52 protein-coding genes and 1 pseudogene (2 of these 53 running past the window's edge) are annotated in these 57,671 nt (G+C 43.5%); 26 read left to right on the top strand and 27 right to left on the bottom strand.

What is annotated here, in order from left to right; all coding sequences use genetic code 11:
* Positions 1-2,444, top strand: partial view of an efflux RND transporter permease subunit gene (locus MNR06_RS04245; protein WP_243538978.1) — the 3' portion only. 658 nt of this gene lie to the left of the window's left edge; the window shows 2,444 of its 3,102 coding nt (coding positions 659-3,102); its start codon lies beyond the left edge, outside the window; its stop codon occupies positions 2,442-2,444.
* A 309-nt stretch (positions 2,445-2,753) separates the two neighbouring features.
* Positions 2,754-2,972: pseudogene (locus tag MNR06_RS04240) on the top strand (MerC domain-containing protein); the annotation flags it as partial.
* On the opposite strand, the gene MNR06_RS04235 reads toward MNR06_RS04240, so the two are convergent.
* A complete protein-coding gene (locus MNR06_RS04235; RefSeq protein WP_243538976.1) occupies positions 2,907-3,719 on the bottom strand; it encodes a murein L,D-transpeptidase catalytic domain family protein in 813 nt (270 codons plus the stop codon). The pseudogene MNR06_RS04240 and the gene MNR06_RS04235 overlap by 66 nt on opposite strands.
* Positions 3,720-3,935: 216 nt before the next feature.
* Here MNR06_RS04235 and MNR06_RS04230 point away from each other — a divergent pair, with 216 nt between their 5' ends.
* Positions 3,936-4,313, top strand: coding sequence for a high-potential iron-sulfur protein (locus MNR06_RS04230; protein ID WP_243538974.1), 378 nt, complete (start codon positions 3,936-3,938; stop codon positions 4,311-4,313).
* 238 nt (positions 4,314-4,551) lie between these two features.
* Here the strand turns inward: MNR06_RS04230 and MNR06_RS04225 are convergent, their stop codons facing one another.
* Positions 4,552-6,213: an AMP-binding protein gene (locus MNR06_RS04225; protein ID WP_243538972.1), complete on the bottom strand. Its 1,662-nt coding sequence runs from the start codon at positions 6,211-6,213 to the stop codon at positions 4,552-4,554.
* 114 nt (positions 6,214-6,327) lie between these two features.
* Here MNR06_RS04225 and MNR06_RS04220 point away from each other — a divergent pair, with 114 nt between their 5' ends.
* Entirely contained in the window at positions 6,328-7,380 is a 1,053-nt protein-coding gene (locus MNR06_RS04220) for a hypothetical protein (RefSeq protein WP_243538963.1), read from the top strand.
* Positions 7,370-7,843: a peroxiredoxin gene (locus tag MNR06_RS04215; RefSeq protein WP_243538962.1), complete on the top strand. Its 474-nt coding sequence runs from the start codon at positions 7,370-7,372 to the stop codon at positions 7,841-7,843. Before MNR06_RS04220 ends, MNR06_RS04215 begins: the two co-directional genes overlap by 11 nt.
* Positions 7,844-7,923: 80 nt before the next feature.
* Here MNR06_RS04215 and MNR06_RS04210 read toward each other — a convergent pair whose 3' ends face one another.
* Genes MNR06_RS04210 through MNR06_RS04190 form a run of 5 tightly spaced genes read right to left on the bottom strand, consistent with a single transcriptional unit; the run spans position 7,924 to position 12,339 of the window.
* Positions 7,924-9,003: a tryptophan 2,3-dioxygenase family protein gene (locus MNR06_RS04210; protein WP_243538960.1), complete on the bottom strand. Its 1,080-nt coding sequence runs from the start codon at positions 9,001-9,003 to the stop codon at positions 7,924-7,926.
* A complete protein-coding gene (locus MNR06_RS04205) occupies positions 9,000-10,025 on the bottom strand; it encodes a threonine aldolase family protein (protein ID WP_243538957.1) in 1,026 nt (341 codons plus the stop codon). Before MNR06_RS04205 ends, MNR06_RS04210 begins: the two co-directional genes overlap by 4 nt.
* 3 nt (positions 10,026-10,028) lie before the next feature.
* Entirely contained in the window at positions 10,029-10,988 is a 960-nt protein-coding gene (locus MNR06_RS04200; protein WP_243538955.1) for a formimidoylglutamase, read from the bottom strand.
* Positions 10,988-11,575, bottom strand: coding sequence for a hypothetical protein (locus MNR06_RS04195; protein WP_243538953.1), 588 nt, complete (start codon positions 11,573-11,575; stop codon positions 10,988-10,990). Before MNR06_RS04195 ends, MNR06_RS04200 begins: the two co-directional genes overlap by 1 nt.
* Positions 11,576-11,619: 44 nt before the next feature.
* Positions 11,620-12,339: a creatininase family protein gene (locus tag MNR06_RS04190; RefSeq protein WP_243538952.1), complete on the bottom strand. Its 720-nt coding sequence runs from the start codon at positions 12,337-12,339 to the stop codon at positions 11,620-11,622.
* Between the two features lie 41 nt (positions 12,340-12,380).
* On the opposite strand from MNR06_RS04190, the gene MNR06_RS04185 reads away from it, so the two are divergent.
* Positions 12,381-13,220: a hypothetical protein gene (locus MNR06_RS04185; RefSeq protein WP_243538950.1), complete on the top strand. Its 840-nt coding sequence runs from the start codon at positions 12,381-12,383 to the stop codon at positions 13,218-13,220.
* A gap of 13 nt (positions 13,221-13,233) precedes the next feature.
* Here the strand turns inward: MNR06_RS04185 and MNR06_RS04180 are convergent, their stop codons facing one another.
* Positions 13,234-14,160, bottom strand: coding sequence for an HD-GYP domain-containing protein (locus MNR06_RS04180; protein WP_243538947.1), 927 nt, complete (start codon positions 14,158-14,160; stop codon positions 13,234-13,236).
* A 35-nt stretch (positions 14,161-14,195) separates the two neighbouring features.
* Here MNR06_RS04180 and MNR06_RS04175 point away from each other — a divergent pair, with 35 nt between their 5' ends.
* A complete protein-coding gene (locus MNR06_RS04175; protein ID WP_243538946.1) occupies positions 14,196-14,708 on the top strand; it encodes a hypothetical protein in 513 nt (170 codons plus the stop codon).
* Here MNR06_RS04175 and queG read toward each other — a convergent pair.
* A complete protein-coding gene (gene queG / locus MNR06_RS04170) occupies positions 14,705-15,763 on the bottom strand; it encodes a tRNA epoxyqueuosine(34) reductase QueG (RefSeq protein ID WP_243538943.1) in 1,059 nt (352 codons plus the stop codon). The genes MNR06_RS04175 and queG overlap by 4 nt on opposite strands.
* A gap of 47 nt (positions 15,764-15,810) precedes the next feature.
* On the opposite strand from queG, the gene MNR06_RS04165 reads away from it, so the two are divergent.
* On the top strand, positions 15,811-17,016 hold the full coding sequence (locus MNR06_RS04165; protein ID WP_243538941.1) for a CCA tRNA nucleotidyltransferase: 1,206 nt from the start codon (positions 15,811-15,813) through the stop codon (positions 17,014-17,016).
* The gene (locus MNR06_RS04160) at positions 17,009-17,623 is read left to right on the top strand and encodes an RDD family protein (RefSeq protein ID WP_243538939.1); all 615 of its coding nucleotides are present in this window, start codon (positions 17,009-17,011) and stop codon (positions 17,621-17,623) included. Before MNR06_RS04165 ends, MNR06_RS04160 begins: the two co-directional genes overlap by 8 nt.
* On the opposite strand, the gene MNR06_RS04155 is transcribed toward MNR06_RS04160, so the two are convergent.
* The 3 genes from MNR06_RS04155 to MNR06_RS04145 are packed head-to-tail and all read right to left on the bottom strand — an operon-like array spanning position 17,612 to position 19,925.
* Entirely contained in the window at positions 17,612-18,988 is a 1,377-nt protein-coding gene (locus tag MNR06_RS04155) for an HD-GYP domain-containing protein (RefSeq protein ID WP_243538937.1), read from the bottom strand. The genes MNR06_RS04160 and MNR06_RS04155 overlap by 12 nt on opposite strands.
* The gene (locus MNR06_RS04150) at positions 18,988-19,485 is read right to left on the bottom strand and encodes a chemotaxis protein CheX (RefSeq protein ID WP_243538935.1); all 498 of its coding nucleotides are present in this window, start codon (positions 19,483-19,485) and stop codon (positions 18,988-18,990) included. Before MNR06_RS04150 ends, MNR06_RS04155 begins: the two co-directional genes overlap by 1 nt.
* Before the next feature lie 17 nt (positions 19,486-19,502).
* Entirely contained in the window at positions 19,503-19,925 is a 423-nt protein-coding gene (locus tag MNR06_RS04145; RefSeq protein WP_243538932.1) for a response regulator, read from the bottom strand.
* 209 nt (positions 19,926-20,134) lie between these two features.
* On the opposite strand from MNR06_RS04145, the gene MNR06_RS04140 reads away from it, so the two are divergent.
* Entirely contained in the window at positions 20,135-20,527 is a 393-nt protein-coding gene (locus MNR06_RS04140) for a helix-turn-helix domain-containing protein (RefSeq protein ID WP_243538931.1), read from the top strand.
* 121 nt (positions 20,528-20,648) lie between these two features.
* Complete coding sequence (locus MNR06_RS04135; RefSeq protein WP_407933206.1) at positions 20,649-21,080, top strand: acyl-CoA thioesterase; 432 nt, start codon at positions 20,649-20,651, stop codon at positions 21,078-21,080.
* Positions 21,081-21,129: 49 nt separating this feature from the next.
* Here the strand turns inward: MNR06_RS04135 and hflX are convergent, their stop codons facing one another.
* The 3 genes from hflX to MNR06_RS04120 are packed head-to-tail and all read right to left on the bottom strand — an operon-like array spanning position 21,130 to position 25,845.
* A complete protein-coding gene (gene hflX / locus MNR06_RS04130; RefSeq protein ID WP_243538927.1) occupies positions 21,130-22,395 on the bottom strand; it encodes a GTPase HflX in 1,266 nt (421 codons plus the stop codon).
* A 59-nt stretch (positions 22,396-22,454) separates the two neighbouring features.
* The gene (gene chrA / locus MNR06_RS04125; RefSeq protein ID WP_243538925.1) at positions 22,455-23,558 is read right to left on the bottom strand and encodes a chromate efflux transporter; all 1,104 of its coding nucleotides are present in this window, start codon (positions 23,556-23,558) and stop codon (positions 22,455-22,457) included.
* A complete protein-coding gene (locus tag MNR06_RS04120) occupies positions 23,551-25,845 on the bottom strand; it encodes an NADP-dependent malic enzyme (RefSeq protein ID WP_407933205.1) in 2,295 nt (764 codons plus the stop codon). The genes chrA and MNR06_RS04120 overlap by 8 nt, the downstream gene beginning before the upstream one ends.
* 546 nt (positions 25,846-26,391) lie before the next feature.
* On the opposite strand from MNR06_RS04120, the gene MNR06_RS04115 reads away from it, so the two are divergent.
* From MNR06_RS04115 to MNR06_RS04105, 3 genes are all read left to right on the top strand, one after another.
* Positions 26,392-27,735: a thiolase family protein gene (locus MNR06_RS04115; RefSeq protein ID WP_243538920.1), complete on the top strand. Its 1,344-nt coding sequence runs from the start codon at positions 26,392-26,394 to the stop codon at positions 27,733-27,735.
* Positions 27,736-27,874: 139 nt separating this feature from the next.
* Positions 27,875-30,028 carry a 3-hydroxyacyl-CoA dehydrogenase NAD-binding domain-containing protein gene (locus MNR06_RS04110; RefSeq protein WP_243538918.1) on the top strand — a complete coding sequence of 718 codons (2,154 nt, stop codon included), beginning with the start codon at positions 27,875-27,877 and terminating at the stop codon, positions 30,026-30,028.
* 142 nt (positions 30,029-30,170) lie between these two features.
* Positions 30,171-31,961, top strand: a complete 1,791-nt coding sequence (locus MNR06_RS04105; RefSeq protein WP_243538916.1) for an ABC transporter ATP-binding protein — start codon at positions 30,171-30,173, stop codon at positions 31,959-31,961.
* Here the strand turns inward: MNR06_RS04105 and MNR06_RS04100 are convergent.
* From MNR06_RS04100 to MNR06_RS04085, 4 genes are read right to left on the bottom strand one after another with little or no spacing between them, the layout of a single operon-like run.
* Entirely contained in the window at positions 31,950-33,140 is a 1,191-nt protein-coding gene (locus MNR06_RS04100) for an NAD(P)/FAD-dependent oxidoreductase (protein WP_243538915.1), read from the bottom strand. The two genes, MNR06_RS04105 and MNR06_RS04100, sit on opposite strands and share 12 nt — an antisense overlap.
* On the bottom strand, positions 33,137-33,694 hold the full coding sequence (locus MNR06_RS04095) for a GNAT family N-acetyltransferase (RefSeq protein WP_243538913.1): 558 nt from the start codon (positions 33,692-33,694) through the stop codon (positions 33,137-33,139). The genes MNR06_RS04100 and MNR06_RS04095 overlap by 4 nt, the downstream gene beginning before the upstream one ends.
* Before the next feature lie 36 nt (positions 33,695-33,730).
* A complete protein-coding gene (locus MNR06_RS04090; protein WP_243538904.1) occupies positions 33,731-33,982 on the bottom strand; it encodes a CPXCG motif-containing cysteine-rich protein in 252 nt (83 codons plus the stop codon).
* A gap of 33 nt (positions 33,983-34,015) precedes the next feature.
* A complete protein-coding gene (locus MNR06_RS04085; RefSeq protein WP_243538902.1) occupies positions 34,016-35,410 on the bottom strand; it encodes a peptide MFS transporter in 1,395 nt (464 codons plus the stop codon).
* 116 nt (positions 35,411-35,526) lie between these two features.
* Here MNR06_RS04085 and MNR06_RS04080 point away from each other — a divergent pair, with 116 nt between their 5' ends.
* From MNR06_RS04080 to MNR06_RS04055, 6 genes are all read left to right on the top strand, one after another.
* Entirely contained in the window at positions 35,527-38,193 is a 2,667-nt protein-coding gene (locus tag MNR06_RS04080) for a zinc-dependent metalloprotease (RefSeq protein WP_243538900.1), read from the top strand.
* A 138-nt stretch (positions 38,194-38,331) separates the two neighbouring features.
* The gene (locus MNR06_RS04075; RefSeq protein WP_243538898.1) at positions 38,332-38,961 is read left to right on the top strand and encodes a hypothetical protein; all 630 of its coding nucleotides are present in this window, start codon (positions 38,332-38,334) and stop codon (positions 38,959-38,961) included.
* 45 nt (positions 38,962-39,006) lie between these two features.
* Positions 39,007-40,098, top strand: a complete 1,092-nt coding sequence (locus MNR06_RS04070; RefSeq protein ID WP_243538896.1) for a TIGR04552 family protein — start codon at positions 39,007-39,009, stop codon at positions 40,096-40,098.
* 9 nt (positions 40,099-40,107) lie between these two features.
* The gene (locus tag MNR06_RS04065; protein ID WP_243538889.1) at positions 40,108-40,845 is read left to right on the top strand and encodes a lysophospholipid acyltransferase family protein; all 738 of its coding nucleotides are present in this window, start codon (positions 40,108-40,110) and stop codon (positions 40,843-40,845) included.
* A 10-nt stretch (positions 40,846-40,855) separates the two neighbouring features.
* Complete coding sequence (locus MNR06_RS04060; protein ID WP_243538887.1) at positions 40,856-41,158, top strand: DUF962 domain-containing protein; 303 nt, start codon at positions 40,856-40,858, stop codon at positions 41,156-41,158.
* Positions 41,159-41,209: 51 nt separating this feature from the next.
* The gene (locus tag MNR06_RS04055) at positions 41,210-41,962 is read left to right on the top strand and encodes a substrate-binding periplasmic protein (protein WP_243538885.1); all 753 of its coding nucleotides are present in this window, start codon (positions 41,210-41,212) and stop codon (positions 41,960-41,962) included.
* Here MNR06_RS04055 and MNR06_RS04050 read toward each other — a convergent pair.
* Together MNR06_RS04050 and MNR06_RS04045 are read right to left on the bottom strand one after the other, a co-directional pair.
* Positions 41,951-42,769 (bottom strand): substrate-binding periplasmic protein, encoded by an 819-nt coding sequence (locus MNR06_RS04050; RefSeq protein WP_243538883.1) that lies wholly within the window; start codon positions 42,767-42,769, stop codon positions 41,951-41,953. The genes MNR06_RS04055 and MNR06_RS04050 overlap by 12 nt on opposite strands.
* A 113-nt stretch (positions 42,770-42,882) precedes the next feature.
* Complete coding sequence (locus tag MNR06_RS04045) at positions 42,883-44,256, bottom strand: hypothetical protein (protein ID WP_243538881.1); 1,374 nt, start codon at positions 44,254-44,256, stop codon at positions 42,883-42,885.
* Between the two features lie 115 nt (positions 44,257-44,371).
* On the opposite strand from MNR06_RS04045, the gene MNR06_RS04040 reads away from it, so the two are divergent.
* The 4 genes from MNR06_RS04040 (at position 44,372) to MNR06_RS04025 (ending at position 50,689) form a co-directional block, all read left to right on the top strand.
* Positions 44,372-45,232: a 3-hydroxybutyryl-CoA dehydrogenase gene (locus MNR06_RS04040; RefSeq protein WP_243538879.1), complete on the top strand. Its 861-nt coding sequence runs from the start codon at positions 44,372-44,374 to the stop codon at positions 45,230-45,232.
* An 11-nt stretch (positions 45,233-45,243) separates the two neighbouring features.
* A complete protein-coding gene (locus tag MNR06_RS04035; RefSeq protein WP_243538876.1) occupies positions 45,244-46,044 on the top strand; it encodes an enoyl-CoA hydratase/isomerase family protein in 801 nt (266 codons plus the stop codon).
* A 6-nt stretch (positions 46,045-46,050) separates the two neighbouring features.
* Positions 46,051-49,293 (top strand): fused isobutyryl-CoA mutase/GTPase IcmF, encoded by a 3,243-nt coding sequence (gene icmF, locus MNR06_RS04030; protein WP_243538870.1) that lies wholly within the window; start codon positions 46,051-46,053, stop codon positions 49,291-49,293.
* A 508-nt stretch (positions 49,294-49,801) separates the two neighbouring features.
* Positions 49,802-50,689, top strand: coding sequence for a DUF4382 domain-containing protein (locus MNR06_RS04025; protein ID WP_243538869.1), 888 nt, complete (start codon positions 49,802-49,804; stop codon positions 50,687-50,689).
* Positions 50,690-50,769: 80 nt separating this feature from the next.
* Here MNR06_RS04025 and MNR06_RS04020 read toward each other — a convergent pair whose 3' ends face one another.
* From MNR06_RS04020 to MNR06_RS04010, 3 genes are all read right to left on the bottom strand, one after another.
* Positions 50,770-52,593: a DUF7844 domain-containing protein gene (locus tag MNR06_RS04020; RefSeq protein WP_243538868.1), complete on the bottom strand. Its 1,824-nt coding sequence runs from the start codon at positions 52,591-52,593 to the stop codon at positions 50,770-50,772.
* 15 nt (positions 52,594-52,608) lie between these two features.
* On the bottom strand, positions 52,609-52,914 hold the full coding sequence (locus tag MNR06_RS04015) for a DUF2388 domain-containing protein (RefSeq protein WP_243538867.1): 306 nt from the start codon (positions 52,912-52,914) through the stop codon (positions 52,609-52,611).
* A 164-nt stretch (positions 52,915-53,078) separates the two neighbouring features.
* Positions 53,079-54,626: an NAD(P)/FAD-dependent oxidoreductase gene (locus MNR06_RS04010; protein WP_243538866.1), complete on the bottom strand. Its 1,548-nt coding sequence runs from the start codon at positions 54,624-54,626 to the stop codon at positions 53,079-53,081.
* 105 nt (positions 54,627-54,731) lie between these two features.
* Here MNR06_RS04010 and asd point away from each other — a divergent pair, with 105 nt between their 5' ends.
* The gene (gene asd, locus MNR06_RS04005) at positions 54,732-55,565 is read left to right on the top strand and encodes an archaetidylserine decarboxylase (protein ID WP_243538865.1); all 834 of its coding nucleotides are present in this window, start codon (positions 54,732-54,734) and stop codon (positions 55,563-55,565) included.
* Here the strand turns inward: asd and MNR06_RS04000 are convergent.
* Together MNR06_RS04000 and queD are read right to left on the bottom strand one after the other, a co-directional pair.
* A complete protein-coding gene (locus MNR06_RS04000; protein ID WP_243538861.1) occupies positions 55,537-56,508 on the bottom strand; it encodes a hypothetical protein in 972 nt (323 codons plus the stop codon). The genes asd and MNR06_RS04000 overlap by 29 nt on opposite strands.
* Before the next feature lie 92 nt (positions 56,509-56,600).
* Positions 56,601-56,978: a 6-carboxytetrahydropterin synthase QueD gene (gene queD, locus MNR06_RS03995; RefSeq protein ID WP_243538859.1), complete on the bottom strand. Its 378-nt coding sequence runs from the start codon at positions 56,976-56,978 to the stop codon at positions 56,601-56,603.
* 29 nt (positions 56,979-57,007) lie between these two features.
* Between queD and MNR06_RS03990 the strand changes: the two genes are divergently transcribed.
* Positions 57,008-57,496: a 6-pyruvoyl trahydropterin synthase family protein gene (locus MNR06_RS03990; RefSeq protein ID WP_243538850.1), complete on the top strand. Its 489-nt coding sequence runs from the start codon at positions 57,008-57,010 to the stop codon at positions 57,494-57,496.
* On the opposite strand, the gene MNR06_RS03985 is transcribed toward MNR06_RS03990, so the two are convergent.
* A protein-coding gene (locus MNR06_RS03985) for a BP74-related protein (RefSeq protein WP_243538843.1) crosses the window boundary here: on the bottom strand, positions 57,493-57,671 show its end. Its footprint extends 865 nt past the window's final position; the window shows 179 of its 1,044 coding nt (coding positions 866-1,044); the start codon falls outside the window, past its right edge; the stop codon is at positions 57,493-57,495. The two genes, MNR06_RS03990 and MNR06_RS03985, sit on opposite strands and share 4 nt — an antisense overlap.

Raw genomic sequence — 57,671 nt, 5'->3', positions numbered from 1 at the left:
ATCCTAAAAATGAAACCACGCTAAGAACTTCCGGGGAGTTCACGGACCTAAAGCAAATTTCTGATGTGAACGTCAGCTTCGTAGGTTCTGATAAAGCCGTTCAAGTTAAAAACGTGGGCCGCGTGGTTAGAAGTCTTGAAGACCAAAAAACTATGGGTCGTATCAAAGGTAAAAAAGCCCTTTTGATGAACGTTTATAAACAGCGTGGTTCAAATACTGTGGCTGTTGCCGACAGTGTTAAGCAGAACATTGAAAAGGTGAATAAGTTCCTTCAAGAAAAGAACTTGAAGGCCGAAGTTACTTTAGTGCGTGATACTTCTATTCCAATCCGTATGAACGTTTATGACGTTCAAGAATCTATCATCATCGGTATTATTCTTTGCGTAATCGTGGTGTTTTTCTTCCTAGGCTCTGGTCGTTCGACATTCATTACTGCCATGGCTTTACCAAACTCGCTTTTAGGCGGATTTGTGATCATGTATGCCATGGGCTTCACTATTAATATTATGACTCTTTTGGCTCTTTCGTTGGCGGTAGGTCTTCTTATCGACGATGCCATCGTCGTGCGGGAAAATATTTTCCGGCACTTGGAAATGGGTAAAAAACCAAAAGATGCTGCTTTAGAGGGAACAAAAGAAGTAGCCATGGCCGTGATCGCAACCACCTTAGTTGTTATTGCGGTGTTTGGTCCGATCTCTTTCTTGCAAGGGATTATCGGTCAGTTCTTTATGCAGTTCGGTTTAACCATCGTATTTACAATGTTAATTTCATTGTTTGATGCCTTCACGGTGGCGCCCATGTTGTCTGCTTACCTTGCTCATCCAAATGAGCATGATAAGGGAAATGGCATTATCGGCCGCATGTTGAAAGCATTTGATCGCTTCCAAACTCGCCTTGAAGACTTCTATGAAAGAACATTGAAATACACCTTGTTCAATCCGAAGAAAGTTTTATTGGCGGGGACTGTGATCTTCTTTGGATCATTGGTGTCCATCGCTTTCATTCCGAAAACTTTCTTGCCGTCCCCGGATAACGGGGAGTTCGCGGTGACGATTGAGCTGCCAGTGGGTTCTTCTTTATTGGCGACTAGCAACTTCACTGAAAAAGTTGAAAAACTTTTCGAAGGGGACAGTGCCGTTGATATGGTACTTGCGATCATCGGAAATACCAACAATGAATCCAACAAAGCTTCGTTGTTCGTTCGTCTAGTCGAGCGTAAAAATCGCAGCATGACGACGACAGACTATAAAGAATCCGTGCGTGAAAAGTTAAAAGAATTTGAAAAGCAAGCGATCGTATCAATTGGTGATATCGATGCTGTGAACTCAGGACAAAAACCTTTGAACTTAAATATTCAAGGTGAAAATCTAGAAGAGCTAAATGCATACGCAGCGAAGCTTGTTGAAAGAATGAAAAAGATTCCGGGCCTTGTGGATGTTGATACGAACTTCCGTTCCGGTAAACCGGAATTCCATGTGGTCTTTGATCGCCAGAAGTCAGAAGCCTTGGGTGTTTCTACCGTGACAGCAGGTGCTGAACTTCGTAACCGCACGGAAGGTAACGAACAAGCGATTTATCGTGAAAAAGGAATCGATTATAAAATCCGTGTGCGTTTTGAAGAAATGTACCGCGATCTGCGTAACCAATTCTCTACGACTCTTGTGCCGAATTCAAATTACAACATGATTCCTTTAGCGAGGATTGCCCAAGGCGAAGACGCCTTTGGTTATTCGCAAATCAATCGTCAGAATAAAGGTCGTTACATTCAAATTTCTGGAAATATCGCCAAGGGCGGCGCCTTAGGTTCTATTTCTACGGAAATTGAAAACATCGTGAAAAAAGATCTGCCGCCACCGCAAGGTGTGGAATACGCTTTTCAAGGTCAGGCCGATGACTTTAAAGAATTGATCGCCAATATGTTATTAGCGATCTTCCTAGGTGTTACTTTCATTTATCTAGTTCTAGCGAGCTTGTATGAAAGTTTCATCACACCATTTTCGATACTTTTAGCTTTACCGCTTGCTATGACGGGTGCATTCTTAGCGTTATTGATCTTTGGTAAGACCATCGATATTTTCTCGCTTATCGGGATTGTGTTGTTGTTAGGGGTTGTGGCGAAGAACTCTATCTTGCTTGTCGATTATACCAATCAGTTAATTCATGAAGGGCTGGAACGAAATGCGGCGATTTTAAAAGCCTGCCGCACGCGTCTTCGTCCCATTCTGATGACGTCTTTGGCTTTGATTGCCGGGATGATTCCAATTGCTATTGGTCTGAATGAAGCGTCAGCAATGCGCACCTCGATGGGGATTGCGATCATTGGTGGTTTGATAAGCTCAACGCTTTTAACATTGCTTATCGTGCCAGCAGCCTTCGGATTCATCGAAGACTTTAAAATGTGGTTTAGGGCGAAACTAGCTAAGTTCACGGGTTATCAAGCCTAAAGCTAAAAAGGAGTCGAAAGACTCCTTTTTTATTTGTTAATTCCTCGGTTTTGCCGGTTTTTCTTATAGGGACGGCATGTTTGCCCTAACAGCTAGTTGACAGTAACTTGCATTTAGGACACAACTAGCTTTTAAGGTGGTACCGTGGACGAGCAGTTAGATCCGTTAGTGGAAGTAAAAAAAGACGAAGCAGCATGTTGTGAGGTGGATCACTCTGCCCATGAAACATTTGAACAGACCACGGATCGCTGGGATAAAATCGGAATTATTCTGTCTGGTATCTGTACTATTCACTGTCTAGCTACACCGATGGTGGCCCTTGCTGCTCCGGTCATGGGCGAGTTCTTTGAGCAAGAATGGGTTCACTTATTATTGGCAATGTTTGTAGTACCTGTAGGTCTTTTTGCATTCTGGTCAGGCTACAAACATCACCGTCAAATCAAAGTTTTTGCTTTAGGTATCCTAGGGATTTGTTTGGTCGCTAGCGGATTGATGGCGCCCCATTTCTTGGAGCACCTCTTCAGCCACGACGTCGTTACCATTGCAGGAAGCATCTTGCTGGTCACAGCCCATGTCCTCAATCGGCGCGCCTGTCTCTGCCACCGTCATTAAGCTATTGTGGTGAATATAGTAAAGGGCTCCGTTTTTAATTAGCGGAATGACTTTTTCAGCAATAGCTTCAGAAACTGCGGGGCAGCCCCAGCTGCGGCCTAATCGACCATTCGATTCAAGAAAGTCCAGAGAAACATAGGACGCCCCATGCATCACGATATCGCGAACATAGGCGTTGTCGTTGGTTTTTTCTAAGCCGTGCAAGTACAAGGTGTTTCCGTGTTTCCCGGGAAATGATGAGCCTGTGATGTAAAATCCTAAAGAGCTTTTTTTTGAATCGACTGTATTGGAGAAATATTTTGCGACATTGCCGCCGGTATTTATCGCATGGGCAACAAAGTACTTATTAATCTCTCCGGTCTTTAGGTTTAAAAGATAAAGCCGGCGTTCTGACGAGGGCTGATTGTAATTAATAATAACGGCATAGTTTTTATTTAGGATTGTTTTCTTTGTCGTTTCATCATGAAGCTTCACTTTGAAGCTGGCTTCCGCATTCTTTTCCAGAAACTCAAAAGTCCTGCGCAGGGCATCTAATGGAACACCTTGATCGGCGTAGCGTTGAAATAAAGTTTGTTTATCGACTTCTTTTGCCGACTCTTTTTCTGCTGCTAAGCCCTGAACTGCCAAAAGTAAAAGAACTGTTAATACGAAAATGTTTTTCATGTTGATCCTCATTTGTTGCTTCTAAATTTTTATTAGGAGTGCATTTGAAAAGTCTAATTTCGGTAAAGAAATGAGCATTAACGCAACGGAAGGTTGCGCCACATTTTGAAAGAAATTGAAAATAGTGGCGCTTTTGGGGTGTTGGATTAAATTTTCCAATTGAAAACTAAATGAAAGGTAATAGTATTGTTAATTGAAAATTCAATGGGAGGCATCGTGAACAATTCTAATATGAACCGTCGTGGATTTTTCTCGACACTGGTTAAGGTAGCGGGCGCATTTGTAGTCGCACCTACGGTTATCAATTCTGTTTTAACTTCAACTGCAGAAGCTCAGAAAAAGCGTGGCGCAGCCCCGGCAGCGGCTGGCGGAGCAATGCCAATGGTTGACCCCAATGACGCTGTAGCGAAGGCTGTAAAGTACGTTGAGGACTTCAAGAAGACGCCCGATTCAAAAGGCAACAAATGCCTGACTTGCAGTTTCTATGCGAAAAAAGAAACTCGTAACGGCAAAGAAGCAGGAACTTGCACAATCTTCGCTGGTAAATTGGTGTATGCGGACGCATGGTGCTCCAGCTGGAACAAAAAAGCTTAGCGGGTCGCCGATAAGGGCTCATCTGACTGCGTTGTGCGGTCTTTCGCTTCACTGCGACGTACCTTGCAGGTACGCCTCCGTTTCGCGAAAGATCCTCCGCCTTGCATATGAACCCTTCTCGCCAACCCTCGGTCCTCGTTTTGTTTTACTTGGCTAAAAAATAAAAAACCCGGTCGCTTTCGCTCCGGGTTTTTTATTTTTGTCGCTTTGGGGAGGGATCGCTGCGCTTTTCCCTTTTTTATTTTTGATCTCTTAGGGCTCTTCTTAGGATTTTGCCTACGTTTGTTTTTGGTAGTTCGGTTCTGAATTCTACTAATTTTGGAACTTTATAGTTTGTTAGTGTTTTTCTTGCGTGGGCGATTACGTCTTCAGGAGTTAAACCTGGGTCTTTTTTGACTACCACTGCTTTTACGATTTCACCGCTGTGTTCGTCGGGTACGCCGATGGCTGCTACTTCTAGCACGCCCGGGTGGCTTGCGATGGCTTCTTCGACTTCGTTTGGATAGACGTTAAAGCCCGATACTAGGATCATGTCTTTTTTGCGGTCTACGATTTTGAAGAATCCATCTTTATCGACGACGGCGATGTCGCCGGTTCTTAACCAGCCGTTGGTTAGAACTTTGTCTGTTTCTTCTTGTTTGTTCCAGTAGCCTGCCATGACTTGCGGTCCTTGGCATAGAAGTTCGCCCGGTTCGCCCATGGGTACTTCTTGGTCATCATCATTAACTAATTTTACGTCTGTATCTGGGAATGGAAGGCCAATGGTGCCTACGCGGTCTGTGCCGTCGATAGGGTTGCAACACACAACGGGTGATGCTTCTGTTAAGCCGTAACCTTCAACGATGGTTGAGCTTGTTAATGTCATCCATTTTTCAGCCACGGATTTTTGCAAGGTCATTGCGCCGGCAACGCTGATTTTTACTTTACTGAAATCGATGGTTGTGAATTCTGGATTGTTCATCAAAGCGTTAAACAAAGTGTTTACGCCAGCCATCACTGTGAATGGAGTTTTCTTAAGATCTTTGATGAAGCCAGGGATGTCTCTTGGATTCGTGATCAGAACGTTTTCAGCGCCATAACGAAGCAGACCCAAGCAATTCAATGTTAAGGCAAAGATGTGATAAAGCGGCAGGGCTGCGATGGCGATTTCTTGGCCTTCGCGCAATTTTGGTTTCATCCAGTCGCGAATTTGTAAAACGTTAGCAAGAACGTTTTTATGTAAAAGCATCGCACCTTTCGCGACGCCCGTCGTGCCCCCTGTATACTGAAGGAACGCGATGTCTTCTTGCGTGGTTTCGATTTTTTGTGATGGTTTCATCGCGCCTAATTGCATCGCCTGCAAATACGTGTAGGCCTGCGGAATGCTATAAGCCGGGACCATTTTTTTGATGTATTTAACTACTGAATTTACCAACAATCTTTTTGGTGCTGGGAAATGGTCACCGATTTCAGTGATCACAACGGATTCAATTTCCGTGTCTTTGATGATCTGTTCAAGTAGATGAGCATAGTTAGCTAAAATCACCACGGCTTTGGCACCAGAGTCTTTGAACTGATGCTGCATCTCTTTAGCGGTGTACAAAGGATTTGTATTAACGATGGTTAAACCGCTGCGCATAGCTGCAAACGCCACGACGGGGAATTGCAAAAGATTTGGCATCTGAATGGCGATGCGATCGCCTTTTTTTAGTTTCAGTTCGTGTTGCAGGAAAGAAGCGAATCTTTCTACTTCTTCGTTTAATTTTGAGAAAGTTAAGGAAACTCCCATATTCGTGAAAGCTTTGCGCGGACCGAACATTTGCACGGATTCTTCGTAAAGATCATACAACGACTTGTATTTAGAAAGGTCTGTCGTGGCAGAGACCTCTTTTGGGTAGTTTTTTAGCCAGATTTTTTCCATCTTCAGATCCCTTCAAAAATACAGTTTTGATTCCTTAGAAAAGTCTAGAGTATGGGCTTAAAGGTGGTAAAGGAAATTCTTGTTTTCAAAGTCTTGATTTGCAAGACTTAGGGAATGAAGCTTTGCGTGGTCTTATCTTTGGCGTTTTTCTTAATTTTACTTTCTTGCACACTGAAGGAAGAGCCTAAGGCCATTTCAACGCTTCCTCTGACGGGAATGACTAATAATGCAGCAAAGTCCGTGGTGCCAGAGGTAAAACCCGGTGATAAATCCCTTGAAAATTTCGCTCGCTACTTTGAACAAGCCGATGCGATTCACCGTGAAGCCTGGTGGGTCCTTTCTAATGAGCGTCGCCCCATGGGGAAATCTCCTTTTGGTAAAATTCAAAGAGCTTTATTGTCCTCAAATGGAATTAAATTATCTAACAAGTCTCTTTTTAGCTGTGATCGTTACTTGGTGAAAAGAGACATTCAAAGTCTGACCGGGTTCCCGCAAAAATTTGAAATTTTTGAAAAGTGCAGTACTAAGACCGATGCAAAAAGAATTGCGGAAGTGTTTGCAGCAAAAGAAGCGGATTTCTATGCGACCTTCTATTCTGAAAACCTTGAAGAAGTGTTAGGTCTTGGTGCCACAATTCTAAATAAAAACATTCGCTGTGATTTTAAGGGTAACGAAAAAAATCAAATAGTCAGTCTTAAATGTAAAGACTGGGCCCAGGATCGCAGCAAAGAGCAGATGGTGCGCCTTGATATATACGATTATGAAAAAGAAGGTAAGAATCTCATCAAACTGCGCGGTAAAGTTTATGAAAACCTTTCTGACATACGTAAAATCGAAGTGGATATTCCTTTAGAGGGAAAAATTAAAGTTTTAGAAACTGAACTATACGCTCCCGAAGCTACACCCGTTGCAACGCCTGCAGCGACGCCGTCATCCAGTCAAAGTCCGCCGCCAGCATCGTCGCCATCGCCTTCTGCGAAGCCAGAAGATCAAAATGCAGGGCCTGCGGTGTTAGAGCCTGGTGATCCTGCGCAGGATGAAACGGGGGCGCCATTGATTACTCCGTTGCCTGGTGTGGATCCTGATGTATTAATGCAGCGACAAAATAATGAGATGGTTCCGTTGGTACAACCACCAGGAACTGAGGAGATTCCACGTGCCCGCTAAGATTGAACTCGGTAAAAAAGTTCCTAATTTCAAAATCCCATCTTCCACCGGTGAAGATTTCAGCTTGTCTTCAAAAAAGGGAAAAAAAATTCTTCTTTATTTTTATCCCAAAGACAGCACGCCGGGTTGTACGACGGAAGGAATTGAGTTTAATGAACTGTTGTCCCAGTTTAAAAAGCAAAACACTGAGGTGTACGGTATTTCAAGAGACACTTTAAAGTCCCACGATAAGTTTATTTGTAAGTATGACTTTAAGTTCGAGCTTCTGTCTGATGAAAGCGAAGAGCTGTGTAAAATCTTTGACGTGATTAAAGAAAAGAACATGTACGGCAAAAAAGTGATGGGTATTGAGCGTAGCACTTTCATCATCGACGAAGATCAGAAGCTTGTGGGTGAGTTTCGTAAAATCAAAGCGCAAGGCCACGCGGCAGAGATGCTAAAGTTTATCAAAACTTTGAAATAGGAACTTCTTGGAAAAAAAAGGGAGTCATTCGACTCCCTTTTTCCTAAGGTAACATTCCGGCGAAGCCTGTTGTTGGCGATTTAGTAATGGAAGCTCATGCGATCGCTCATAGATTTCGGTAACGGTGGCACCTGTGAGCGCGGAATAAAGAACGTCGTCAAGTTAAAGAAATCCCCAAAGATCTTGTGCTTCGCTGTGGCTTCTGCCAAGTACTTGTGACCTGAAGAACCGCCAGTTCCAATCTTTTGACCTAACATGCGCATCGCCATCAGCGCATGACGATAGCGCCATGTAGTCATCGTCTCATCGATATCTAAAAGAGCACGGATGATTCTAAACGGAGTTTGAAGAATCGGTTGATCGCGATAAAGCTGAATTAACAAGGCCGCATGCATAGCTTTGTAACTAAGACGGAATTGGCCTTCGCCACGCAATTTTTCAAAAGCGGATTCATCAAAAAGGGCGTCAAAACTTCTAAGTGTATTTGTTAGACCTTCGATGTTTCTTTTTTTATCTTCATCACTCAAACGAGTGTTGTTGTTCACAGTGGCGATGTCTTCGTTAAACATCGTAGTCACTGCATTTTTGTACGTATCCCAGAAATTGAAGTTTTCATCCTGCAGGAATGGTGTGCGTGCTAACCATTTTTCTAAAGAATCAAATAATGAAGAAGAATTTAAAACGGATTGAATTTCGTTTTGTTGTTCTTCCGTTAAAGACTTAAAGAACGGTGCTTGATTGTAAGCAAGGCGATCGCCGATGCGCAGACCTAACTTCGTTTCAATCAAACGCCATTGAAAGCTTTGAAAGCCAGAAGCTGGATAAAGCATGTCGCGGAAATCTAGGAAATCCAGCGGAGTCATAGTTTCTAAAACATCCACTTGGCCAATGATCAATTTTAAAATGCTAACGATTCTTTCTAGGCGGGAACTTGCCATGCCCATTTCAGTTTCTTCGATTTGATCTTTCTGAAATGTCTTAAGGACAGCATCTAATTCGAAAATAATTTGCTTAAACCAAAGTTCGTAGGTTTGGTGAACGACGATGAAAAGCATTTCATCATGGGCAGGCTTTTTGTATTCAACACTCTTTGGATGTTGCGAATTTAACAAAGCATCTAGGCCCAAATATTTATGATAATGCACCGGAGGATATTTCATCGTGCCAGCTCCTTTAAAATTTTAGCAAATCCGTCGATGTCTTCTTTTTGGGTGTCCCAAGAAGTCATCCAACGGCATTCAAATGTGTTTTCGTCCCACACATAGAAAAAATAATGTTCTCGTAAGGTCTTTACCCAAGCACTTGGTACTTTAGCGAAGACCGCATTGCTTTGCGGGACCTCGCGAATTTCCACGCCTGGAATATCTTTGACGGCATTATAAAGATAATGGGCCATCTCGTAAGAATGATTCGCGATCTTTTGCCAAAGATCTTGTTTGAAATAGGCTTCAAATTGCGCAGCGATAAAGCGGGTTTTAGAAGGCAGTTGCGCGCACTGTTTACGGATGTACTTAAAATCAAGGCTTAAGGACTTGTTTAAGAACACCACAGCCTCGCCCATCATCAAACCATTTTTGGTTCCACCGAAAGAAACGGCATCGACGCCTAGTTCGGTCGTGAATTCTTTAAATGATTTTTTTAAGTGAATGGCGGCGTTCGCTAAACGAGCTCCATCAACATGCACATAAAGCTTACGATCTTTCGCCCAAGTGATCAGAGTTTTTAATTCTTCCATGGAATAAGTGGTTCCTAATTCCGTAGGTTGGGTCAGACTTAAAACTTGAGTTTGTGAATAGTGTTGGTCGCCTCTGCGGATGAAGGCTTTTTCAAGCTCTTCCACAGTCAGCTTTCCATTCACCGAAGGAAGTGCGATCAATTTGCAACCGGCCATGTATTCAGGGGCACCACATTCATCAACATTAATGTGGGACACGTCAGAACAAAATACAGATTGATGGGGCTTTGCCAAAGCTCTTAAAGCGGTTACGTTGGCGGCAGTTCCGTTAAATACAAAAAACACTTGGGCTTCAGAGCCAAACTGCGCACGAAACTCTTGATTGGCTTTTTCTGTCCATTCATCTGTGCCATAAGCCGGGGCATGCTCGACATTGGCTGCCTGCAATGCCGCCAGGATCTGCGGGTGAGTGCCAGCATGATTGTCACTGCCAAAGCCGCGCTTCATGTTCTAGGCCTTACGAAGAGAATTAAAGATATAGTTATGCAGGATCAACGCAGCCAATTTGCTGGTGCGATTGTCTTGGTCTAAAGGGGGCGACACTTCATAGATACCGACTCCACGCACATCAAAATTGGCAATCAACCAATTTAAAGAAACTAAGAAATCTTTGGTGAAGAGCCCCGTCGTCCAAGATTGGCTGCAGCCAGGAGCTTCACTAGAAGTGAAAGCATCAATGTCGACACTAAGGAAAACTTTTTTCTGCTCTTTGCCTTGCATATACTGTTGCAAAGTTTTTTGCAGTCCCTGTTCATTGATGTGATCCAAAGTAAAGATGCTAGCGCCTTTATCTTCGGCCCACTTGATGTGCGCTTTGCTGTTGCACTGGTTTTGAATGCCAACTTCCGCAAAGTCCACTTGGCCGTTAAATTCTGAAAGCACGCGATGAAAAGGAGTGCCAGAGTTAAAGCCCTTATCAGTCGGGCGAACATCCATGTGGGCATCAAAATTGATCAAGACAGCATCGTTCTTAAAGACATCTAGAAAGCCAGCGCCATCGCAGTAACCATAGTCATGACCCCCACCTAAAGAAATCCAGCGTTTGCCAGACTGGGCGATAGTTCTTGTGGTTTCGCGGGCCTTTTCGTGGCGTTCGCCAATTTTCTTTTCTTTATCCACCAAATCGCCAATATCCAAAATTTTTGGAAGAGTTGTCGACTGTAAGTGAGGAGTCATTTTGTAAAGATAAGTGCGAATTTCACGGGGAGCTTGTTGAGCGCCTGGCCGGCCGCCATTAAGCGAAATACCTTCGTCATCGGGAAAGCCGATGATGGCGAAGTCGTAGTCGTGTAGAGAGAGTTGAGACAGGTCGCCCTTATGAAGGACCTGGACGCATTCACCAAGACGTGGATCTTCTTTATCGTTTTTGGTGAAAAGAAGATGTTTGTCGATGGGATGAAACCAGCTCATTATTTCAGGTCGCCCCACTTAGCTAAGCGCAGGGTTTTAGTCACTTCGCCGTTATCTGGATCATAGATCTTCATAACAGCTGTTCCTTTGTTGAATTGAATCGTCGCAAAGGTCGTACTTTTTGTATCAGAAAGAAAAACAACCCATTCCTTACCCACAGACGGAGTCACGCTGTAACGGTAATTAATTGGATCCGCAGTTCTAAATGAAATGCCCAATTGGAATTCTTTTAACTTGATTGGGTAGTAGCTTAAAGAATTAAAATCCTTCACAGTGATGATGCCTTCATCGCTGTACCAGTAACCCAACATTTTGCGAAGACCGACGTAATCAATGCTGTCGATATGAGCTGTGCAGCTGTCGTCGTTTAAAACGCCCGAAGCAGTCACGGCATCGCCAGTTGAAAGTTTGCGAATGCTGATGGCAGCATCTTCTGTTTGTGCATTGATTGTATAACGATAACAAGTGGCAGAATTAGTGATCAACACCACGCCATTGGTGTTACGTTCAACATTCCCAACAAGAGGTTGAGATGCGAAAGCACCAACTGAAACAGTAAGGCTGAGGACGAAAAGCAATAGTCTCATGCCCCACCTTGTTCCATGGCTCGTGAGTCGGGTCAATAGTATTTCTACTCGAGCTTTTGACAGATAGAGTCAACTGCTAAATTAAATAGCATTTTGCCGTGTTCGGGCGTGCACAGGCTGGGATTTGAACCCATTCTTCCATCGGGAAAGGCTTCGCGAAACTCTTTTGGAGCCATTGGCCAATGCGGGCGATCTTTGGTTGGTTGAAAGCTCATCGCGGGAATTTCTTGGTACGCTTCAGGGTGAGTGTACATTGTCACAGAGATTTCGCCGCAAGTAGCGTGGAAACCATTTTCGTTACCAAAAACTTTGCTTTCGTAAGCAGTCACTTCTGGTAAATGCCACCAGTTGAATAATTTAATATCAAAAGTTTCTTTGTCTTGTTTGGCTTGGCAGAAAGCGGAAGTCAATGGCGCGATATTGCCGCCATGGCCGTTGATGAAAGTAAATTTGCTGAAACCATGCTTTCCCAAGCTTTGTATGATTTCAGTGATCACTTGGATGTAAGTGATCGGTGAAAAGCTGATGGTTCCCGGGAAAGCCATGTGATGAACGGCCATTCCAAAACACAGTGGCGGAGCTACCATGGTTTTTGTTTTTTCGCCGACAGCTTTCGCAATTTCCCATGATGAAAGGTAATCGATACCGATGAGTCCCGTAGGGCCGTGTTGTTCCGTGGATCCCACGGGAACGATGATGTGTTTGTTAGATTTTAGATATTCTTCAACTTGCACCCAGGTTTTTTCTTGCAGATTCATCGACATTGCTTGCTCCAGTGCCTTCAGTGCAACTAAGATATCCGCAAATGTCTACAGATAACGAAACAAGTCAGTTATGTTTTCCTTTGCAAGGTCCCATTCCGGATTCTGAAGTGCTCATTGTGCGTGATCTTGACGTTGTGGGCGTAGGTTCTTTGCGCCGCCAACAAATTGAGGAACTGCAAAAAACCAAACAATTTATTTTGCAGACCTACGAAGACTTGATCAGTGATTCTGTTCTAGAGATTTATCGCGCAGAGCTTTTACGAACTTTACAATGGCTTCGCCCTTTACAGTCCGTGATAGGGTCTGATCTTGATTTAGAAGAAGAGCATAAGAAGATGTTTGCGCGAATTTTTCCGCGCACGCAAAAAGCCTTGGGCTTTACGGGAAATAAAATCTGCACGGCCTATCTACAAGAAATGGACTGGAGCAGTTGGCTTTTACAAGATCATTGGCGCTATTTCGTAGGATTCTTGCGCGGCAAATTCCCAGAGAAAAAAGAAATTCTAGAACTTGCACATTGGGAGTGGGAGCAAGCTTGGCTTGAAGTACAGCCCTTTGATACGGAAGTTTTAGAATCGGGATTGATTTCGACCAGCACCAGTTTGCAGATTGTGACCCTGACAACGAATAATAGCTATCTTGCACGGGATGCTGGCATGTATGGCCTGGCTTACAAGAAAAACGCAAAAAATATTTCCGAGCGAACTTTAGATATCTATGAAGCAAAGCTTCTGGATCTTTTGCATGAAGATCGCAAGTACACGGAAGATCAATTGATCGAAGCTGCTATGATCAGTGAAGGCCTGCCAGAAGCATTAGATAAAAGTCGCTGGCAAAATAAAGTGCAAGCTTTAGCCGACGGTGGCTTCTTGGTTCGATAATTCAAAAGGGGCGCTAAACCCCTTTGATAATTTCACCTAAAAATTGAATGTGTTGCAGTGGATGTTTACCCACGTGATCCAACATCAACTTTTTTGCGGCTTCGTTTTTCGCCACGTTTTCAAAAGTAATCAAACGGTCCAAAGCATTCGCTGACGAAACGATCATTGCCAATGGATCTTGATCTTTTTCTTTAAGTCCTTGGGGGCCAGATCCATTAATTGTCTCTTCATGCTGCGCAATGATGTTAATGACTGAAGTATCAAAGTGTTTCTTGTCGCGAACCTTATGTGCGCCGTCGACAGGGTGTTTCTGCCACATGTCTTTATCGCTCGCAGACATTTTATCCAATGGCTGATTCACGTTCAAAGCTGAGCCTTGATGGCCATAATCATGCAATAGCGCGCCTAAGGTTAGTAGCTGCATTTTCTTGCTATCGGTGATTCCCAGTTTCTGAGCTAAAGCCACAGAAAGCGTACTTACTGTAACCCCATGATGGGCAATGTTTTTATCAGCATTATCAATGTTCAGAATATTAGAGACGGCTTGAGCATTCGTAGTAATAAAGTTGACGTATTTGCCAGCAGAGTCTTTCGCGTAATTATACGCTTCCACGTTTTCTGGATTTTCAAAAACTTCTTCGACATTGCTTTGTTGGGACCCTTGAATGATTTCTGCGCGGGTTTTTAAATCGTTTTTTGAATTGTCATCATAAGCGCCTTCGATATTGCGTTGAAGGTAACCGCGATAGTTCAATTCCTCGGCAGAAAGGATGTACATTTTTCGAAGTTTTTTGTCTACGAGACGTTTTAAACGATCGCCCTCAAAGCTGTCCCCACGACGAAGGTAAAGTACCATTTTCTCGTTGATCTTAATGTAAGCATTAAAATCAATTTTCTGATCGCCTCTGAGAGTGCTTACACGAATAGAAACATAATCCATTGCCTAGAGTGTCCTTCAATTGCTATCGTTTTTGTATGTCTATAGATAAAGCAATTGTAGAAGATTTCGTTGATGAGTCAAAGACCTTAATTCCAGAGATGCTCGACTTATTGGAAAGTATTGAAGGGGACTTCACGCAAGTATTAAAACTTGCAGATTATGGTAACCTTGTTGACCGCATTATGGGTGGAGCAAAAAGTTTGGCATTGATGGCTTCTGAAGATCACGCTTTGCACATGATTGCTGATTACTCGGCAGTTTGTAAAGCGGTCGGCTACAAGGCTTCCCAAATAACAGCGAATAAACAGTTTTTTAATGTGTGTGTGGGATTATTACTGGATGCCACAGAAACTTTAGAAGTTTTGCTAGAGAACATCAATCAAAGCACTTCTGAATTAAAGCAAAATATCCCAGAGGCTTTCATCGAAAGATTAAGATGGGTTTCTAGCCAATTTAGCGAGGAATATAAATCAAGCGTGGGGGCGGGAAGTAGTCAGAAGATGGCGCAGACCGATATCGACGATTTGCTGAAAAAACTCGGTCTTTAGACGTTATCGTCAGCCAATTTTTTTAAAGTCCACTGGGCGAGTTCGCCCAGTTTTTCATGTTCAAGTAATGCCTTAACTTCTTCTGAAAGATTCTTTAATTTGCGATTTGCCACGACAATCAAGGCATTGCGCTTTAAACCAAAAGAACCTGCCCGTGCAAGCGGAGTACCGTTAAAATCCTTGGTTAGTTTTTTCCCTGAAGAGCTAAGGATGTACTTTAGGTCATCCGCTAGTAAAGATTCACTTGAACTGTCTAAAGAAAGTACTTTGTCGATGTTTAATTGCCCTTTAAAAACTTTTTGATTCCAAGGGCAGACGGTTTGGCAAAGGTCGCAACCAAAAAACCAATCACCGATCATGGGACGCAGTTCTTCGGCAGGAACTTGGCGGGATTCAATGGTTAAATAGGAAATACATTTTCGTGCATCCATCCTTTTAGGCTCTAAAAGTGCGCCGGTCGGGCAAATATCAATACATCGAGTGCAGGTGCCGCAAAAATCAGGAAGCGGTTCGATCTCGGTTTTAAGCTGCAAAGAAGTGTAAATTTCGCCGATGAAAAACAGACTGCCTTTTTTCGGATGGATCAGACAGGTGTTTTTCCCCACCCAGCCAAGGCCGGCTCTTTTTGCTAAATCCCTTTCAAGCACGGGACTGCTATCGGTAAATGGCAAAAATTCCTCTGCCGGAAAAATTTCCTGAAGGCTTTTACAAACAGAAAGCATTCTTTCTTTAAACCAGAAATGGTAGTCCATCCCTTGGGCATACAAACTAACTCGCGCATTCTTTATCGGGAAATCGGTCTTCTTTTCTGGATGTGGATAGTAGGGGATGGCGAAAACCAATGCGCTTTGGGCCCGAGGCCATTTGCTTGTAGGATCTTCTTTGATCGGGGCGTGGTCTTCTAGGTATTTCATATCGCCATGAAGTCCTTCGGCGATCCAACTTTTATAAAATTCAAAACTTAAAGGTTTGTCCAATGCCGTGAAGCCGAAATGGGAAAAACCCAAATCTTCCAGATTTTCATCAATCAGAGATTTTATCTCCTGTGGCGTCACGCGAATCTTCTCTTTCTTTCAGGCCGCAGTTTTTTTAAGATAGTGGAATGTCAAAGGTGCAAGAGCTTCTAGAATCCCATCCCCATTGGCCCGCGGTGAAGGCTATCTACCATAAACTGGATAGTCATGGCTACAAGGCCTTTTTAGCCGGGGGCTGCGTGCGCGATGCTTTGCTTTCCATTCCTGCCAATGACCTGGATGTGGCAACAGATGCGACTCCAGATCAAATAGAGGCCCTTTTTGATAAAACCGTGAACGTTGGTAAAGTTTTCGGGGTCATGCGGGTTTTGCAAGATGGAGCGGATATTGAGGTTGCCACCTTCCGCACCGATGGCACCTATGCTGATGGGCGCCGCCCTGACGAAGTCCATTTTTCATCCCCTGAAGAAGATGCCAAACGCCGTGATTTTACCGTGAATGCTCTGTTCTACGATTTGGCGCAAAACAAGGTTTTGGATTTCGTACAAGGGCAAGAGGATCTTAAAGCGCACACCTTGCGCACGGTGGGAATTGCAGAGCAGAGATTTAAAGAAGATCACTTACGCTTGCTGCGGGCCGCTCGCTTTGTTGCGCAACTGGATTTTACTTTAGAAAATAAAACTTACCTAGCTTTGCAGACCATGGCAGCGGAAGTAAAGACAGTCAGTGGAGAGCGTTTAAGAGATGAAATGATCAAGCTTTTAAAGTCTAAAGCCGTAGCAAAGGGCTTAAAGATCATGTCGGATTCAGGCCTTCTTCGTCATCTATTTCCGTTTCGCGAAAGGGATAATTCTTGGCAGGGCACTTTCGGTGGCACTGAAGATTGGCAGCTATTGTCTTTGTTCTTTAGAAAAGCTGAAATTCAGGAAGTGCAAAGCAGTTTGCAGATGCTGCGTTTATCAACCAAAGATTTGCGTGCTATCTTAAGAGCATGGACAACGTTTCAACGACCTGAAGAGTTTTTGCATTTGCGTTTGGGCTTACAACTGCAAGCCATGCAAGACCCCGGTATCGCTTTTGTGTTTGAAGTTTTAATTCAAGAGCAACACGCAAAAGCTGCTGAAATGAAGAATCTTTTGCAAGCTTATAAGACCTTAGGAACTTTGCCTGCGCCGCTATTAACAGGTGAAGATGTGAAAGGCCATCTGCAAGGAAAGTCGATAGGAATTTGCCTGACTGAAGCTTACTGTTTGCAATTGGAATCTAAAATTACAACTCGTGATTCGGCACTGAATTGGTTGCAGGATTATTTAAAGAAAGAGTCAAATGGATAAGGTTTTTGTTCCCAGCACGTGGAAGCGCCTGATTGCGCATTTTATCGATCAAATGATCCGCGTGATTTTTTATCTTCCGTTTATCAAAGTGTTTTATCTTTTGATTTTTACCGATGACGAAGTTCATATTTCATTTTTGCAGCTAGGTTTATTTTTATTGATCCCTGCCATCTATGAGATGGTCTTTTTGATGATGATGCAGGCGACACCCGGAAAGTGGCTTTTAGGGTTGAAGGTTGTCCCTTTTAATAACCCTTATGAAAAGCTTGATTGGCAACAATGTGTTCTGCGCCCACTTGTGCAGCGTCTGAGCCTGTTTTTTTCCCTGGCGATTTATGCATTAGCGTTCTTTAGATATGATCGCACCCATTTGGCTGACTGGGTGGCGGAAACACGGGTGGTGCAGTTTAATCCGCGCATCAATCGCCCGCGTATCCGTTGGTTTGTGGGAACATTATTTTTGCTTTTCTATATTTACGAAGGAATCATCTCGGCCCAAGGTTTCTTGAAGACGGTGGATTTTAAGACTAAAACTTTAAATGTGCGCGCTTTGGTTGATACAGAAGCTTTAGATGAGCTGATGGAACAAAGGGAATCAGGCTTTTAGTTTTTTGAAAATTTGTGTGGCAGAAATTAGATCCACGTCTCCGCTGCCTTGAACTGCATTTTCTTTTAAAAGAGCTAATGCCTGAAGGGGAGTGGCTGCCTGCATCTTATCTTGAAGAGCCGTCAGTTCGTGGAAACGAAAGGCAAAACTTAAAAGTTTGCTAACGTCACTCATGGTTTGTTGGTTTAATTTCTTCGGGAATCCGCTACCGTTGCACAGTTCACGGTGTTGACCGATGGCTTCAGATGTTTCCACGTTCAATGGAACCTTTTTACTTTTCACCATTATCACAGAACGGTCCGGGTAAAGATGAAATTGATCCTTTTCTTCCGGCGTATACTGTTTAAAATCTTTTTCAGCTGTGGTCGGATGCATTTGCGAAAGACCAATATTGTGAAGTAATCCTGCCATAGCGATGTTTTCGCGTTTTTCAGCATTCCAACCTAATAGCTGGGCAAAAAAGGCGCCATAGGCCGCTAGACAAATACAATCATGATAATTCGAGCGAGAGTTGCCAGCATAGCGAAAGATCTCTTTAGCAAGTTCGTCAGTGTTCATATCTTTACACAGCTCAAGCTCGGCGATGATGCCTTTGCACTTTTCAGTAATGATGCGACCCTCTTGGAAATCCGTCGGCGCATTGTTGAAAAACTGAGTCATGATTTCGTAGATGGACTTCTTAGTGCGATGAAACTTTTCCGTCATCGAAATCGGAAATTGCCCATTTCTTAAAGTCAAAACCTGCCTAGCATATTCGAAAAACGCTTTCATCTCTGTTTTTCGAATGTACATTTGCTGTTTTAGGCTATGGAATTTTTCAAGCTGCTTTTCTTCAACTAATCCGCCTTTTTTTCTGATTAAGACAGAGCGGTGATTGGCAGGCAGATGGACGAAAACATCAAAGTTGATTTCAACCTCAGAATCCAAGTCGCGCAAATCCACTGGCATTAAAGCGGTGATCGGGATGTGATCCCCAGTCATTTCAATGGGTGCTAATTGCAAAACCATGTCTGAAATGAATTCGCGATCAAAAGAGATGTGCATGATTTCGTCACAGCCATTTTTTCTAAGGACGTTGAAATCCAACGGCTGTTGAAAGGCGTGCAAAACGATCACGCGGGCCTTTGGGTATTTCATTTTTGTGGATTGCACCCACTCATTCGTGACATCAAAGCCCGCTTGTCCATCAACCAAAGCAAGCAGGGGATCGAATGTCGCTTCATCCTCGTCCAGCATGTCGCTGGGGTCCGAGAATTTTTTAAGTTGGTAGGGATAGTACCCTTTAAGTATGGCAGTGACCGAATTCCAGAAGGAATCTTGCGAAGAACCGACAAGAATGTCGACGGTCACTGCGGCCTGGCTCATTATTGCTGAACCATGATCTCCACGTGGAAAGTTGAACCGTCTGTCACATTAAATGGAATGACAAGAGTGGCACCTTTTTCAGCGTGGGTGATATTGAAAGTTCCGGAGATCACCGTAGGAATAGCCATTTCAAACTTATAACCAAGTTCGTTCAGGCTGGTCTTAGCGCAACCATAGATCATGTTCGTAAGTTCACCGACAGCGTCAGAAACTTCCGGAGTGATCTCTTCGTATTTTTCGCCAAGCATGTTTTCGATGATTGCGAAGATCGTTTGTTTTTTGAAAGAGATGATCAAGCTTCCCTTCATAGGAGGAGCCACCATTCCCACCATACCAGCGATGTCACCCTTAGGCGCAAATGTTGGTTCGATGAAAGGCTTGCCGGGAGTAGCATCTGTGGAAGCAATCTCTTTTAATGTTCTTTGAACTCCATTTACAAAAGCCGTGATAAGGCGTTTATCAAAGAGGGGGTTCATTGGAGTTGGAGCAGCAGACATGTTCTAATTTCTCCCGACTATGCGGTCTTAGTTACTGGTGAATTGTGTTTTGCCCAACATCTCTCAAGCTTGCCTTTCAGAGTTGCTGAATTAAATGGTTTCACCACGTAATCAGAAACGCCGGCTTTGGCTGCTTCAAGAATATGTTTTTGCTCAGATTCAGCTGTGACGAGCATGAATGGAACTGACTTAAATCGAGGATCCATTTTGCAGTTCTTTAAAAGGTCGATGCCCTGCATTCCAGGCATGTTCCAATCTGAAATAATAAATTCAAAAGGCTGGCCTGCATCATGGGCAGCCTGGATCATGGGCAGGGCCGTTTTGCCATCATCGGCCTCCTGGACGTTGGTATAACCAAGCTCCAAAAGCACTTTTTTGATGATTTTTCGCATAGTTGAGAAGTCATCGACGACTAAAAAACGTGTACTTGTGGGAAACATAATATCTCCTGATAAGATATGATCGTGTAAAATCCACATATGTATCGGTCTAGTTTTTAAAAACTAGAGTCCAAAGGTATTGCGAAGTTTCTAAAACCTTGTCAGACTTTATTACAGGTGGTCGTGCTGCATTTTGGACATGAGTCCTAGGCAGCGTACAAGGTTTAGACGGATTTAAAACAAAAACAATTTAGCGGGAGGGAGCAAGGATGCTCAGAGATGTCCTGATTCAAAAAGGTCTTTCAAACAGAGAGGCAGAAGTTGCTGAACTTGTTTCAAAGGGCTTGTCCAACAAGGAAGTTGCGAACCAGCTTTTTGTTACTGAAAAAACAGTAAAATTTCACCTTACTAACATTTATAAAAAAATGAATGTGAAGTCTCGTGCACAATTGATCGTTTGGTGCTTACCTCACCTTGGCTTCGTTGAAACCGAAGTTCGCGCTGAAGGTAACAACCAAAACGCGGGTGCAGCACAAGCATTCAATAACAATGCGACTCAAACTATCCCTGCGGGATCTGCGACAGTTGCAGGAACAACGACTCTTCCAGGTGGCGGATTAAACCGTGGTGGTAATTCTGACATTGGTATGGGTGGCATCTAGTTTTTTTAACTAGAATGTTCTAAAAAAGCGCAGGCCTGAAAAGGTACTGCGCTTTTTGTTTTTTAAAACCGGAGGAATCATCTTGAAAACCAGCAAGCCCGTAGCAGCCTCTAAAGTCATCATGACTCAATTAGTACTTCCCTCACATACAAACTCTCTTGGAACTATTTTCGGTGGCACCATCATGTCTTGGATTGATATTGCCGCAGCCATCAGCGCCCAACGTCACTCAAACCGTGAAGTTGTCACGGCAAGTATTGATCGCTTGGATTTTATCGCTCCTGTTTACACGGGCTGGGTGGTGAACTTAAAAGCGAGTGTTAATTATACTTCTAGAACTTCAATGGAAGTCGGTGTTCGCGTGGATGCGGAAAACCCTAAGACAGGGGAGGTATTTCATACCGCTTCTGCTTATTGTACTTTCGTTGCTTTAGGATCAAACGGTAAGCCCAGTGAAATTCCAGAACTTACCTTGCAGACAGACGATGACAAACGTCGATACGAAGACGCAAAGAAACGTCGCGAAGTGCGGCTTGCAAACAAAGCTAGATAATTGATTTTAAATTCTAAAAAGTTAAAGGGCTTCTTTAAGAAGCCCTTTTTTATTTAACCAGATAATCTTTCCAGCGGTTGATCAGAGCCGGGGTGAGTTGCGTGTAGCAAACTGTTCCTTCCGTCGCTGTTTCTTTTCGGATAATGTTAGCCTCGCGTCCCAAATCAAAGATTTTGTATTCTTCAGAGCGTGGGAAGTAGAGTTGCACGTCGGTTTGCATCTCGCTCACAGTGGTCGCCATAAGCTTTTTAAGCTGTTCCATGCCCTGGCCAGTAAGCGCGCTCACGAATACTCTAGGGTAGTGCTTCACTCTAAATTGGCGTTCTAAAGGTGCGACATCACACTTATTATAAACATGGATGATCTTCTTATCGGCCCAGTTGAATTCTTTAATCAAAGCTTCAACTACTTCGACTTGGCGTTCCATATTCGGGGACGATAGGTCGATGACGTGAAGTAAAACATCAGCTTCTGACGATTCTTCAAGTGTTGCTTTAAAGGCTTCAATCAATTGCGTAGGAAGTTTGCGAATGAATCCTACGGTGTCGGTCACGACAGCAGGCGGTCCATCCGGTAAGAAGATCTTTCTTGTTGTTGGATCCAAGGTTGCAAACACTTGGTTTTTCGCTAAGACCTGGGCACCCGTGAGCTTATTTAAAATCGAGCTTTTTCCAGAGTTGGTATAACCAATCAAAGCAAACGATGGAATTTCGTGGCGGCGACGGGATTGTCTGTGTTGCGCGCGATTTTTACGAACACCTTCAAGTTTGTTCTTAATGATCGCGACTCTTTCGCGAATACGGCGACGGTCATTTTCTAAGGCCGTTTCACCGGGACCTCGGGTGCCGATACCACCACCTTGGCGTGATAAGGATTCTAACCAAGCACCGACCATGCGGGGCATTTGATCCAGAAGCTGTGCAAGTTCCACTTGAAGTTTTCCTTCAAAGGTCTGTGCACGTTGCGCGAAAATATCCAAGATCAATTGATTGCGATCAATCACGCGGGCTTTAACTATTTGAGCTAAGTTTCTTTGTTGCACGCCTGAAAGTTGGTGGTCCATCACGACGATATTAGCACCGCTATCGCGAACCATTTCAGCAACTTCTTCAACTTTTCCGGTGCCGATTAAGGTGGCGGGATTCCATTGGGGAAGGACTTGGATAATCGAACCTACGACTTCGCCTCCGGCGGCAGATACAAGTTCCTCAAGTTCGAAAAGATTTTCTTTGATCTCACTGAGGGGCTCAGATTTTAATCCGACACCGATTACGATCGCTCTATCCTGGGCTGTTACATGGGCTTGATTAGTCAAAACGCTTAACCCTCCCTTGGTCTAATTAAAGGCTATCATAGCAGTGCGCTTACACAAAGTTAAATTTTTGCAGCTAATAAGGATAAAAGGCCACCCACCAAAATCAGGATGGGAGAGGAAATGCGGGAGAATTTTAATATTAAAAACGCCGATATAAAAATTAAAATGGAGCTTAAATTTTTTGAAAAATCCTGTCCCATCACCCACAAAGTATAAATCAAAAGTCCCACGGACCCGGCGACGACACCATTCAGAATTTCGACTAATACCAAGGAATCAGCGACTTTCTTATAAAGCCAAATACTTAAAGCTACGAATATGAAAGCGGGCAGGAAGATACCCAAAGTCGCGACGATGGCGCCGGGTACTCCATGCAGCAGATAGCCTACAAAACTCGCGGTGGTGAAGACCGGGCCAGGCGTGAATTGTCCTACCGAAATCGCATCTAATAACTGAGCTTGCGTGATCCATCCCCGATTTAAAACAAGTTCCCTTTGCAGAAAACTCATTAGCACGTAGCCACTTCCAAAAAGAATGGAACCGATTTTTAGAAAAATTAAAAACAGAGATCCCAGGTCGCGGGAAGTGTTGGGTGAAAGACGGCGAGAGATAAAAAACGAAATCATTCCACAGTTAAATAGAATAGCTACTTCATTTACGTTTGTAGATGCCAAGTAAAGACTGACGAAGAGGATGAAAAAGATCAGAACCCGTTGTTTACGGGACCAAAAAAAAGATTCTGTGAGTTCCTTGTACTTTTCGATTTTTAAAATCTGTTTCAAGAATCTTTCAGTGGCAATCAGGATCAGGGCAAAGACCACAGCCTTTACGCCCCATAAAAAATCCTGCACTTGGGGAAGACTTGAATAGGTTTGATAAAACCAAGCAATGGCTGTGACTAAGATAAATGCCGGAAAAATAAAAGATAAACCTGCGATAAAAAACCCGCGCCAGCCGGCTTTTTGATAACCAATATGAATGGCAAGCTCGGTGGAATTAGGGCCTGGAATTAAATTCGTCAATGCCATGAGCTGCAGGAATTTTTCGCGCGTAAGCCATTGGCGACGATGGACAAACTCTTCTTCCATCATCGCAATGTGCGCAGCTGGGCCACCAAAAGAGGTGGCCCCAAGCTTAAGGAAGAGCCAGAAAAGCTCAACCACGGTGTTTCAAAACGTCTTTGATGAACTGTGCCTCAAGTGCTGTGAACACAACAGAGTTCACGATACCATCAACAGTTGTCGTGCGTTGAAGAACGTTGGCTGATCTTCTTACACCCATCAAGAAAGGCCCAATGACCTCTACTTTACCGATTTGTTGAATCAATTTGTATGTGATGTTTGCAGATTCCAAGTTCGGGAATACTAACACATTCGCGCCACCTTTAAGGTTTGAGAATGGGAATAGTCTTTCCATGATCTCTGCATTTACCGCTGTGTCTGCTTGCATATCGCCATCAACGATCATGTTAGGGCGAAGGCTTTTGACGATTTCAGCTGCTTTTTTCATCTTCGCTGGGGTACCCGGAGCACCAGTGAAGTTAGAATAGCTCAGCATAGAAATGCGCGGTTCAATTCCAAAGTACTCAACAATTTTTGCCGCTTGCAATGCAATAGCCGCACATTGTTCAGCTGTTGGATTGAAGTTAACCGTCGTGTCTGCAAGAACTAGGAATTTATCTTCAAGTAAGATAAAGTTCAGACCAGCTGGTACGCCGTTTTGATAAACACCAATAGTTTGTAAAATTGGACGAACAGCATCAGCGTAGTTGATAGATGATCCAGTGACCATACCATCAGCTTCACCCATATGAACCATCATCGCTGCGAAATAGTTCGGATCTGCCATCAAGCGTTCTGCTTCACGCAAAGAAACACCTTTGCGCTGTCTTAGCGAATACAATCTTTCAACGTACTTCGCATAGGCAGGGTGATTCGAGGGGTGAATCACCGGCACGTCTTTTAGAGCGTGAATTTCTAAAGCATTGATTTTTTCTTTCACGCGATCTGGGTAACCCAAAAGGATTGGTTGACAGATTCTTTCGTCAACCAAAGTCGCAAGGGCTTTAAGAATCTTCGTGCTAGTTCCCTCTGGGAATACGATTTTTGGTAACTCGCCCCCGTTGGCTTCCGCATTCTGATGAACGCGGTTGATTGCCGAACGGATGAAAACTTTAGAAGGACCTTGAAGGGCTTCTAAAGTATCACGGTAAGAATCCCAGTCTTCGATTTTTCTGGTTGCAACACCAGTATCAATCGCAGCTTTAGCAACTGCTGGCGCAACCCACATCAACACACGAGTGTCGAAAGGTTTTGGAATTAAATACTCACGACCGAATTTAAAGGCTTTACCACCATAGGTAGCAGAAACTTTTTCTGGAACGTCTTCACGGGCTAATTTAGCCAAGGCGTGAACCGCAGCCAACTTCATCTCTTCGTTGATCTGAGTAGAGCGTGTGTCCAAAGCTCCACGGAAGATAGAAGGGAAGCCCAATACGTTATTTACCTGGTTAGGATAGTCAGATCGGCCTGTAGCGATGATCGCGTCAGGGCGGGCTGCTCTTGCTTTATCCGGAGTGATTTCTGGTTCTGGATTTGCCATGGCAAAGATGATTGGATCTTTGGACATGTCTTTAAGCATTTCAGGAGTCAAAGCGCCTGCGACTGAAAGACCAACGAATACGTCAGCGCCTTTCAAAGCTTCAGTCAATGAACGCGCTTCAGTTTCAGAAGCGAAGTATTCTTTGTACTTGTTCATGCCGTTAGTACGACCTTTGTAGATCACACCTTGCGAGTCACACATGATGATGTTTTCTCTGCGAGCGCCCAATGCGATAAAGATTTTAGCGCAAGAATTTGCAGAAGCACCAGCGCCATTAACGACGATGCGCACGTCAGACATTTTGCGGTTGGTGATAGCACAAGCATTTAAAAGTGCAGCCCCAGAAACAATCGCAGTTCCATGTTGGTCGTCATGGAAAACGGGGATTTTCATTTCTTTTTTCAAACGCTCTTCGATTTCAAAACACTCTGGCGCTTTGATGTCTTCAAGGTTGATACCGCCGAAAGTAGGCTCAAGCACGCGAACGGCGTTACAGAATTCATCCACGTTTTTAGTGGCAACTTCGATATCGAAAACATCGATACCCGCAAACTGCTTAAATAGAATTCCTTTACCTTCCATCACCGGCTTACCAGCGGCAGGACCGATGTCGCCAAGACCAAGAACGGCTGTACCATTCGAGATAACCGCGACCAGATTTCCTTTTGCCGTGTAGTCGTAAACTTTTGCTGGATCCTTTGCGATCTCTTTACAAGGTGCTGCCACCCCAGGAGAGTAAGCAAGAGCTAAGTCTTTTTCAGTCATGCATGGTTTTGAAGAGATAACTTCAATTTTACCAGGCTTAGGTTGTTGGTGATAAACGAGAGCTTCTTGATCTAAAGTGCTCATGCCCTTTGTTTCTGTTTTTGTATCCAAGGATACTCCTTTGATGATTCTACTGGTCTACACTCCGGCTTGCGCCGAAGTACCAATCAATCTCTTTCACTAGATGGCTTACTCTACAGTGGCCCAATAAAAAGGGTCAAACAATGGGGGAGTTTACGCAGTTGGCAATCATATGAAATACGCCTTTTTCGCTCTGAAAATGCAGAAAATGCTGATGACTTTTGCAAAAAAAAATTTTTGCATCAAGAGTGTTGTTTTTGTCCCACCATTCTTTGATTGAGACGCTGTCGAGGGAGTTACGGACGCGAGGAAAGGTGAAGGCCCCTCTGAGCAGAAAGATTTTTTCGTCAGGCGATCTTCCCTCAAATCTAGAGTAAAAATACTATTCTCTGCGTCATTCCCTGCATCCTCGGGGATTTGCTCCTGGTCCAGGACTGTATCGGCAGCGCGTCAGCGAGGAATGCTCTCATATTTGCCTCTATTTATATTTGGTGGAACAGCCGAAAAGGCATATGATTTTAAAGGCTTATACAGCTAAGGAGATCTGACATGAAATCACCACGTGATGTAGTTCTTGTTGAAGGCGTTAGAACGCCGTTTGCAAAAGCAGGAACAAAACTTAAAAAAGTTCATCCCGCTGAACTTGGAAAAGTTGCGCTTAAACAACTTATCGCTCAAACAAACTTAGACGTGAATTCAGTAGATGAAGTGATAATCGGTAACACCGGAAATCCGCCTGACGCTGTTAACATTTCCCGCGTGGTTGCTTTGAATGCGGGCATTCCACTTAAAACTTCTGCTTACACAGTTCACCGCAACTGTGCTTCAGCGTTAGAGTCGATCACAAACGGTTTTGAGAAAATCAAATCTGGCACAATGGATATCGTGATCGCGGGTGGAACAGAAAGCATGTCGCAAATGCCGACATTGCCGCCTAAAAAGCATCAAGAAATCTATGAAAAACTTTTCGCAGCAAAAGGTCCAAAGCAAGCGTTACCTCTTTTATGGAAGCTTTTAAAAGCTGACATGAATCAAATCAAAGCCTTGTTACAAGGAAATATGCGCAGTGAATACTTCCCGCAAATTTCTGTGATGCTAGGTCTGACGGATCCATTTGTTGGAATCAACATGGGTCAAACTGCAGAGATTCTTGCTAAAGAGTGGGGCTTGTCTCGCGAGATGCAAGACCGCTTCGCTCTTCGTTCCCACATGTTGGCTTCTAAAGCGATGAAGGATGGAAGATTGAAGGATGAAATCACTCCGCTTTATCTTTCGCCTGAATTTAAGGAAGTTGTTTCTGAAGACATCGGTCCTCGTGACACGCAAACGATGGAAGCTTTGGCAAAACTAAAACCATTCTTTGATAAAGCCACTGGTTCGATCACGGCAGGTAACTCTTGCCCGATCACAGATGGTGCGGCGATGGTTTTATTGATGTCTCGTGAAAAAGCTGAAGCGCTTGGTTACAAGCCACTTGCAACTATCCGATCTTATGGCTTTGCTGGTTTAGAACCAGAGCGCATGGGATTAGGACCGGCTTACGCAAGTCCGTTAGCATTGAAACGTGCGGGTCTTGGTATGAAAGACATTGGTTTGGTTGAATTGAATGAAGCTTTCGCTGCGCAAGTTATGGCCTGCCAAAAAGCGATGGATTCAGACAAGTTCGCTCAGGAAAAATTGGGATTGAATTCTAAAGTCGGTGAAATCCGTGATGACATCTTGAATGTGAACGGTGGAGCAATCGCTTTCGGTCACCCTGTGGGTGCAACTGGAACACGTATCGTTCTTACATTGGCTAAAGAAATGAAACGCAGAAACGTACAATACGGTCTTTCTACTTTATGTATCGGCGGAGGCCAAGGCGGCGCGCTGATACTAGAAAATGAAGGGTAAGCGGCCTGCAGGCCACAGTGCTGCGGCCGGCAGGCCACAGTGCTGCAGCGGCCGAAGGGCCGCAAAAGCTGGAGTAGCTCCTTGCGGAGCTGCTCCAAAATTTGAAACAGATTTATTTCGCAACTAGGAGTTTACAAAAATGTCTATTCAAGAAAGCATCAAGATTGTTCCAGAAGGTGAAATTGCCATTGTTGAATTTGATCTTGTTGGTGAAAAAGTTAATAAATTTTCTACGCCTGTGATGATGCGCCTAAAAGAAGTTTTAGGTGAACTTAAAAATTCTTCTTATAAAGCAGTTATCTTTAAATCCAATAAGCCTAAGATTTTTATCGCAGGTGCGGATATCGAAGAAATCAAAGCTATGACTACTAAAGAGCAGTTTGATGCTGCCGTAAAAGGTGGTCAGGATGTGATGAATCTAGTTGAAGATCTGCCAATGCCAACAATCTCTGCGATTAACGGAGCTTGTATGGGTGGTGGTTGTGAATTCATCCTTGCATGTGATTACCGTATTGCTTCCGATGATTCTTCGACCAAAATAGGTCTTCCAGAAATTCAATTAGGCATCTTGCCTGGTTTCGGCGGGACTCAACGTGGGCCACGCGTGATGGGTTTGCAAGCGGCCTTGGATATCATCCTAGCTGGTAAGTCAGTAAACTCTAAAAAAGCTTTGAAGATCGGTCTTGTTGATAAAGTGGTTCACCAGAATCTTCTGCAAGAACAAGCCATCAAATGGGCTAAAGAAATTATCGCGGGTGGTTCTCGTAAACGCCGTAAGAAATTTAAACCGCAAGGTTTAGTAAATGGTATCTTAGAAGGTCCTTTGGGTCGCGGAATCGTGTTTAAGAAAGCGAAAGAAGGCGTTCTTAAAGCGACAAAAGGTCATTACCCAGCGCCACTAAAAGCGTTGGAAGTAATTCAAAAAACCTACGGCATGTCAGACCGCGAAGCAGGAATGCGCATTGAACGTGAAGGCTTCTGTGAACTTGGCACGACGGATATTTCAAAAAATCTGATTCATGTTTTTTACTTAACGGAAATGGTGAAAAAACAAAATGGCGTTCCTGGGGTGGATGTAAAACCTCGTGACGTTAAAGGTCTTGGTATCTTAGGTGCAGGTACAATGGGCGGTGGTATCGCTTACGTGGCTGCGGATAAAGGTATCCAAGTGCGAATGAAAGACTTAAATCAAGAAGCTCTTGGTAAGGGTCTTAAACACGCTAGTGACCTGTGGATGAAGTTATTAAAACGTAAATCCATCGATAAATATCAATATCAACAAAAGATCGACGCCGTTTCTGTAACGACGGACTATTCAGGATTTAAAAATCTTGATGTGGTTGTAGAGGCGATCGTTGAAGACATGGGTATCAAGCAAAAAGTGATCGGTGAGTGCGCTGGCCAAATGCGCCCTGACGCCATCATCGCGACGAACACAAGTTCTTTATCTGTGACTGAAATGGCCAAAGGTCATCCACGCCCAGAGTATTTTGCAGGCATGCACTTCTTTAACCCGGTAAATAAGATGCCACTGGTTGAAGTTATTCGTGGTGAAAAAACTTCGGATGAAACTATTGCGACGATTTACGAACTTTCTAAAAAAATGGGCAAAATGCCTGTTGTTGTGAAAGACGGACCGGGCTTCTTGGTAAATCGCTTGTTACTTCCATACATGGCTGAAGCTGCTTTCTTAATGCAAGAAGGTATGAGCATCGAAGTGGTTGATAAAGCGTACGTAAAAGAATTTGGTATGCCAATGGGACCGTTTGAGTTGATGGATGAAGTCGGTCTTGATGTTTGTATCAAGGTTCTAAAAATCTTCAAGAAAGCTTTCGGGGATCGTATTGAGCTTGCTGACTGTATGGTGGCTTTAGAAAAATCTGGAAGACTGGGCCGTAAAAATGGAAAAGGTTTCTATCATTATTCTGAAGACGGCAAACGCGGTGATGTAGATCAATCGGTGTATGCTGCTTTAGGCTTAGGGCAACCAACGAATCCGCACGACACTAAAGAGTGCATTGAGCGGGGTGTGTTTGCCATGGTGAATGAGTGTTCTTTGGCTTTGATTGAAGACCGTATCGTTGAAACTCCGCATGAAGTGGATCTAGCGATGATCATGGGCACTGGATTCCCACCATTCCGTGGTGGTTTGATGAAGTACGCTGACTCTGTGGGAAGCCAATACGTGGCTGACCAATTGGCGACCTACGCTGCTAACAGAAAAGCGCCGCGTTTGAAACCTTCTGTGCCTCTAAGTAATATGGCGAAATCGAACTCGAAGTTCTACAAATAGGAGTTTCTAGGATAGATAAGCTTAAAAAGGCCTGCCAGATGGTGGGCCTTTTTTATTTTCTTTCACTTGGTTGTTATTTCCTGGCTGAGTAATGACTTTTTTGAATTGCTTTACTATAAGGTGCACAACCAAAGGAATTCCGATGTCTGCCTTGCATAAAAGTTCATTTAAATCCTTCGCGCGATTGTTTAAGTATAGCGCTAATCACAAAAAAGATTTTTATCTTGGGTCGTTGTATTCCTTTTTAAATAAACTTTTTGATATCGCTCCTGAAATCCTGATCGGGATTGCTATTGACGTGGTAGTGAATCAGGAAAAGTCTTTTTTGGCTCAATGGGGTGTAGAAACGCCGCTGCACCAACTGATTTTATTGTCTGTTCTTACCTTGGCCATTTGGGGTTTTGAGTCGTTGTTTGAGTATCTTCTTTTAGTGAAGTGGCGAGGATTAGCGCAATCCTTGCAGCACGAATTCCGTGTTGATGCTTACACCCATCTGCAAAAGTTAGATATGGCGTATTTTGAGGATCGCAGTACAGGCGGATTGGTGTCTATTCTGAATGACGATATCAATCAGTTAGAAAGATTCTTAAATGAAGGCATGAACAGTCTTATTCAAGTATTTACGGCTGTGGTTCTTATCGGAGCCGTGTTTTTCTTTATCGCGCCCAAGATCGCCATTTTTGCTTTTCTGCCAATTCCGATTATCTTGGCGGGCGCCTTTTATTTTCAAAAGCAGGCGGCACCTTTGTATTTAGAAGTTCGTGACCGGGCTGGACTTATTGGTGCAAGGTTAGCCAATAACATCAGTGGAATTGCGACTATTCGCAGTTTTGTGGCTGAAGCCCGTGAAGCAAAAAGAGTATCTGAAGATAGCCATAACTATGTCGAATCAAATTCTAAAGCGATTAAGATTTCATCGCGATTTAATCCGCTGATTCGCATGGCTGTTCTTATGGGGTTTATTTCCACGTTTGTGATGGGTGGGATGATGACCTTAAATGGGGAACTGAATGTGGGTTCTTATGGCGTTTTGGTGTTTTTAACTCAACGTTTACTGTGGCCTTTAACGGGCTTAGCAAACACCGTGGATCTTTTTGAAAGAGCCATGGCCTCTGCAGATCGCGTCCTGGATTTGTTATCAGCAAAAATTCAGTTAGAAACGTTGAAACCTTCAGTCATGTTCAATAAAGACATGTCTATTGATTTTAAAAATCTTAGTTTTTCTTATGCTAACGGGATTCCGGTTCTTAAAAATATCGACCTTCAAGTTCCAGCCGGAAAAACCGTCGCCATTGTGGGGCCTACGGGATCAGGAAAAAGCACGATTACAAAACTTCTTTTAAGATTTTATCAAGCAACCCAAGGGAAAATTCTGTTGGGTGGTCTTGATATCGAAACTTGTGATCCCCGGAATCTGCGTGGACAAATCGGTGTTGTCAGTCAGGATGTATTTTTGTTTCATGGGACTATCTATGAAAACATCTCCTACGGGGCACCTGGAGCTACTCGGGAAGAAGTCCTTGCTGCTGCAAAAAAGGCTTACGCTGATGAGTTTATTGATAAGCTGCCACAGGGAATTGATACGATCATCGGTGAACGAGGTCAGAAGCTTTCGGGTGGTCAAAGACAAAGACTGTCCATCGCCCGTGTGATATTAAAAAATCCGCCGGTGCTTATTTTGGATGAAGCAACCTCAGCTGTGGATAATGAAACAGAAGCTGTGATTCAAAAATCTTTAGCAGAGATTTCCAAGGATAGAACGACGATCATCATTGCCCATAGACTTTCTACCGTCACCCATGCAGATAAAATCTGTGTCGTGGTGAACGGTGAAATTGCGGAAGAGGGAACTCACGAAGCGTTGCTGCAAAAGGGCCAAACATATGCGCAGTTGTGGAATTTGCAAATTAGAAAACCGGAACTAGCTCTTTAAAAAAAAACGACCTAACGACAAATGTTCAGGTACTGGTATTCCATGTAAGGACTTCACCAGGGTGTGGGCCGCGTTGAAACTAAGTCCCATCCCATGGCCTGAACAGCCTGCCATCACATGAATGTTTTTATTTTCAGGCAAGCTTCCAATCATCATCTGACCATCCGGGGTGAATCCCATAATGCCTGACCATTGGTAGGCAATCTTAGCCTGCGGCCCAAATTTGAAATGGCTTTTAATAAAATCAAAAATCGCCGTCTGAATAAGGTTGGTGATTTGATCTTCGTGGGTGTTTTCTTTGTCTAAATCTAGATTTCTAAAACCACCAACAAGTAAATGTCCTGTCGGAAGTTGTCTAAAATAACAAAGGTGCTTGGTAAGATAGCAAGGACCTTTAACGAAGGCGGGAAGCGGTTCGGTTACTAAAATCTGACCACGCCCAGGTTTGATCACATCTGAAAAATTATTTAAAAGCAGTGGCAAATAGGCGTTCACGGTAAAAATAATTTTATCGGCCGTGAAAACGCCTGCAGAAGTATGAACCTTTTCATCCCCAGCAGATTCGATCTTAAGAACTTCAGTGTGTTCAAAAATGTCAACTTTGATTTTTGATCGTAATAGCTGCAAAAGTTTAATCGGATGAATATAACCGTCACCAGTATACTGAATGCCACCTTCAAATCCTGTCACACCATAATCAGCTTCTAAATTTTGAGGATCAACTTCATGAACATCAATGCCACAGACCTTCATCAGGTCTGCGGTTTTTTTGTATTTAGACCAATGGGCAGAACTCGGAGCAACAGTGCAAGAGCCAGTATGTCTATAATCTACAAGATCTGTCTGATCTTGCACGATATGCTCTAATAGAAGTCGGCGGTTATCCTCTGAAAACTTCCAAATTTCCGAAGCTTTTTGCAATCCGAATTGTTCATAAAGTTTGATAAAATGTTCAGTCGATCCACAAGTCACAAAACCTGCATTTCTGCCTGAAGCACCGAAGCCCACCGTGTTTCTTTCAAGAATGGCTATCTTTGAATTTGGATTTTCTTGAAGCAACCAGTACGCCGTTGAAAGTCCCGCAATACCCGCGCCGACAATAATAAAATCATAATGGGACGACGAAGCTGCCGAAGAATTAAAGCTATCCTTGTGAGTCAGCCAATAAGAAATGCTCATGCTTCCTCTAGATATTTAATCATTTCTTCAGCGGTGCAACGACAAGGTTTTCCATCTAAAACACACTCATAATCCACATCCACCCAATATTCAGGATGGGTTGTCACACTTTTAAAACCAAATTTCGTTAAATATCGAATCGAAGAATTATTCGGAGATTCTTTCCAAGCGTGAGTGATGATGGCTTTGGTGTTTAATTTTTTAAAACTTTCAATTGAAGCCTCAGATAAGCGCGGCCCCCAACCTTGTCCTTGTGCTGAATCAGCTAGAAATAAACTTTGAAAGTAGCCTACTGATTCAAGCGGAACCTGCCACAAGTCCGAGCGCAGTTTACTGCCTTTACCTTTGCTCCAAGTTCCTGGTGGATAAGCCAAGCGAAATCCTTGAATGCCACTTTCATTTTCTAAAACAAACGAGCACATGATCCCACTTGAAAGGGATTTGTCATGACACTCTTGCAGTTCTTGAAGGCTAAAATAATTAAGCCCAATGGTTTTATCGGTAAAAGTTTTTACCGCAGGCAGATCTGATTTAGAAAGTGGCCGGATTTGCATAGGCCCATAAGCTCATGGACCCGATGGAAAAGTCAATTAAATAGGCATTTCGTCATAGCCTTCGCCACGACTGACGGAGATCGCAAACTTCTCGTGATCAGCATCCCAACGGGCATGGATATCAATGGGATGACAGCAGATTTCGCAATCCCAGATAAAATCCTGATCATCGCCGTCTTCTTTAAGAACTTCGATCGAAAATTTTTCGCGACAGAAGGGACAATGAACTTTGCATTCCATAGAACCATCCTTAACGATATTGTCATTGCAAGCATGGTTCTGTTTCAAGATCCCTTGTGAAGATACAGCCTAAACTTCCACCTAAACTTCCACTGTGCGCTGGGCACCTGGAGCTGGATTGTTCAAACCCTCTTTGCTTAACGCTTTAGTAAGGACCTTATGGCTCACCAGGAATAAAATCGCCGGCGCAAGGCTAAGGACCGCGAGCAATAAGAAGAAGTTTTCCTTCGGCATTCTGTCATAGTAGCTGCCGATGTATCCTGCGATGTAGTTTCCAAAGAAAGTCGCTAGGAACCAAACACCCATCATCATCGAAACGATTTTAGTTGGTGAAACCTTCGTCACTAAAGACAAACCAATGGGTGAAATATAAAGCTCACCCATTGTTAACAGGAACGTAGATCCAAGAAGCCATAAAACGCTGCCACGTCCATCGCCAACATTTTTTGCAGCAACAAGCATCACCGCCAAAGCTAACGTACCCATCACGCAGCCAATGGCCATTTTTGTAACGGTAGAAGCTTCTTTATTTCTGCGTGCTTGCCAACCCCAGTAACGATCCAAAAGCGGAGCCGCTAAGAAAATAATAAATGGATTGAACGATTGATACCACGTCGATGGAATCTCCCAACCAAAGAAATTCCAGTCGGTGCTTTGATCAGCCCATAGTTGCAACGTGTTTCCTTGTTGCTCGTAAACGCCCCAGAAAAAAATCGTCACTAAGCAAAGAAAAGTTAATGCGCAAGTGCGAACCCACTCTGTGCGAGTCAGTTTGGTGTCTGATTTTAACTCTTGCGCTTTTGCATAAAAAGTTTTTGATTCCGGCAGGTTCTTTCCACCAAAGTGATAAACGACTAAAGAAATCAACATCCCGATACCCGCGGCGCCAAAGCCCCAGTGCCAGCCCACTTTTTGTCCCAGGGTTCCGCACACCAGCGGCGAAAAGAAGGCCCCCAGGTTGATGCCCATATAAAATAAAGTAAAGGCGCGATCGCGGCGAGAGTCGCCCTCTTGATAAAGGCCGCCCACTTGGGTTGAAATGTTGGGTTTAAAGAAACCGTTCCCTAGGATTAAAAACAGCAGGGCCGGGAAGAACAGGCTTTCCACCGCCATAAGGAAGTGGCCGATGGCCATCAATACTCCGCCCACGTAAACTGAGCGTTTTTGTCCCCAATAACGGTCAGCAATAAGGCCGCCGAAGAAAGGCGTAAAATACACGAGTCCCGTATAAAGGCCGTATATTTGAGAAGACAGCGCTTGGTTATTCAAAGGCCCGAAAAAATATTCAATCGCACCACGAATTGCAGCATATCCCCACACCTCTTTACCGGCCTGGGCTTCGTTAAAAAGGTATTGGGTCATATAAAGCACCAGAAGCGCCCTCATCCCATAGAATGAAAAACGTTCCCACATCTCGGTAAAAAACAAGGTGAAAAGCGGGCGAGGGTGACCGAAGAAGGTTTTATTGGCCTGCATAGGGGCTCCTGTGTCGAGGTTGTTAACACTAAGTACTTTTTTTTCAGGTGCCTTTCGATCTTTACAATTCTTTGGCATAAATGCTATCTGATTTTCAGATTTGGGGGGTCCTTGTAATGCGCTTGAAAAACACACCGTTTGTGATTGCGTCCTTGTTGGCGATTTTAAGTCTCGCAGCTTGCACCAAAGAAACCATCATTAAAGAAAAAGTTATCAACGTTGAAGCTAAACAAGCTCCACTCAATATGCTTGAAACGTTCGCTCCAAGCGCAAGCAACTGTGAATCTTGCATCACGATTCAAAAAGATTCTTTAGGTAAAATCTTTTTACTTATCGCTTCTGGCAAAACTTCCGGAGCGACTCCGCAGTGGTACGATCTAAAACCCCTTGTTGTAAGCTTTGAAAAATCAGGAAACCGCATTGCCATCTTGGGTCAAAATTTTACCAGCATTTACAGTGAAATTCAGACGGTGAATCTGATTCAAACTTTTGAAGTTGTATCCGAAGATGCAAAGACCATCACTTTCAATTGGGGCCAAGGTTTAAAAACTTTCATTCTGCAATCTTCCTATGATGTGGATGCAGTTCGTGGCAAGAATAACAATCTTGTGGAAAGCTCATTTACTTCGTTACCAGTTATTGATTCTTTTGTTCGCAATATCAAATACGACGAAAAAAATATTGAGCTAGAGCAAATCGCTAAAATCAATAGCGGTGTTATTAAAGCTTCTTCTGAAAAATCCATGGATATTGAAAATCGCGAAGAAACTTTAGCGATGAACATTCAAATCCGCGCTTATAATTTATCTTCAAGCTTCCATAAAAAAGAATACGACAAATCCCGCAGAGCCGGTTTCTTCGTCACTAAGATTTCAAAAGAAGGTTTTAGCACAGAGCCTGTGAACCTTATTACGAAGTGGGACACCTCCCTTGAAAAAGGGCCTATCACTGTTCGTATTTCTTCTTCAGTTCCAGCTTTGTACTTGGATGCTGTTAAAGAGGCGGCCCTATACTGGAATCATGTTTTCGGTAAAGAGATTATCGCCGTAAAAACAGGTGTTAATCCAGCAGAAGGTCCCCAAGATCGCAGCATCATGATCAGATGGATTCCTTGGTTGGATGCGGGGGCAGCCTATGCCATCGGCCAATCAGATCCACTAACGGGAGAGCTTTTGCGTGCTCAAGTATTTATGCCTTCGGTGTTCACTAAGGTTGGAAGTACTGACCTTGTAGGGCTTAACGGTGATTCACCAGTAGTTGGCGGAGCTATCGCTTGTGACCTTAAGCCGACGCTTGCTGCCTTACAGACAATTTCCAACGAAGCTAGTGATTCACAAAGACTGCGTTTAGCCCGTGACAGCGTCAGAGCCACTGTCGCCCATGAAATTGGTCACGCTTTGGGTATGCGCCATAATTTCGCCGGTTCTTATTCCGCGAAAGTTTCTGTTCAAGAAATTGAAGCCGCAGCCAAAAATTACTTGAAAGACCCAAATCATCAGGGATTAGAAACTAGCACGAGCATCATGGACTACACTTCAGGAATTGATAATATCCTGATGGCTGCTCGTTTGAAGGTGGCTCCGCTTGCCTATGACAAAATGGCGATGGACTGGGCTTACTCTGCCGATGATAAAGCTTTGGATCAGAAAATTTCTAAATATTGCACTGACGACGATATCAGTGTTGCTGGTGTCAACGGCATGCAAATCTATGGCTGTGACCGTTTTGATGCCGGCAACAACCCGATGTTGCAGGAAGTTCTGTCGCAACAAAAAGAAAGAAAGAATTTTGTTAAAGTTCTTTTTGCTTCCATCATTGGCCGAATTTATCCCGCTGATGCTCCGACCGTAGTAAACGAAATTGATACTGTTTTGGCAGATACTTTGAAGTTCGGAAAAATCAATGTTGAGCCTTTAAAATTTGTCGGTAAGTTTTTATTTGAAATCAGAAAAAATAATGAGCTTACTGGGACATTTGCTTCTTTAGATAGCATTAAAAGTGGCCAGGTTCTTGTTTCAAAAATGGGAACGGATGCAGGTCTTCAATACGAAAGAATGCGTTCTTTAAAAATGGCGGGCGGTTATGCCGCTTTGTTAAATGCCCTTTTAAGAAATCCGGATGGTTCAATTGCGACAAATTGGCTTGTAGAACAAATCAATGAACTTAAAAACGCACCTTATTTTACCAGCGGAAAAACCTTGGGTGGCCGTGATTATGTTCTGACCAATGATCAACAAGGGAAGATCTTGGGTTTCTTTAACTCCATCATTCCGTTGAATGCAAAAGCACTTCACTCTGCAATGCGCGTTCTTTTGCCGAAGGAAGAACACCTCACTAGTCCTGACGGAAAAAACGATGTTGTCACTGCAGTCTTAGGCAAAGGTTTATTGAAAGAATCAGAAGCAGCAGACCTAGTACAGCTTTATCTAGATTTGTTGCAAGCTCATGTAGGAACCGCTCAAGTTAAAGTCGGCGAAAAACAAACTGAAGTGACAGTTCCGAAGCCCTTCCTAAATTCCTTGGAAAGAGCAACTTGGGCGTCTTTGCTGTCTTCAAAAGGTTTAAGCTTTGATATGCATCTTAAAAAAGCTTTAGTTCGCCAGCATCAGTTTGATAAAATAACGGCATTTGTGAAGCTGGCTGATCCTTTAGCTGATCTAAACTCTGCGGATCCAGAGGCTGTAGCTAAAGCCCTTTCTGATAAGGGTTGGTTAGATAGCGGCGCCTACACTTGGCTTAAGAATGAAATCGACGTTCTAAAGGCCATTGACCGCGTTCTGTAAACCCTCTGATCAACAGTGCCCGCAAAATGTCTCTTTCATAAAGCTGTCTCACTCTGAGACGGCTTTTTGCTTATTAAAGCCTATATATTAAATTTGAAATGGTCCGAACCTTGCCTCTACTGATTGTAGGAGGCAGTTATGAATCCAACTTTCTTTAATAAATCTGTAAGCGCTTTGCTTTTAACGGCAGTCCTTTTTAGTGGCTGTGCTAAGAAAGAAACTGCTGGAACTCGCGTCGCAGGCCGCGGCAATAACGTAACGCAAACAACAGTGCCAACGTCTCCTTATACTGGTGATGTGACTTGTTCTAAAGGTGCTGCTGGAACAGGCACTCTTTATACAACGGAAGTGGAAGTCCTAGGTTTAATCTCTGCGACTTTAGATCCAAAAAACTTCCAAGGTATTTGTAAGGCAAACTTCAGTGCTACTTTGAAATTTGATACCAGTGGAAATGTCGTTAAGAATGGTTCGGCGATTTTCATTCAAATCGTTGATAGCCTTGTTGGTCAGATGTCAGAAGGCCAAGTTATTAAGCCCTATGAAATCAACTTTACGAACGCTGTGTCTGGACACTATGACACTCAATCAAGAACTTTCGAAGTTCGCTTTGAAGATTCTTTCGGCACCTTTGACATTCAGGGTCAAGTTGTAGGTGGCGAAGCCCAAGGCCACGTTGTTTACGAAAATAAAGTTCGTTATGACAACGGAACGCCTGAGTCAGGAACCTTAGGTTCATTTAGAATTCCAGTTTCAGCGCTTTTTAAGTAAAGCGCTGCGTCTTGCTTCGACCTTGCCCCGGTTTAAACTAGGGGCATGCCTCAACGTTTCATATTTGATTCTTCTATTCTTGATTCCGTCGTTGGGGGGCATTCGGCCATCGAAATCCCCAAGCTGAATATTCACAACATTGATGCAGCCACCTCATTTTTGTTAAGCTACGGTTTTGATATCTCCCGCGAAAGCGATTCTGAAAAACTTTGGTACTACCACCGCCGCGCCTTGGTTTTAATGATCGAAAAATTGGGTTTTTTGGAAACTGAAATTCCCGAGGTGTTTTTAGATCGCAGAAATCTTTCTGACATTCGCAAGCTGCTAGTTTATGCAAGTTCACAAGACCCCCAGGAACAGCAGTTACAACGTTGGGCGTGTGCGATCTTGCGCTGTATGCACGTCTTTGTGCATGCAGAAAATGATCTGTTCAGTTCTTTTTCGGAAGAAATCCAATCGCAAATTTTGACGCCCTTTCAAGATTGTATCTTGCACGATGGGACGACTCACCGAACATTTCTTAAAAGCCCTGGGGATCCACTGCCACCCATTGAGCTTTTAGGTTTTGAAGTAAAACCATTTAAGACTTCATCAAGCACGGTGATTAAGCTGCTTGCAAAGCCCGATGCTTTAGCTATGAAGATCTTTGATAAACTGGGCGTGCGATTTGTGACGCGCAATTTGTTTGATACTTTTCAAGTCGTGCGCTTTTTAATTCGTGAAAACGTCATTAGCTTTCCGCATATTATGCCTGATCAAAGTTCGAATAACCTTTACCCGGTCAGCCTTTTTATGGAAGTCTGTGATGATTTGTCCCATCGCTTAGATACCTTGGATGAAAAAAGCATTCAGTCGGCCTTTGATTTAAAAATGGCAGAACAAGGCGAGAACGTAAAATTCCTGCGCAAGGAAAATTTCTTTTCGGGCGAAGACTATCGTTTTATTAAATTTATTTCCCGCAAGTTGATCCATATTAAACCCCATGGTGGCAAAGAAGCTTTCAGTTTCTTTTATCCTTTTGAAGTTCAAATCATGGATCAATCGGCCCACGAAAAAATTCTTTCAGGCCCTTCCGAACATCAGGCCTATAAAGAAAGACAACGGAACGCCGCTCGTAAGCGTTTGTTCCCTGAATAAGAGTTCATTATGTTTTGGAAAATGCTTTCATATCCTCGTTCCTTATTAGGTGTAATTCTGCTGCCGATTCACACTATGTTTTGTTCATTAGCGATGGTGATTGTGAATTTAACTATTCACAATAGAAAGCTTGAAGATCATATTGTCGAGTTTTGGACTCGTAATGCCTGTCGCATGTTTGGTGTAAAAGTGGTCGTGAAGGGAAAAGAAAATATTCCCGCTGGCGGCTGTCTTTTCGTTTTCAATCACACAAGCTTCTTTGATATTTTTGCGATGAACGGGTGGTTGCCCAGCTTCCGTTTCGGCGCGAAAATTGAGCTATTTAAAATTCCTGTATTCGGTGCTGCGATGAGAAGAGCTGGAATCCTGCCTATCGCCCGTGAACGTCGCGAAGAAGTTTTCAAAGTGTATCAAGCCGCTGAAGCCCGCATCAAGGCTGGTGAACGATTCGCTTTGGCGCCGGAAGGTACTCGCCAAAAAGAAGAGAAACTTGGTAACTTTAAATCAGGCCCATTCATTTTTGCGATCAATGCAAAAGCTCCCATCGTACCAGTGGTGGTAAAGGGGGCGGCAGCCATTATGCCTAAGCATTCCTTTTTACCAAACTGGGGAGTATGGACCAGAACTGTAACTATCGAAGTTTTGCCATCCGTAAATCCTTTGGAATTTTCCATTGAAAGTCGCCCGCAGTTGCAGGAAAAAGTTAGAAAGTTAATGGAGCCTTATTTCCACAACACCATGAATTGAAAGGTCCTTAATGAATTCGTTTAAAGATTTTTGGCCCTTCTATTTGGGGGAACATTCAAATCCTTTAAACCGTCGAATTCATTTTGTTGGAACTTTCTTAGTCCATGTTATAGTCGCGTTTGCTCTTGTAAAACAAAACTGGGGCTTGTTGTGGTTGCTTCCGGTTGTGGGCTATGGCTTTGCTTGGGTGGGACATTTTTTCGTGCAGAAAAATAGACCTGCGACTTTCAAGTATCCTTTGTGGTCACTGATCGGTGACTTTAAAATGTTTTATCTCATGTGTATGGGACGCCTTTGGAAAGAGGACCGCTAGGTTGCCTTTTCTTAACTAAGTTTTGCTTTAAGTCTGCGCTAGCATTTCTAAGTGCGAATCATTTTACTTATTCTCTTTTCTTTGAATTCCGTTTGCTTTGCGAAGGCTGATTTCACTATCTTCGCCAAAGATAATTTGCCGCCGATAAATTACGTTGAAAAAGGTGTTCTAAAGGGATTTTCCATAGACATCATTAACGAAATTCAGCGTCGCCTTGGGACGAACGAACCCATCCATCCCGTACCCTGGGCCCGGGGGAATAAAATGGTTCAGTTGCGCAAGAAAACTATCATGGTCACCCTCACTCCTTCAGATGACCGAAAAAAGGTTCTTTATTATCTTGGTCCTATCGCTGTGACAGAGGTGGGATTTTTTTCTACTGAAGAATTCAAGGGCGAAGTGAAAGGTCTTAAAGATCTAAGAAATGAAAAAGTAGCCGTGCGGGGCGGAACCCACACAGAGCGTCTTTTGCAAAAACGGAATTTCACGCAGCTGCAACCCACAGGTTCCATCACCCAGAACGTGCAAATGGTTCGTTCGGGCAGGGCAAAATTTTTAGCCGACACCACCGTGCAAACTTTAGGCACTGTGGAACTGTATGGTCTTCCGCCCTTACGAAAGGTGTATGTCCTTGAAAAAACAAACTTGTATATCGTGTTTTCAAAGGACACTTCGCAAAAAATTTTAAATGAATGGAAAAAAGCTCTGACTGATATGAAGGAAGACGGAACTTTTATTAAGATTCATAAAAAATGGTTGAAAGATGCGCCTCCACCCATGCAGGTTGAACTTTTAGAAGCCTAGGTCGATATTAAGGCCAATATTCAGCGGTCCTGTCGGAGAGATTCTTCGTCCTGGCGGATAAAAGTCCACTCCCATTGGTGGTTTTTCATTCGGAAGCCATTTGGCGTAAATATCATTAAAAGTGCCATCGTCTTTGATTGCCTTGAATGTTCTTTTCCATTGTTCCAAAACTTTTTTATCAGTGTCTTTAGAAAATGCTATATGTAAATCCGTCGTGCCCACCACGTAAACTTTCTTAAGTGGCGGAAGATTGTATTTTTTTGTCGCGCCTTCAATTTCCATGGACGTATCGCAGATAAAGCGCACACGACCAGAAAGCACTAAAAGAATATTTTGACGAATGGAAGTCGTCGTCTGCAAGTTTTGGAAACCATGACGTAACATCGTGGCTTCACTGTGCGTATCAAAGCGCACAGCGACCTTTTCGTCATTAACGGCCTCAAGATAGGGAATTTTCTTGATATAGTCTTGGCGGGCAAATAGGGCGGTTTCAGTGGCAGCTATAGGGCCCAGGTAATACAGAAATTTTTTGCGTTCATCCGTTCGCGCTAAAGTCAGCAGAATGATGTTGCTTCGTTCCTGCACCATGCGATTGGCGCGACTCCAAGGTAGAACTTCCCATGATTCCGTTGAACCTATGCGTTTTTGAATTTCTTTAACGACATCAACGGCAAGACCTTGGATCTTTCCATTTTCTACGAAGGTGACTGGGGGCAGATCGTCTTTGACAATAATTCGCGACTTCCCAGCAAAACTGGGTTCAAGAATGAAGATAATAAAGGTTAAGGCAAATATTATGATCTTCATGGCTTTATTTTATACCCGGTATCTTGCAACAACAGTTACGTCTGAAATATATTTTGGGTGACTCTTAGCCCAGCAAAGTTTCATTTCGGCACAAGCAGGGAAATTTGAGAATTTTAGTTTTTTACGACATTCCAATTAAAAGAATTTACAGAAGACCGAAGTTTTACCGAGCTTCCGCCGGTATCAACATGAATTTGAACTTGGGCATTTGGCAAAGACTCAATCTGAGTGATTCTTAAAATTTTGGGATTGCGATGGTAAGCCGATTCAATGGCCTCAGCAATGTTATCCCAGCGGATGAACGGTTCAAAAGTTTTTCCTTGGTTGGTACTTTTGTAAGAGCCGACAAACCAAGTGCCATTCGGATGAATGCTCACCGGGAAATTCATTTTTCCGAACAGGGGAATTTGTGTCCATGTCAGGCCATCTTCAGTGCGGTAGACACCTTTAGAAGAAACCAAACCCTTCACCGAGTTTTTGTTTTCAAAAGCGATGGAATAAATATCTCTTTTTAAAAGAGCATCCGTAGAAACTGTGTCCGGTGCGTTTTTCTCAGATTCATCTATTAACAAGTTTTTTCTTTTCCACCAAACTTCGCCGTGTCCATCAACAGCGCTGATCGCCCAAATTAAAGCTTCAGGTTTTAGAATCTCAACTCGTGCGCGTAAAGGCGGGCCATAGAATGAAGACTCTGGTTTTACGACAATACCGCGATGGGTATTCGGAACGTAACCAAGAACCTCAGATAAAGGGATCGTTTCGCCTTTTTGGGTGATCAGCACATCGTTATTGCGATAAAGAACCGCCATCCAATTTTTCTTTGGATGATAAGCAAGGCTTGCAAAGTCCGCTCTAGAAACAAAGTGTGTAGTATCGGCATAACCGATAATTCCGTTGTACTGAAGTTTGATAAAACTTTTTGTGACTTCTAGGGGGATGACACGGGTGAGCGGCGGAATTTGTGTAACCGCTTTAGCAGAAATTTTTGCCTCTTTACGAAGAGCTGTTTCAATCAAATTCGAATAAACACCAAGATCATCGTGTCGGGATTGCAGATTATGCAAAGGCAGCCAGCCTTGAGTTGTGGAATTTCTTTCTTTCACCCGAGCCCAATAATCATCCACGGACAGAATTTCCAAACTTGTTTTTGCAGCAAGATTTTTAACGGCAGATGCATCGCTGCGGTTCAGGCTTAAAAGAGTGATTGGTGTTTTCGTTTCAACAAAGCGAGCCACTTGAATGTCGCGCAGAAGTTGAGCCCCCAGCAGAAGATATTCTTTTCTGTCCCAAGAAGTGCGGTAAGAAATTTCCGTTTCTGAGCGAAGAAGTTTTGTTTCAAGGGCGTTTCGACTCACCTGGCCAGAGGGAAAAAGACTGCGTTTGTCGCGAAAGATAGCGACCGCAGAACCTGCATCGGTGGACAACGCCGCCCACGAAGAAGGCGTTAAAAATAGCAATGGAAGTAATATGGAAAATACGGGCCGCATCAACCTATTTTGAAGGTTAATAAGTGGTGCTCTCAAGACCAGAACTTTTGACCTCTGGCCTAAAGTAAAGTACTGGTATGGCGTTGAATATAGTTTAACTAACGCAGGGTGGTATATGGACATCAAAACAATCGGCGTCGTCGGCGCAGGTCAAATGGGTAATGGAATTGCACAAGTAGCGGCGAACTTCGGTTTTAACGTCATCATGTTGGACGTCAGCGGAGCAGCTCTTGAAAAAGGAATCGCGACAATCGCTGGCAGCTGTGATCGTTTGATCAAAAAAAATGCGATGAGCGAAGCGGATAAAACGGCTCTTCTTGGTCGCATCAAGACAGCGCAAGAAACGGCCGCTTTGAAAGATTGCGATATCGTGATCGAAGCAGCGACAGAAAATATCGACCTTAAACTTAAAATCTTCAAAGACCTAGACGCTAACGTAAAACCAGAAGCGTTGTTGGTTTCAAATACTTCTTCAATCTCTATCACAAAGATCGCTGGCGTAACAAAACGTCCAGACAAAGTCGCTGGCATGCACTTTATGAATCCAGTTCCTTTGATGAAACTTGTTGAAGGTATCCGTGGTTTGCAAACTTCTGATGAAACTTTTGCGACGGTAAAAGCGTTGTCTGAAAAAATGGATAAAGTTTTCGTTGAGTCAGTTAAAGACATGCCGGGCTTTATCGTGAATCGCGTGCTTATGCCGATGATCAATGAAGCTGTTTATACTCTTCATGAAGGCATTGCCTCAGTAGAGTCTATCGATGCTGCGATGAAATTGGGAACAAACCAACCAATGGGTCCTTTGACTTTGGCCGACTTCATCGGTCTAGATACGTGCCTAGCGATCATGAACGTACTTCATGATGGTTTGGGTGATTCAAAATACCGTCCATGCCCGCTTCTAGTAAAATACGTCGAAGCTGGTTGGTTGGGTCGTAAGACAGGCCGTGGTTTTTATAACTACGCTGCCAAGTAAGAAAGAAATATATGAGTAACAACGGCTACAAAACAATTTTGTTAGAACAAAAAACTCAAGGCGTGTGGGTGCTGACTGTCAACCGTCCTGAAGCTTTGAATGCTTTGAATTCAACAGTATTAAATGAAATGGGCGAAGCTCTTCGTCAAATCGGGGAAATGCCCTATGAAGATGCGCGCGCCCTCATCATCACTGGATCCGGTGAAAAGGCTTTTGTGGCCGGAGCTGATATTAAAGAAATCAATGAGCTTGATGAAGAAAAAGCTTTGACGTTCGCTGAACGCGGTCAAAGTATTTTCCATGAGCTGACTTTGCTAAAAATCCCCGTGATCGCTGCTGTTAATGGTTTTGCTTTAGGCGGCGGCTGTGAATTGGCTTTGGGCTGTGATTTTATCTATGCTTCTGAAAACGCAAAGTTTGGTCTTCCAGAAGTTTCTTTGGGATTGATTCCAGGCTTCGGGGGAACCGTTAGAATGGCTCGTGCTATCGGTCAACGACGTGCTCGCGAACTTACCTACACAGGCAACATGATCAACGCTTCTGAAGCATTGACTATGGGTTTAGTGAATAAGGTTGTTCCTCAAGCGGATCTGATTTCAACAGTAATGAAAACAGTGGAGGCGATTTTATCTAAGGCTCCTATCGCTGTTGGATCGGCGAAGATTTCAATCAACCAAGCTTGGGATTTAGATGTGGAAGAAGCTCAGAAAAATGAAGCGAAAATCTTCGCGGAACTTTTCACATCTGACGACGTTAAAGAAGGCACTACTGCCTTTATTGAAAAAAGAAAGCCTCAATTTAAAGGTCAATAGATCACTATGGCATATGCTTTAAAGAATCCTATTCGTATCGTGACTGCAGCCGCTCTTTTTGACGGCCACGACGCTAGTATCAATATCATGCGCAGAATTTTGCAAGACCTGGGCGCTGAGGTTATTCATCTAGGTCACAATCGCTCGGTCAGTGATGTGGTGAAAGCCGTTTTACAAGAAGGCGCGCAAGGTGTCTGCATCAGTTCTTATCAGGGCGGCCACATGGAGTACTTCAAATACATGAAGGACCTTCTTGATGAAGCGGGCGCGGGGTACGTGCGCATCTATGGCGGCGGTGGCGGCGTTATCGTCCACGATGAAAAAAAGGAGCTTGAAGCCTACGGCATTGCTCAGATCTTTCACCCGGATGACGGGCGTAAGTTGGGGTTAGAAGGCATGATCGAAATGATCATCCGTGGTTGTGACTTTGATATCCTAGAAAAACAAAAAGAATTTAAAACTAAGAAGAACATCTTTGCTGGCGACACCATACCTTCTGTGGAATTGGGTGTGGCTTTAAGTGCTATTGAAAATGGCATAAAAGATATTTCTTTAGAAACCTATGGTTTGCAATCTTTCAAAGCAAAGACGGGTGAACCACAAGTTTTAGGTATTACGGGTACGGGTGGTGCTGGTAAATCCTCTTTGATCGATGAACTAGTTCAGCGTTATTTAAACGCTTATCCAGATAAAAAGATCGCCGTGATCTGCGTGGACCCATCAAAACGAAAAACCGGCGGTTCTTTGCTAGGTGACCGTATTCGTATGAATTCGTTGTCACGCAACCGCGTGTACATGCGTTCTGTCGCGTCCCGTGGTTCAGGTCGTGAGATCGCCTCTTCATTGCCGGATATTTTAAAATTCATCCGGCAGTTGGACTTCGATTTCGTCATTGCTGAAACCTCTGGTATCGGTCAGGGCAACATGGCCATCACTGAAGTCAGTGATATTTCTATGTACGTTATGACTTCGGACTTCGGGGCCCAGTCGCAGTTAGAAAAAATCGACATGATCGACTTTGCGGATTTGATTGCCGTCAATAAAGCCGATCGCCGTGGGGCTTTGGATGCTCTTCGAGATGTGACGAAGCAGTACAAACGCTCGCGCAAAATTTTTGATGAAAAAACGCAAGTTCCTGTGTTTTTAACTCAAGCTTCGCAATTCAACGATGGCGGCGTGAACAAATTGTTCTTTAAGCTTGCCGACATCCTTGAAACCCGTCAGGCGAAGAAATGGGAAGTGGATGCCCACTTTAAGTCCAACATTCTTTCGGCTGAAGAGCATGTGATCATTCCAGCGGATCGCCAAAACTATCTAGCTGAAATCGTTAATACGGTTCATAAGTATAAAAAACGTACAGAGGTGTTGGCGGAAAAAGCGTCGCAACTGGGGGGGCTTAAAAAGGTCGCTCCATTATTAAATGCGCCTGCTGATTCAGTTAAAAAAGTCGAAGCAGAACTTTCTGCAGACTTTACTTCTGATGAATTAGATCAACTTCAGGGTTTTGATAAGTTGATTGAAACTTATTCTGGCGATGAATTGGTGTTTAAAGTTCGTGATAAAGAATTGCGCCAACCTATGGTGCGTGAATCACTGTCTGGAACAAAAATTCGCCGCGTGGTGGTTCCTAAGTTTAAAGACTGGGGTGATCGCTTTAGATATTTAAAATTAGAAAACGTTCCTGGCGAATTCCCGTACACGGCGGGTGTGTTCCAATTAAAACGTGCTGATGAAGATCCGAAGCGTATGTTCGCTGGTGAAGGCACCCCTGAACGTACGAATCGCCGTTTCCATTATTTAACTAAGGGTGAAACCGCGCATCGTCTTTCTACCGCGTTTGATTCTGTGACTTTGTACGGACAGGATCCTGATCAGCGTCCGGATATCTTCGGTAAAGTCGGTGAGTCCGGCGTAAGTATTTGTACTTTGGAAGATATGAAAAAGCTTTATGCGGGCTTTGATTTGATCAATCCAAATACTTCCGTCAGTATGACCATCAACGGTCCGGCACCGATGATTCTAGCTTTTTACTTCAACACGGCCATTGATCAGCAAGTTGAAAAGAAAGAAGCGGAGCTGGGTCGTAAGCTATCTCCTGAAGAATGGGCCGCAACAGCGAACTGGACACTGCAACAAGTGCGCGGGACGGTTCAAGCTGACATTCTTAAGGAAGACCAAGGTCAGAACACTTGTATTTTCTCTATCAACTTCGCTTTGAAGATGATGGGCGATATTCAAGAGTTTTTTGTTAACAGCAAAATCAGAAACTTCTATTCCGTTTCTATTTCCGGATACCACATTGCAGAAGCGGGTGCGAATCCGATATCACAATTGGCTTTCACACTTTCTAACGGCTTCACCTTCGTAGAATATTATTTGGCCCGCGGATTAAAAGTAGACGACTTTGCTCCGAATCTTTCGTTCTTCTTTAGTAACGGTCTAGATCCTGAGTATTCAGTTCTAGGACGCGTGGCCCGCCGTATTTGGGCTGTGGCAATGCGTGACCTTTACAAAGGTAACGATCGTTCTCAAAAATTGAAATACCACATTCAGACTTCAGGTCGTTCGTTGCATGCTCAAGAAATTGACTTCAACGACATCAGAACGACTTTGCAGGCTTTGATTGCGCTTTATGATAATTGTAACAGTCTTCATACGAACGCTTATGATGAAGCAATTACGACTCCGACGGAAGAGTCGGTTCGTCGTGCCATGGCGATTCAGCTTATCATCAACCGTGAATTCGGTATGACGATGAATGAAAACCCAATGCAGGGTTCTTACTTCACCGAAGAATTGACGGATCTAGTTGAAGAAGCAGTTCTAAATGAGTTTAAGAAAATCAATGAACGCGGTGGTGTTTTAGGTGCGATGGAAACTCAATACCAACGCTCTAAAATCCAAGAAGAGTCTTTATATTATGAAAGACTTAAACACGATGGCACTTTGCCGATCATTGGTGTGAATACGTTCATTGATCCTAAGACAATGGCTACGGACTATGTGCCACCTAAGATTGAGCTAGCCCGTGCTTCTTATGAAGAGAAAAATGCGCAGCTTGATAACGTTCATAAGTATCAAAAGGACCATTCTTCCCAAGGGGAGCGTGAACTTCAAAAGCTAAAAGATACTGTGTTGAATGGTGGAAACATCTTCGCTGCGCTTATGACTGCGGCAAGGCATTGCTCATTATATCAAATGACACAAGCGTTGTACGAAGTGGGTGGCCAATACCGTCGCAACCTTTAGCGCGCTGATCGGGCCGATGAAAAAGGCCCGATCGACTGCGTTGTGCGGTCTCGGCTTACGCTCCAACGTACCCTACGGGTACGCCTCCGCTGCAGCCGAGATCCTCCGCCGTGCGCTCGAACCTTTTTGATCGGCCCTCCTTCTTAGTTCAGGGCGCGCTGCCCCTTTGGGGGCCGCTTCTTGGGCTTGCCCTTTCGGGCTCCGCTTTTTTGACTGCCTTTTTTGGCTTCCCTTCGGGGACGCTCTTTTTTTCATTTTTTTGATCAGTGTCTTAGCGAAAATTTTTAAGTTCTTTTTTTTCTTTGTTTTTCATTCTGCAAAACTCGCTGACATGGGTTGTGGAATGGGCTCAGAATTTTTCGTTTTTTGACTAGGGAATGTTTTAGATATTGTCCAAGCTTTTTACAGTGCTCCCATTTTGAATGGCTCATAGAGGGTATTTTTTTGTTTTTTGCAAATCGGGTGTAACTTTAGTCTCAAGAGTTAAATCAACTGCCAGGAGGGTAGGATGAGTAAGAGATTATTGTTGATGGGTGTGTTCGGGATTGCAAGTTTGGTGGGATGTAACCAATCGGGGCAATCAGAAACTGGAACTTCGGATGTTTCCAGTTCTTCAGCGGGAAATTATAGCGAAAAAGCTTTAGTAAAGTTCAACCTTACAGATGCCCCTAATAAAGAAGTGAAATCTGTAGTTGTTGATATCGATCATATGGAAGTGCTCGTAGCAGGTAAAGGCAAACAAGGACGTTTGATTTTGGCTAAGGGATTAGGACCTGTGGATTTGTTGAAGTTGCAAAATGGTGTGACTATGCCATTGCAAGATATTGAAGCGCCCGAAGGCATTCAAATTCAGCAGATTCGTTTGGTTTTAAAATCTGAAGGTCACTATGCAGTTAAGACGAATGATGAAGTCTGTGAGCTTAAGACTCCAAGTGCTCAAAAAACCGGTGTGAAAATCATCTTAACTAATAAGATCGCTTTCGAAGCAGGTCACCAGTACAACATTCTTGTGGACTTTGATGCCCATAAATCAGTGGTTGTTCAAGGTAACGGTGGTTGCTTGTTAAAACCAGTGCTTAAGTTGAAGTCAGCTTACAAAGCACCCATCGTAGTAGATGACGAAGAATCAGATGATGGTTCTGGCGATGGTGATGACAACCAAGCAAATCCTGGTTGTGAAACTGGATCATGCACTCCTTCAGATGACGGTTCGGACACAGAAACTGGCTCAGATGAAGGCAGTGACACTTCAACTGGTGGTGATAACACGGGCGGTGAAGAACTAGTGACTGATCCAGAAGAAAACTCTTCTGAAGATGATGGTTGGGATTATACTCCGATCGTTGACGGTGCAATCCCAGTAGTAACTGAATCTGAATTGGAAAGTCTTCTTTAAGCTAACCAGCATCGAGCTTTGCTGGGAACGTCGAGGGACGATTAAGCTTAAAAACGAGCCCTTCATGGGGGCTCGTTTTCCTATTTAGAGCTTTTCATTCGTTCTTTTAAAAATGCTAAATTATTTTCTATTAAAGTCAGTTCTTCAGCCAAAAACGAAAACTCTGTGTTCTTAGCGCTTTCTTTCAAGGCCGTTTCAGAGAACTTTCCTGAACTGCTTTTATCTAAAACATCTGAAGCTGAATTCTGAAGTTCTTCAAGGGATGGAATTCCGTAACCCCTCTGATTAAGGGATGCCCCTGGGGACGCAAAGTAGCGTGCTAAATCTAGATTCTTTGTGGGAGTGTCGCCAAGTCTACTTTTTCTTCCTTCAGATTTTGCCTGCATTGCTGACTTTACAGCGACATTATACAGCCGACTTCTGTATTTTCTTTGTCGTGCTGATTCTAGGATATAAAAGGCAGCTGCTTTTTTGCGCGAAAGGTCCGCAGGAAAATACCTGTTAAGGTAGGAAGTTTTTAATTTCAGATAATCATCGTACCCTACGATACGGCTCATTCCTGCAATATCCAAGGCCTGATTTAAACGTTGGGCATAGGATTCAAATAGCAGACCGCGTTCGATCAATTCTCGTCTTGAAAAATCACCGGTATATTGAATAAAACCTGCCTTAGCTAAATCCTTTAAAACTCCGTTGGGTGTCAACGCGCGTGCTTTGATAAGATCGGTATCTGGAAGGGCACCTTTAAGAAGATTTAAAGTTTCAATGGCACAGTTGCTTGAAAAGAACTTGTACTTGCCATCGTAGGTCCAATGGGTTTCAAAAATCTTTTCAAGTAATCTAAGCTTTTTAGTTTCTGAAAGCTGCATGGGATAACTGCGTAGGTCCCGCATTTCAGTTTTATTGTATTCTGTGATGATTTGACCCATGGACAAAACAAAGAGGCGAGATGGATAGCTGCCATTAATCCCTTTAAGTTGATCCACGACGAAATCATCGACAAATCCACGAAATGAAAAAACCACGTGATGAGCAACATCATTAAGACACTCAGGTCCTACGGCTTTCCGTTCTGGATCACAGGTTACGATTCTTAAGAAGGTATGGCCCCAGCGGCTCATAGTTTTTTTACCCGGACCTGCCATCAAATAGTGAATTTGATAAACTAGTTTTGGATCTATGGAAATAAACGGCACATCTTCACGGGAAATGGAATTCATAAAAGTGAAGTGGGTCGTACATGCCGGATTTTCAAACGGAATATGTTTAAAATAATCCTTTAGAAAACGGTAAAGCGATGGCTTTCTGCATTTAAATTCGGAATCTAATAGAAAATACTCCATATTAACAGCAAGCATTTCCCTTGGATTTTTTAATTCATAAAGATCAACGGATCGAACGGTGTATCCATTAAAATTCTTTGGGGTGCCTGTAGTTAATTTTGGCGGCCAACCAGCTAAAGCTAGAAAATAGCGATTTTCTGAAGGGGGGTGTTTTAGATTTCTTTCGTAAAGATGAGTCGCTTCGTGCAAGATAGTGGCAAGAATTTCGCGATACATATTTCCATGGCGACGTCCGGTAACAGTAGAATTAGTTTCGCCTTTTAAAATTTCAGGAATCAGTTTTTCGTTCAAAATTAATGAATTATGGTCTTCCGCTTTTCCAACAAAGCTATCGTCGTGGAATCGCTCGAAGCGAACTAAAATGGGTTTTGGTAAAACGTTTTTAACTTCTGCCGGCAATAATGTTTCTGCCTGGGAAAAAATCGATTTTAAACTGTCATTTAGATGTTTGGTCTTTGGACTGTTTGGAAGTTTGAAAACAGGACTGGCTATCGTGACTGCGGGCGCCAGTAATAAGACCGCCAAGAAAAATAATTTTTTGAAGTGATTTTTAGTTTTCATGACGGCCCTAGAAAATTACAGATCCAAAATCGCCTGAGCTAATTCAAGATCAGATACTTTCAAGTTAGGATTGCTTGAACGAACTAAATCGAAGGCCTTTTTCAACTGAGCTGACTTAGCGTCCTTACCTTCAGACATAATGAAGTTGGCAGCGTCTTCTTGAGCGTGCAAAACGATTTGTTTGAAGTCATCGCCAGCAGACAATGCAGTTAAAAGAACAGTGCACTCCGCAAGGGCAGCGCCTTCTTGTTCAGTAATCGCGAACGCTGAAGAAGAAAAGCTGATAAGTGCAGCAACCATCAATGAAAAAAGAGTTTTCATAGTTTTCCTTTTTTATATTTTGTTTTGTTTTTTTAAAGGAAGAACGATTTCTCAAATTGAGGGTACTAAAGCAAATTCTATTTGCTTGATTTAAGCTTTGTAATTCTATGAGCAACGGATCGTGTACAATTTTTTCGTTTGTCAAAAAATCGGACACGTCCGGACTATTTAATCAGTTCAATAATTTTTTCGGCGATGCGAATGCCATCACAAGCAGCCGAGGTGATCCCACCCGCATACCCCGCACCTTCCCCAGCGGGATAAAGTCCTGCATGGGAAATACTTTGCAAAGATTCTTCATTGCGAGTCACTCGAACAGGGCAACTGGTTCTTGATTCAACCCCGTAAACTTGGGCGTCTTCAGTCAAAAACCCTTTCATGCTTCTTTGAAAGTTTTCAAATCCTTCGCGAATGCGGTTACGCATTTCTTTTGGTAATAACTCATCCAATCGCACGTTTAAAGCACCAGATGGGGAAGATCCCGCACGCAAAGCCCTTGGGCCGGTCTTTGAATTAGTGCCGTAAAGGAAGTCCATTAGGTTTTGTGCCGGTAACTCCCGGCTTCCACCTTGTTTCACGATGGCTTGATAAGCTCGGGTCTCTAACTCGCGACGCAGCTTCATTCCACCGAAGGTGTCTTTACCAAAGTTCTTGCCGTGATCAATGCTGACGACGATAGCCGCATTCGCAAACGGAGAGTTACGATTGTAGTTACTCATTCCGTTAACAACGATACCGTCGGCCTCCGTGCCTGAAGAAAGCACATAACCACCCGGGCACATACAGAAAGAATAAACGCCGATACCAGTGTCATTGTTGTGATGAGCAAGTTTATAGTTCGCAGCACCTAATTTAGGATGCTCTGAAAACTGACGATATTGGATTTTATTAATGGCAGCTTGCGAGTGCTCGACTCGAAGACCCATGGCGAAAGACTTACCATCAAGGTGAACTCCTGCTTCATGAAGATGTTCAATCATGTCGGTGGCAGAGTGACCTGTCGCTAAGACCACATGTGGAGATTTAAATTCAGTGCCGTGCTCAGTACGGACTCCCGCAACTTGTTTTCCTTCAAAAAGAATTTCAGTCACTTGGGTATTGAAATGAATTTCACAACCATTGGCTTTTAAAAACTCTCGCATCTTAGGGATCACGCGACGAATACGGTCCGATCCCACATGGGGATTTGATAGCCACTGAATTTCCGCTGGTGCGCCGAATTGTACTAAACGGTTCATCACATAAGGAATGTGCGGTGACTTGATACGAGTGATTAATTTTCCATCAGAATATAAGCCCGCGCCACCCTCACCGAAACAAACGTTGTTGCGCGTGTCTAATTTTCCATAACGCCAGAATTGATTGATGCCTTTTATCCGCTCTCCGCTATCGGATCCACGTTCAAAAAGAACGCAAGGCACGCCACGTTCAACAAAGCGCAAGGCGGCAAACAAGCCAGCCGGTCCAGTGCCGACGATAAGGGGGCGGTCTTGAGGTTTATTAATTTTTTCTAAATCGAACTCGGGAATATTTAAAGTCTCACCTTTTTCAGCAACTTCGACAGAATAAACGAAGTGAGGTGAGTGAGAACGTCGCGCATCCACGCTTTGACGGAGGATTCTATAGGGGCCATGTTCCGGCATCAGCCATTGCAACTTTTCTTCAAGATCTTGATCAATAGGGATTTCGATATTTTGGAATATCTTCGACATGAACTATGGCCTCCGGGCATTTTTAAACGCCAAATGAGTTTTATGCGATAATACCTTAGGGCGGGAGGGGTGACAAAGCCCGGAAGTAGCGTTATAAAGATTTCTATGTCAGCAATAACAAGAATTCTTCCGAAACGTCGTCTAAGTCGCTGGATGGGGCATCTCATGCATTGGGAAGGTCCTAAATGGTGGACCAACCTATCCATTAAGTCCTTTGCGAATATGTATAATATCAATTTGGATGAGGCTGAAAAGTCTTATAACGAATACACTTCTATCGGGGATTTCTTCGTTCGCCGCCTAAAATCAGGCATTCGCCCGATCGGTGAAGGCTTTGCCGTTCACCCAGCTGACAGCAAGATCACCCAATGTGCCGCAATTGATGGCGGAACTTTGATTCAAGCTAAAGGGATCACCTACAGCCTTAAGGGTTTTACCCAAGATCCTGAGGCTGAAAAAAAATGGGCTGGTGGTATGTTTATGACTTACTATCTTTGCCCCACCGACTACCACCGTGTGCATTCACCAGTCGATGGCGAAATTACCGATGTTCGCTATATGCCGGGTCAGTTATGGCCAGTGAATGAGTGGAGTACTACAAACATTAAAGATCTTTTCACGGTGAACGAGCGCGTTTTGATTGAAATTCAAACGGAGCTTGGCCCTGTAGGCGTGATGTTTGTAGGTGCCACGAACGTGGGATATATCTGCCTTAGCTTTGATGAATCCATTAAAGGAAATCAAAAAGGCCCGCATATCTTCCAACACAAAAAATACACGCCAGAAATTCTGACCCACAAAGGGGCGGAGCTGGGAATGTTCCGTATGGGCTCTACGGTTGTGATGTTATATCCACCAGCTTTCCGTCAGAAGTATGAAGGCAAGATGGATCTAGGCCCTGTTGTCAGAGTTAATGCGCCTTTGACCGGCAAAATCTAAATAAACGACAAGTACGGGAAGAAGTGTTTAATATTTCTTCCCGGCTAAGTCTTCGTCCCAAATTCTGCAAATGATATTGCACCGTTGTTTCCATGGTCTTTCGTGAATGGGAAAAGAGTGGTTCCTCACTTGCTCGATACTGTCTAACATCCCACTTTAAAGTCATTTTCGTCGTTTTCTTTGCGACCCAATTGTACATTAATTCTGGATCCCAAAACTGCATTTGAATTTGTTCTTCAGAAGGATAGGCCCAAGGACGATCCTTGCCTCGCAAATACCCTATAAACCCGATGCTGGCGCGGTGAGATTGAAAGGACAAGAGTTCTAAAGGCACGTTTAATTTTCGTCGCCACGCCTGATTAAGTTCTTCAGGAAAAAGATTTAAGACTTGTAGAAAGCTCACCGCAAAAGCAGCACAACCTGCGCCTTCGCCGCGCAGTGGGTGGGAACGAAGACCTCCATAGATTTTTTCTTGTCCTAGCTCTTTATAGATTTTCAAATAGCGTTGTGCGCGCAAGCACTGCCCTGGATTTAGCAGAATCTTTAACGTTCGCACATAGCCTTTTTGTTTTAAGTACGGAAGCCACTGCAGAGCTTTTTCTTTTTCAATGAATTGACCTTTGACGTTGATCAAAAAAGTATCAAGCGAAATGCCTTTTAATAGGAAATCTTTTAAGTAAGAACCGGTTGATTTATCGGAAGTCATGCCGACAAAATGCTGCTCGTCTTCATCACATTTTAAACGAACATTTACATGGGAAATGGGGTGGGGATATTTTCTACCTTCGATTCGCGCAAAAGAGTTTTTTAAAGTTGAACGAACCAAAGAACCTGGTGTTGACCAATCCAAGGGACGGGGAGCTTTATAAAAAATCAGTTCTAATTCAGAAGCGAAACTGGGACTGAATGAAAAAGTAAAGAAGAGAACCAAAAGCCAATGCATAAGCCCTCTCTAGGAAGGCTTAAAAATAGCATTGTCATGATCAAAAACTAGGATTGCTTAGGGAACATGATAGCAAACAAGGGAAAGGCTTACTATATGCCTGCTAACATGTGAGCGGGATAAGAACACTCTGTGAAAGGAGTTTCTAGAACCGTGACTCTGATGACTTCTGGTAAGGTCAGCACGACACGATCAAAGATCCACTTTGCTAAAAGCTCAGAAGTCGGATTGGGAAGTCCATCGACTTCATTTAGTACGCGATGGTCAAGCTGCTCAATGAGCGGCTTCATTTTAGCTTGAATGTCATTGTAATCAATCACCCAGCCCAATTGTGGATCAAGATTCCCCACGAGGGTAAGGATGATCTTAAAGCTGTGACCATGCATACGGCTGCAGGGGTGCTCTTTCGGTAAATTTGGAAGGAATCGGGCTGACTCAATTTGAAAATGCTGCTTCAGTTCGAATTTCATGCTAAAGATATAACCACTTTGAGGTAACTATGTCCACGACCACCTTGCATTTAGCAAAGCAAAATTTCAAATTTTCAGCCGCTCACTTTTTGATTTTCGACGAAAAGCATGCCGAACGCTTGCACGGTCATAATTATCAGGTGCGTGTGGACATTAAAGCTCCGACAGATAAGGAGCTGCACGGGGATGGTTACTTCATGGACTTTAATGTTTTTAAAAAATATATCAAACGGCGCTTGGACCAATGGGACGAAATAGTTCTGCTTCCCAAGGAACATCCTGACATGAAATTCAATCAAACGGATAAATCTCTAGAAGTGACCTTCAGGGATCGTTTTTATGTTTTTCCTTTAAGTGAAGTCTTGTTGTTGCCGGTTTCAAACACCAGTGTGGAACAGCTTTCGCGTCTTTTAGCAGAAGACTTCTATGGTGAATTCAAACAGTACGGCGTCGCTAAAGTGAAAGTGTATGTCGAAGAAACCCGCGGGCAGGGCGCTTCGACAGTAGCACCCTTCTAGCGCACCTTTCCGAAAGCGACCTCTTCAGCGGATAGCTCTTTAATAATTCTATAACGCCAAAAACAAATACGGCCGCCACCTTCACTCAGTTTTTGTGGCAGACGCTCTTCTGTTAAATCAGGGCTGCCGTCACAATCAATGTGCGCAAAGTCAGCAAACGCATCCACGTGATAAA

Origin of the sequence: Bdellovibrio reynosensis (assembly GCF_022814725.1) — a bacterium.
GTDB lineage: Bacteria > Bdellovibrionota > Bdellovibrionia > Bdellovibrionales > Bdellovibrionaceae > Bdellovibrio > Bdellovibrio reynosensis.
This window is presented reverse-complemented; position numbering and strand designations above follow the sequence as displayed.

Bases quoted from the DNA above. Each gene is read 5' to 3' on its own strand.
- MNR06_RS04235 (WP_243538976.1), bottom strand. From the start codon at position 3,719: ATGAAAAACATTTTCGTATTAACAGTTCTTTTACTTTTGGCAGTTCAG.
- MNR06_RS04225 (WP_243538972.1), bottom strand. From the start codon at position 6,213: ATGGAAAAAATCTGGCTAAAAAACTACCCAAAAGAGGTCTCTGCCACG.
- MNR06_RS04220 (WP_243538963.1), top strand. From the start codon at position 6,328: ATGAAGCTTTGCGTGGTCTTATCTTTGGCGTTTTTCTTAATTTTACTT.
- MNR06_RS04210 (WP_243538960.1), bottom strand. From the start codon at position 9,003: ATGAAATATCCTCCGGTGCATTATCATAAATATTTGGGCCTAGATGCT.
- MNR06_RS04205 (WP_243538957.1), bottom strand. From the start codon at position 10,025: ATGAAGCGCGGCTTTGGCAGTGACAATCATGCTGGCACTCACCCGCAG.
- MNR06_RS04200 (WP_243538955.1), bottom strand. From the start codon at position 10,988: ATGAGCTGGTTTCATCCCATCGACAAACATCTTCTTTTCACCAAAAAC.
- MNR06_RS04195 (WP_243538953.1), bottom strand. From the start codon at position 11,575: ATGAGACTATTGCTTTTCGTCCTCAGCCTTACTGTTTCAGTTGGTGCT.
- MNR06_RS04190 (WP_243538952.1), bottom strand. From the start codon at position 12,339: ATGTCGATGAATCTGCAAGAAAAAACCTGGGTGCAAGTTGAAGAATAT.
- MNR06_RS04185 (WP_243538950.1), top strand. From the start codon at position 12,381: ATGTCTACAGATAACGAAACAAGTCAGTTATGTTTTCCTTTGCAAGGT.
- MNR06_RS04180 (WP_243538947.1), bottom strand. From the start codon at position 14,160: ATGGATTATGTTTCTATTCGTGTAAGCACTCTCAGAGGCGATCAGAAA.
- MNR06_RS04175 (WP_243538946.1), top strand. From the start codon at position 14,196: ATGTCTATAGATAAAGCAATTGTAGAAGATTTCGTTGATGAGTCAAAG.
- MNR06_RS04165 (WP_243538941.1), top strand. From the start codon at position 15,811: ATGTCAAAGGTGCAAGAGCTTCTAGAATCCCATCCCCATTGGCCCGCG.
- MNR06_RS04160 (WP_243538939.1), top strand. From the start codon at position 17,009: ATGGATAAGGTTTTTGTTCCCAGCACGTGGAAGCGCCTGATTGCGCAT.
- MNR06_RS04155 (WP_243538937.1), bottom strand. From the start codon at position 18,988: ATGAGCCAGGCCGCAGTGACCGTCGACATTCTTGTCGGTTCTTCGCAA.
- MNR06_RS04150 (WP_243538935.1), bottom strand. From the start codon at position 19,485: ATGTCTGCTGCTCCAACTCCAATGAACCCCCTCTTTGATAAACGCCTT.
- MNR06_RS04145 (WP_243538932.1), bottom strand. From the start codon at position 19,925: ATGTTTCCCACAAGTACACGTTTTTTAGTCGTCGATGACTTCTCAACT.
- MNR06_RS04140 (WP_243538931.1), top strand. From the start codon at position 20,135: ATGCTCAGAGATGTCCTGATTCAAAAAGGTCTTTCAAACAGAGAGGCA.
- MNR06_RS04135 (WP_407933206.1), top strand. From the start codon at position 20,649: ATGACTCAATTAGTACTTCCCTCACATACAAACTCTCTTGGAACTATT.
- MNR06_RS04120 (WP_407933205.1), bottom strand. From the start codon at position 25,845: ATGAGCACTTTAGATCAAGAAGCTCTCGTTTATCACCAACAACCTAAG.
- MNR06_RS04115 (WP_243538920.1), top strand. From the start codon at position 26,392: ATGAAATCACCACGTGATGTAGTTCTTGTTGAAGGCGTTAGAACGCCG.
- MNR06_RS04110 (WP_243538918.1), top strand. From the start codon at position 27,875: ATGTCTATTCAAGAAAGCATCAAGATTGTTCCAGAAGGTGAAATTGCC.
- MNR06_RS04105 (WP_243538916.1), top strand. From the start codon at position 30,171: ATGTCTGCCTTGCATAAAAGTTCATTTAAATCCTTCGCGCGATTGTTT.
- MNR06_RS04100 (WP_243538915.1), bottom strand. From the start codon at position 33,140: ATGAGCATTTCTTATTGGCTGACTCACAAGGATAGCTTTAATTCTTCG.
- MNR06_RS04095 (WP_243538913.1), bottom strand. From the start codon at position 33,694: ATGCAAATCCGGCCACTTTCTAAATCAGATCTGCCTGCGGTAAAAACT.
- MNR06_RS04085 (WP_243538902.1), bottom strand. From the start codon at position 35,410: ATGCAGGCCAATAAAACCTTCTTCGGTCACCCTCGCCCGCTTTTCACC.
- MNR06_RS04080 (WP_243538900.1), top strand. From the start codon at position 35,527: ATGCGCTTGAAAAACACACCGTTTGTGATTGCGTCCTTGTTGGCGATT.
- MNR06_RS04075 (WP_243538898.1), top strand. From the start codon at position 38,332: ATGAATCCAACTTTCTTTAATAAATCTGTAAGCGCTTTGCTTTTAACG.
- MNR06_RS04070 (WP_243538896.1), top strand. From the start codon at position 39,007: ATGCCTCAACGTTTCATATTTGATTCTTCTATTCTTGATTCCGTCGTT.
- MNR06_RS04065 (WP_243538889.1), top strand. From the start codon at position 40,108: ATGTTTTGGAAAATGCTTTCATATCCTCGTTCCTTATTAGGTGTAATT.
- MNR06_RS04060 (WP_243538887.1), top strand. From the start codon at position 40,856: ATGAATTCGTTTAAAGATTTTTGGCCCTTCTATTTGGGGGAACATTCA.
- MNR06_RS04050 (WP_243538883.1), bottom strand. From the start codon at position 42,769: ATGAAGATCATAATATTTGCCTTAACCTTTATTATCTTCATTCTTGAA.
- MNR06_RS04045 (WP_243538881.1), bottom strand. From the start codon at position 44,256: ATGCGGCCCGTATTTTCCATATTACTTCCATTGCTATTTTTAACGCCT.
- MNR06_RS04040 (WP_243538879.1), top strand. From the start codon at position 44,372: ATGGACATCAAAACAATCGGCGTCGTCGGCGCAGGTCAAATGGGTAAT.
- MNR06_RS04035 (WP_243538876.1), top strand. From the start codon at position 45,244: ATGAGTAACAACGGCTACAAAACAATTTTGTTAGAACAAAAAACTCAA.
- icmF (WP_243538870.1), top strand. From the start codon at position 46,051: ATGGCATATGCTTTAAAGAATCCTATTCGTATCGTGACTGCAGCCGCT.
- MNR06_RS04025 (WP_243538869.1), top strand. From the start codon at position 49,802: ATGAGTAAGAGATTATTGTTGATGGGTGTGTTCGGGATTGCAAGTTTG.
- MNR06_RS04020 (WP_243538868.1), bottom strand. From the start codon at position 52,593: ATGAAAACTAAAAATCACTTCAAAAAATTATTTTTCTTGGCGGTCTTA.
- MNR06_RS04015 (WP_243538867.1), bottom strand. From the start codon at position 52,914: ATGAAAACTCTTTTTTCATTGATGGTTGCTGCACTTATCAGCTTTTCT.
- MNR06_RS04010 (WP_243538866.1), bottom strand. From the start codon at position 54,626: ATGTCGAAGATATTCCAAAATATCGAAATCCCTATTGATCAAGATCTT.
- asd (WP_243538865.1), top strand. From the start codon at position 54,732: ATGTCAGCAATAACAAGAATTCTTCCGAAACGTCGTCTAAGTCGCTGG.
- MNR06_RS04000 (WP_243538861.1), bottom strand. From the start codon at position 56,508: ATGCATTGGCTTTTGGTTCTCTTCTTTACTTTTTCATTCAGTCCCAGT.
- queD (WP_243538859.1), bottom strand. From the start codon at position 56,978: ATGAAATTCGAACTGAAGCAGCATTTTCAAATTGAGTCAGCCCGATTC.
- MNR06_RS03990 (WP_243538850.1), top strand. From the start codon at position 57,008: ATGTCCACGACCACCTTGCATTTAGCAAAGCAAAATTTCAAATTTTCA.